Here is a 57,671-nt window from a genome sequence, read left to right on the forward strand (position 1 = left end):
TTCCAAAACATTCCTTATGAAATTTTCAAGGTTCGGGAAAAGAAGTAAAAAAGTAGGGTTTCTACACTAGAATCAAAATTTCTTAAGTAGAAAATGTCACTCACCGTGGTAAAGCGGTATTTTCATCATAAGCCTCACGAGAGCCGCCTCTCGGGTCAGGTCGCCCGCGGGCACGGCGCCTGCCTTAAGGGCCCTCCTGCCCACTTCGTAGAGGGACAGGTCCACTCCTTCAAATGGCACCTGGGTTGTGACGGCCACGGTAATCCCCGAAGCTATCAACTCCTCTATGGCCGGCAGAAGGTTCCGGGGCTCCCTGAACGGCATCCCTCCAGAACCGAAACTCTCTATGAGGACCGAGTGATACCCCTTCTCTTTTGCCAGGAGCAGCACTTCGGGCTCTATGCCCGGATAAAGTTTCACAAGGAGGACCCTCGGGTCCAGGCGGTCGCACAATACGGCCGGCCCGGCATCACCCGTGTCGCCTTCAAGCCCCCATACCCTCACTATTCTCCTCCTTTCCCGCTCAAGGGCCGCGTCGTTCCATTCAACCCCACGCTCGTCCACATTTCCCGCCGGGGGGGCGTTAACGCTGCAAAAGGCGTCGAAGCTCTTTGTCTTCAACTTGGTAGCCCTGTCGCCCAGGATGATATCCCCGTTGAAAACCAGGAAAACCCCGGGCACCCCCGACGCGGCCACTTTGAAACCGTCCAGCAAATTTCCCGCGGCGTCGCTTATTTTTTGGCCGATGGGCCTCTGGGCTCCGGTGATGACCACCGGCTTTTTCAAATAGGCCAGCATATATGTAAGGGCCGCCGAAGTGTACGCCATGGTGTCGGTGCCGTGTGAGATGACAACCCCGTCACAGGCCTTCAGCGCATCCAATGTGCGGCGGGCTATGACCCGCCAGTCTTCAGGCTGCATGTTTGAACTGTCGATATTCATGATAAGGCCGCCCTCGATGTCGGCTATATCCGAAAGCCCGGGCACCAGTTCAATCATCTCTCTTTCGGTAAAGGCCGGCCGGAGGCCTTCCGGCCCCTGCGCCGAGGCGATGGTGCCTCCGGTGGCGAGAAACGCAATCTTCTTTTTCATGTTCAACCTCCCGAACCAAAAAAATTATGCCGCAAACCCCGGCCGCGCCACCGGCGCTGATCAAAATGGAAGGCCTGTACCTGCGTTCGGGGTTTGCAGCCTTTAGGTTTGCAGCCTTTAACTTATAACCGGGTTTAATGCCCCATCTTTTATCTATATGTCATTTGGCCTTTGCAAAGGTCTCCCTGTCCAGCTCGCCCATCATGCTCGCCACGGTAACCATGCCCACGGTGTCGCCGGTGACGTTGAGCATTGTGTTGGGCATGTCTATCAGCCTGTATATGCCCGCGATCCACGGCACTATGGTGAGCGGCAGTCCCATGATGTTCATGAGCACCGCCGCCATCATGATGGCCCCGCCGGGAACGCCGGCCACACCCGCCGCCATTATGACGCCCAGGATGATGATATATACAAAGGTCGCCGGTGAGAAGTCCACGCCGAAAATCTGCGCCGCAAACAGGGCATATATGGGCATCTCCGCTGCGCAGGCATGCATGTTGATGGTGGCCGCCGGTGGAGCTATCAGGTTGACGGTATCTTCCGGCACGCCGGCCCTCTTTTTGGTGGACTCCATGGTAACCGGCAGGGTGGCGCTGGAGGAGCAGGTGGAAAAGGCCACCAGCATGGCCGGAAAGATGTTCCTGAAGTGCTGAACGGGGTTGACCCTGGCAAAAACCGAGAGGATTATGGGATAGACGATGAGCAGAATAGTGGCATATGCCGCGTACTGGGTGACGAGCATTTTGGCCAGGGCGCCGAGGACCATGGAGCCCACGGTACCGGTAATGTTGGCCATGAGCGCAAATACGCCGTAGGGGGCAAATTCCATGATATATCCCACCATTTTCATCATCATCTCGTCTCCGGCCCTGAACAGGCTGCGCAGGAATTTGCCGGAGTCCGTTTCACCCAGGACCGCCGCCGTCAGCCCGCAGGCCACGGCGAAGACGATGACCTGTATCATGTTGAAGTTGGTGAACGCCGCCGCCACGTTGTCGGGTATCCAGTTGATAAACGTCTGCAGCATGTTCACATCTCCGGTCTGCTCCACGGCTTTTTCGGCCAGCTTCACCCCGACGCCCGGTCTTATGATGAGCGCCCATATAACGCCCACCGACGCCGCCGCCAGGGATGAAAAAATCCAGTAGATAAGAAACAAACCGCCTATCCTCTTAAGCCTTGAAAGGTCCACTACGCTGGAAGTACCGGCCGCTATGGAGAAGAAGACCAGCGGCAGGATGACCATCTTCAAGAGCCGGAGGAATATGGTGCCGATGGGGTCAAGGACGGTAATGCCCGGCCCCACAATATAACCTATGATGGCGCCCAGGACCATGGCGATTAAAATCTTGTTGGCGAGACTTACTTTTCCATACCACTCCCTAAAGCTCATAATGATCCCCCTTTTTTTGAAGTTTTTAAGCCGTTAAGCCCCGCACCGTAAAAAATAAAATGAATCCTCATAATCCGGTGCCAGCGGAATTTATAATCGTTTTCGCCTGCCCTCCTCCCTTTTTCTCTATTTCTCTATTTCTCTGATCTGCCTTATTTTTATAATTATAATAATTTTATGTATATACGATTATATTATATATGATTATTTTTGATATTTCAAAATTTCAGGACGGGAAATTTTGGTAATTTTTCAAATATACCGCTATCTTTCATGCGATAAAATGCCCAGGCACCGTATTTCCCATTTTTTCACGGGAAAACGGCGCCAGAACGGCGGAACTTGGTCGGTTCCGCCGGTGGAATGATTTTGTTTAAGTAAATTAAAAGCGGCTAGCAGCCCACCTGAGGGTCTATGACGCTTATAGGGTCTATGGTGCGCTTTAAAAACCTCTCCCCCACCTCGATGAATTTTTCCGGGTTATCGCTGACAAAGTACCTGTAAGCCGGAGGTTGGCGGCGGCGCCTCTCCATTTTCATTTCGGCCAAAATACGGCTTACTTCCCTGGCCGTCTCGCAGGCCGAATCCACCAGCTGGACGTTTTCCCCCATCACCCGCCTCAGGGCGGGTTTGAGCAGCGGGTAATGGGTGCAGGCCAGCACGAGGGTGTCGATACCCTTTTTTTTCAGGGGGTCAAGATACACCCGTGCGGTGTAAAGGGTGGCTTCATTATCGAGCCATCCTTCTTCCACCAGCGGCACAAAAAGGGGACACGCCCTGGTGTAAACCGTTATCTCCCTGTTGAGATTGTGAATGGCCTTTTCGTACGCCCGGCTTTTTATGGTGCGCTCCGTGCCTATGACTCCCACCACGCCGGTCCCGGTGGTCTCTACGGCGGCTCTCGCGCCCGGTTCAATAACGCCCACCACCGGCACGGGAGCAAACTTTTGCAGCATATCCAGGCATGTGGCGCTCACCGTATTGCACGCCACCACTATCATCTTGACATCCTGACTCAACAAAAAATTTATCCCCTCGAAGGCAAACTGGGTTACGGTCTCGCGGGATTTGGATCCATAGGGGACCCTGGCCGTATCGCCAAAATACACTATACTCTCCAGCGGCAGTTGTTCCATGATTTCCCTGGCCACGGTAAGCCCTCCGATGCCCGAATCGAAAACTCCGATGGGTTTATCGTTTGTTTCCATATGCCACACCTCGGTTTTTACGTCACTATTTTATAAATATAATTAATTATAATATTACGGGTCTTGATTATAGCACTTTTTGGATTAAAAATACAGCCTATATGACTGGAGAAAATATTACCAGTTCGTTTTCCGTGGCGGCGTACAGGTTGAAACGGGATATGGCCAGAGCCGTTACTTTTTTGCCATCCAGATAAAATTTGAATTCCCCGGTGGAAAGGTCCAGGGCCACAAGGCCGTTTTCATTGCCGAAAAAAGCGGTTTTGGGGCATGTCACGGGATGGGTGGTGGGGGTCGTTTTGAGCTCCTTCACCCATTTTATTTCCGCCCTCTGCGGACTTATGGCAAACACCTTACCTCTGGCGTCCACGGCCAGCATAAAGTCCCGGTGAAAAACCGGCATCATGAATTCCTCGTCGGAGAACTTCTTTTTCCATATTATTTCTCCGCTCAGGGGATTCAGGGCGTAAAACCACATGTCCAGCGATACGGCGAACACCATGCTGCCCCATATGGATACCGGGTATTTAATAATGTCCGGGGTTTTGGTTTTCCAGCAGGGCACCCCCTGTTCGTCAAGGCTGTAGATATAATGGTCGTAAGAAGTAAAATAAACAAGATCATAGCCCAGTGCCGGCGTCGAACAGAGCGCACCCCCGGTTTTAAAGCGCCATAGCACACCGCCCTTTTCATCGAAAGCGCAAACGGAACCGCCGTCGGGCGCGTATATCCTGCCGTCTTTTGCGGCTACGGGACAGGTAAACTCTCCCGTATCTATTCTTCTTTTTACCCTGCCGGTGTAAAGGTCGACTATGACCAGGTCTTTTGCGGGAACCCAAACGTCCGTCTCGTGAATGGATACTGCGGCCCGGGGCAAGAGATCCCGGTTATGCCACACTGGATTCCCGCTTTTTAAATCCAGAGCGTACAGCCCCGTCGCGGCGGCGGCCAGCAGTATACCGTCTCCGGAACCCAACGCCGTGACGCCCGGAATTTTTTTGACCGCCGAAATCTCCAGGCCGTAAGGGATAGGAACCGGTGAAAATCCGGTATGGGCGAAATCCCGCTGTAATGTAAGCCATCGCCCAATGCCGGCCCGGATGACATCTTCCAAAATGCCCATCACGCCGGCGTCTGCAACGCCAGTCGGCTTCCTGCCGAAAGCCTTTTGAAACATACTCACGGAGCGGGCGGTATCATCGCCGAATACGCCGTCTACCCTGGAATCGTGAAAGCCCAGCCGTTTGAGGGCCTGCTGCAGGCACCGCACGTCCGTGCCCTTGAGGAGGGGTTTTTGTTTTCTTAATTCCCTACTGCCGAAAGGCACATAGGGCAGTTTCATGGAATCACCACCTGAAAAACCGGATATAAATATATTATTCAGCAACCCCGGTGTTTGGTGCCCGTAAGCACAACATTAAAGCAGAGTAAAAATTTTAAAACCAGGGGCCTCAGGCGCCCTGGTTTTGTGCGTACTTCAGGAGTTCTGCTTTCAGGGACCGGCTATTTGTTCAATCCGCCACTGTTATTGGCTTCCATAAGGGCCTTCTCGGCTCTCTCAATGGCAAGCCTTACCAGATTACCGCAGTTTCTGGAAGATACGCCGCCCCATCCCTCTTTCGCCACCGTGTCAGCCACTCCAAGTTCCCTGGCCAGCTCATACTTGAGGCTCTCGGACATGACACCGCGGTTACGGCGAGACATGCGCATACCTCCTTTATTTTTTACGCACATTATTAATATGCGTTTGTGGCGTTTTATTATGTTATCAAAAATTTTCATTTTAAGTTTAAAAATTCATGGAATGGCCGGCGCCAATTTTGAAGCTGCAGCCCGCCGCCATCGCGGCTTTACAATATGATTATATCAAGGTAATGAATTATACCAAACATTTTACAAATAATATAATCAGCCGGTTTTAATTTTGCAAAAAGGAGGTCGGCAAAGTGGTCATAACCCGTAACACCCTCATGAAAGACATCGTTGAATTTTACCCGGAGGCTTACGAAATTCTCGCCCGGTTCGGGATAAAGTGCCTTGCCTGCGATGGGATGATAGACAACACCCTGGAAGAATGCGCGGCTTTTCATAAAATAGACCCGGAAAAGCTCGTAAAAGAACTGAAGCAGCTGGAAATCCCAAGGGTGGATAAATCGTGAAAATTTCAAAACCCTCCGGCACCGCCGGAAATCCTCAGATAAAAAGCTCCTTCAGAAAAAAAGGACCTCCGGAAAAAAGGGCCCTTCCGGCGAAGGGAGGCTCAGGCCAAAAGCCCCTGGATAAAAAGCCCCATAATACAAAAAATCCGGCATCAGCCGGATTTTTTTCAATTTTCTTTTCTCTCCCCTGCAGTTTTCGACGCTTATCCTGCCTGCCAGGCCCTCTGGTAGTACTCCAGGGCGTCCCGGTCGGCCAGTACCTTTATCACATTGGCCTCCGGGTCCTCGGTGCCCTGCAGGTGACACCCCTCGACTTTTAATGCCTTGGCGTATTCTATCACATCCCGCGTTATACGCTCCCCGGGGCAGATGATGGGTATGCCCGGCGGGTACGCCATCAGCATTTCGGCGCTTATCTCGCCTTCCGCCTCCTCCAGCGGCACGTCACGCTTTTCGCAGTAGAAGGCGAAGCGAGGGGGAACCACCAGTTCCTGGGACTCGGGAAGGTCGCCGGTTATCTTTATAACATTCTTACGGCTGTAACTTCTGGCTATATCTTTGACGGCTTCCACCAGCGCGTTTATACTCTCTTCGCTGTCCCCGATGGCCCCCACCGCCAGTACGTTGTACAGATCGGACAGTTCCACCGCTATGCGGTAACCGTATTTCAATATTTTCTCCATTTCAAAGCCCGAAAGGCCCATTTCTCTCACGTTTATGGCCAGTTTGGTGGGGTCGTAGGCAAAGCAGCCCTCCGTGCCTTCCACGTCGTGGCCCATTACGTATACGCCGTCTATCCGGTTTAATTCCCTTCGCGCCCTCTCGCAGAGTTCGATGGTCCTGTCCAGCATCTGCCTGCCGCGAAGGGCCATCTGCTTCCTTGCCACATCCAGGGAGGCCATCAGCGGATAGGACGGGCTGGTGGTCTGGGTCAGGTTCATGGCAGCTTTAACCCTTTTGTCATCGACCAGGTTGCTTTTTACCAGAAGCACCGAGCTCTGGGTCATGGAACCGATGAGCTTGTGGACGCTTACGGCGCTCATATCGGCACCCGCCTCCATGGCCGATAGCGGCAGGTCGGGGTGAAATCCGAAGTGGGCCCCGTGGGCTTCGTCCACTATCACCGGTTTCCCGAAGGAGTGTGCTATATCGACGATTTGCTTCAGGTCCGATGCCGCCCCGTAGTACGTGGGATTTATAACAAACACCGCTTTGGCGTTGGGATGTTCCACCAGGGCCCGCCGCACACTCTCCGGCGTAATGCCCATGGCTATGCCCATGTATTCGTTGATAACGGGTTTTATATAAACCGGCCTGACACCGCTGAGGATCAGCCCGCCTATGGCCGAACGGTGGGCGTTTCTCGGAAGGATAATCTCATCACCGGGGCCTGCGACAGCCAGGATCATGGCCTGTATGCCGGATGTTGTGCCGTTGACCAGAAAGTGTGCATGATCCGCACCGAAAGCCCGGGCCGCCAGTTCCTCGGCCTTCTTTATAACCCCCAGGGGGTTGCAGATGGTATCCATTTCCAGTATTCCCGCGGTGACATCAATAGCCAGGATATTGCTCCCCACAAAATCGCGAAATTCCGGTATCCCTCTCCCGCCCTTATGGCCCGGCACATGGAAGGATATGGTCCCGTCTTCCACGTACTTTTTGAGGGCGTCGAAGAGTGGGGTTTCTTGCTGCTCTTCAATTTTCATCCCGAGTCACACTCCCTTCAGTTTTAAACAAATCAATTAAAGCACAATTCACAGCAAAATTCAATAAAAAAAATAAAAAATAAATGTTAATTTTTTGTGAGGTCGAGTAGCAAAAAAGAGCAAACAGCGGGAACGGAATTGAGAAACAGAAACCATGTGCATTAGAAGCGGATTAGAGAAGATAATCGGGGATAATGAAGATAATCGGGGATAATAATAAAGAGAAATCGAATTAAAGATAAATCGGGTATAGTTATAAATAAAAACAGAAAACCCGGCGGCTCATTGCCCTCCGGATTTTCCGTTATTTAAACGCCAGTTTAATGGTCCTGCCGATTTTGCTCCTGGCGGCCTGCAACCACTCCACAACCTTGAACCTGACTTCTACGGGGACTTTCTCCGGCGCTGAGGCCGTCTCTATGGCCGCCAATTCCTCGGGGGTAAGGACCCTGCTCAATTGCAACCTGACTTCGTCTCTTGCCACGCCGTGAGTTATGTCTACAAAACAGAGAGGCGGGAAAAGCACGCACCACCAGTTGGCCCCCCGGCCTTTGCCCAGTATGACCCGCAGGGCTTCGTATTCCCCCGCCGGCAGGGTTATATACCCGTAAGACTTGACAGGAAAAGGGAATTTACCGAAAACGGCTTTAACAGTGTAGTCCTTGCCGCTTTTTTCAATCTCTTTTCTGGCGATATCTTCGATAAACCCCAGATGGGTTTTAATAAATTCCCGGGATTCCTCGATGTCGTCTATCCCCTGTAATTGCCTGTTCAACGCCTCTATAATGCGGTCTCTCACCCGCAGTTTCAAAGCCTGGTCCTCGGGGGAGTCGCTGTTGGCAATGACGTGGAGGCGAATGAGCTTTGAAGAAATCTCCCCGGCGGTTACGCCCCCGGCATTGCCGTAAGAATCCCGGACGGGGCCGCCGGCAAGGCCGCCGCCGCTCACCACCGCCGCCAGCAAAGATAAAATTATTATCCCTGCGGTAATAACAGCCGTTTTTTTGAGTACGTTCAGTTTCCTTCTCATTTTTATCTCTCCCCTTTAAACGATTCAATCTATACCTCTGCGGGTATAGCGCTTGCATTTCTATTTAACATTATTCCCAAAACCATCCCGTTTAATCGGCGAAAAAAATTTTTATTTTGTGACCCCGATATTCCTCACCCTGGTGGTCACACTGACCGAAATTCCGACACGGGGGAAAATATCTTCCCAATCCTCCTTATACCGCTCCCACAGCCGCGGATGATATTCATAAAGGTAATCGCCTATTTTTAAAAGATCCACCCTGTATTCTTTTTGAAGTTTCTCGACCCCCTTGCTGATCTGCGACTCTATCCTGCCGGATACCAGACCCTGTATGGTTTTTATGTTTTCTGGACTCAAACTTATCATTTCGGGGGTTTCCGCTATATTGCCCTCAACAACCACATTTAACATGAATTGGGGCACGTCACCGTCAAAAACAAGCCTGCTGAATCGCCGCTGAGCCCTTAATATGGTAAAAGTCACATTCCCCCTCCCCTCGGGGGCCTTCACCACGATGTCGCCGCCCCTTATTTCCCCCAGGAAAAAATTAACCCCCTGGATTTCATCTTCCGAAAGCCAACCCGCAAGCCGGTATTTTTTTATCACGGCGGCACCCCCGATATTTACCGCCTGCTTATTTGGAATAATTCTGCTCACCAGGGCGTTGCCGCTCCCGTGAATTTGCTGCAAAAATTTGCCCACATCCCCGGGCACAAATTTGCCCGAGAGGCCGGCATTGTTGTATAAAAGCTCAATGTATTCGGCTTTTAGCTTCTCCACCCAGGGATTTATTTCCAGCACCTTTTTGGCCGTGCCCTTCGCTATGGCTATCCGGGCCCGCCGGTTAAACTCCGTCTGTCGCATCAGGGGGTTTATCACGGGCTCCAGCCCCTCTCTTGCCACATCTTCTCCTATGATGATAACCCTCATGTGCTCGAAGAACAGGTCGCGGCTCAATCTTAATGCCATGTTTCTGGCGGCGTCGGTGATGGATTCGGCCACCGTGCTCTCTATCATCACCGGTTTGGGCTGGCCGCCGCCACCACCTCCTCCTCCTCCACCGCCTCCGCCCCCTCCGCCGCCTCCTCCTTCGCCGCCGACGATCAGCCTCACCACCGGCATGCTGAACGTAATGGTATACCTGCCCGGCCGGTCGCCCCTGTCCACTCCCACGGCGCCCACGAAAAGCCTTTTATCTATGTCCCTCATATCCCAGCAGCCGCTTAAAATCAGAACGGCCGCAAAAACCGCTGTGAACACTTTCGCCTTTTTCATGCTGTTTTACCTTCCTTCCGCCTCAATGCGCTCACCAGAAGGACAAGCGCCGGAAGACCCACTCCCACCGCGACACCCACCATCCCCATAACCTGGGTCCACTTCATGGTGTCGAGTACATTCTCCGGCATATTGGCAAGAACATAAACCCAGGGGAACATGGCGGTCACATACGGCTTGAACTCTGGAGATCTTGTCAGGTGGGCCAGAGCCAGGCTGCCGGCAAAGTAAAGTCCGTTTAGCGTGGTAAATACCGCAATGGTCCAGAGCGCCATGGCCAGGGCGTCAAGACGTTCAAAAATCCCGCCCGGCGCCCTGATGGTCCTTATAATAGACATGGCCGGCCACAGCATCATCTTCGTATCATCGACTCCCATGGTGGCAAACACCACCGCCACGATAAAAACGTAAATTAAGGTTATGGTTAGGATGCTGACGGTCAGCACCCAGTATACCCTGCCGGGACTTCTCATATACGGTCCTACCACCAGCAGTATTTCAAATCCCAGAAAGCTGGTAATGGTGTGTACGGTGCCCACCGCCATGGCTTTAAACGGCGTATTCAGAAAGGGCAACAGCTCGGTAAAATCCGCCCCGGGGATAGCTATGAGGTACATGGCAAATATGGGAAATATCAGGATGGGGAACAACACCTCCGCAATTCTTGCTATGGGTTCAACGCCGTGGCGTATAAGGTATACCGTCAAAACCATCTGGGTAAATATGATGAACTCTCTGGGCGTTCTTATAAGCATAAATGCGTTCATTACTTCTGCAAAAATTCTTGTAATGAGGGCGGAAGCCACCGTGAAATAAAGGGCGACAAGGACGCCCAGGGGGTAAGCCGGAACTTTTCCCAGGACTTTCTGAGAGATTTCTATAAAGGTGTCCCGGGGGAATTTTTTCACAACGGCTCCCATCGCCAGACTGCCCAGAAAGGTAAAAAAGCCCCCCAGCAGCACCAGTATCCATCCGTCGGGCCCCGCATCCTGCGCCACACTGGCGGGCAAACTCAATATTTCTGTTCCGACTATGGTGGTTATTATAAGCGCCACAGTTTGAGGAACCGTGATTTTGTCGTTATTTGTCAGCATTTTCATCACCCGCCGTTTCCTGATTGTCTTTACGCCTGTCGTTCATCCTGTTTAAATCTTCCGGCCGGGTGTAGCCGGGCCTGACTTCCATCGACGGCATGGGGCCCCTTACTATAAAATCTTTGCCCTCCGACCATCTGAAGGATACATAAGGCGACAGGTAATGGGCCCCGAAGCTCTTTAATGTAACAAGGTGAATCATAAGCGCCAGGATACCCACCATTATGCCGTACAGGCCCGCAACGGCGGCAAGGAAGATGAAAACGAAAGTCAGCAGTCTGAAACCTATGGCTACGCTGTAGTTGGGGATAGCAAACGACGATATGGCGTTTACAGCCACCACTATGACCATAATGGGGCTTACTATTCCGGCTCTTACCGCCGCCTCCCCCACCACAAGGCCGCCGACGATACCGATGGTCTGACCGATGGGACCGGGAAGCCTTACCCCCGCCTCCCGCAGAACCTCCAGCGAAAAGACCATTATAAGCGCCTCCACTACAGCCGAAAACGGCACTCCCTCGCGGGTGGCCGCGATAGAAAGGGCAAGGTCCGTAGGCAGCATACCCGGGTGATAGGCGGTCATGGCTACGTAAAGGCCGGGAAAGGTGTAAGCAAAAAAAGCCGCCCCGAACCGCAGGAGCCTTATCATGGAGGCGATATACCACCGCTCATAAAAATCTTCCGGTGACTGGAAAAGGCTGAAAAAAGTGGCCGGTACCAGCAGGGCAAAGGGGGTATTGTCGCAGATGATGGCCACATTCCCCTCCATCAATCCGGCGGCTACCACGTCGGGCCTCTCGGTGCGTCTGAACTGGGGGAACGGTGAAAGCCAGTTGTCTTCTATCATCTGCTCAATGTAGCCGCTTTCCAGAACTCCGCTTACATCGATGGTCTCCAGTCTTTTTAATACTTCGTCTACAATGGAAGGCTTTGCGATCCCTTTTATGAACATGATGCCCACATCGGTGCGGGTATGCCTCCCGAGCTTCACAGTCTTGACTTTTAGATTGGTATCTTTTATCCGGCGCCGTACAAGGGCAATATTCACCCTGTAAGTTTCGGTGAAACCGTCCCTGGGCCCCCGTATTACCGCTTCGGTGGAAGGCTCCTCCACCCCCCTTTTTTCCCAGCCCCGTGTGCTGATTATCAGGGCCTTCTCGAATTTGTCGAGGAAAAGTACCGTATCGCCCGATAGTATGGCCAGGATGACCTCTCCGAAATTGTCTGTCTCCCTCACATCGGCCACCGTGAGGAGGCCTTCTTTAACCATATTAAAAAAATTCTGGCCGAGGGTGTACTCCATGGGCGCCTGACGGGTGAACAGCATGAGAGATTTTAATATTTCTTCCTGCACCAGGTTCTTGTCCGCAAGGCCGTCTATATACATCAGGGCCATCTCGTGCTTTTGCGCCGCCCCCATGTAAAATTCCCTGGTAATAACATCGTCACAATCATAAAGGTAGTCGTGCACGGTATCCAGGTTTTCTTTAATATTTTTGTTAAGTTTTTTGCTCTTATCAGGCGACATATCCCTCTCGTAGTAAATATCCTTTTTGCGCCCGGAATAAAGCTTTGAAAAGATGCCGCTCATTAAAACACCTCCATTAAGGGGTCTGATGAATGTGCGAGGCGGGAACAAGCGTTAACATTCTAAACTAATACGGGCGGCCCAAAAAATCTATAACAGGTATTTTAACAGGATATAGGCGGCGATGGACCCGAATATGTATAAAATCCCCAGAACCCGCACGGCGGCCAGCTGTTTTTTTAAATTTTTGGTCTCAAGGTCCGCACCGTCTATCGCAAGGAGGCAGAGGCCGCTGGCTATAAAAACCGCCAGAGTCGTGTATGTGGCGGTGTCCTTTATGTAATGTATAATTATATTCAGCGTTTCCGACATTTGATATTCCCGCCATTTCTTTTTTTATCTCATCTTATTTTTTACCGCATCACCGGTTTTTATGAGTGTTTTAAAAGGGGGAAAATCCAGCTTGAATTATGCGTTGTTTTTGTTTTATACTTAAATAAAGTAAGAGCGGCAATGGCATCACTTTATGGTGCCTCCGGCAGTCACATGCCGCATTTACTGATTTCGTGCATCAAATTAAGGATTTTAATGAAAAGGCAGGTGAAATCCGGTAAGGGTTTACAATTTCGGCCCTTCGAATGGGGTTTCTGACATGCTGACAAAACCCGGCATACCGGCAGTTTATGGAGATACTGGTGACGCTTGACACCATAAAAAACCGCGAGGAGGAAAAGGTTTTACGGTTCCCCCCAGATACCCTTGTGACAAGAGAGGCCAGAATCTACGCCGCAAAAAAAGGCATGGAGATCTACGTCGGCGACGAAAAACTGGCGGAGCCGTCCTTATTGAACGGCAAACCCGGCCCCAGGGCGGTCATTTCGGTGGTTGGCGAGGACAGGGTTGGCATTATCGCGGGCATTTCCGACGTGCTGGCCGATAACAATGTGAATATCCTGGACATAACCCAGGCCGCCATCGAGGGGTTGTTTACCATGATAATGGTGGTGGACATAGCCAAGTGCGTGGTCAGTTTTGAAGAGCTGAAGGCCATGCTCTCAAGGCGCGGTGAAGAGCTGGCCGTAAGGGTCGACGCCCAGAGGGAAGAAGTCTTTCATTTCATGCACAGGATATGAGGCAGGGACAACACCCTAATCCTTACGTTCGAGTTGTTGTTCCATGTTTGATGCTGCCTTAACAGGCAAACTCTTTCTTATCGAGGAGGATCATAATTGAATTTCACTCGAGATGAGATTATTGAGACCATACGCATGGTCCAGGCGGAAAACCTGGATATAAGGACCATAACTCTGGGCGTAAGCCTCAGGGATTGCGCCGCCGAAAGCTCTGCTGAAGTGGCGGAGCGTGTCTATGAAAAGTTGATTTCGGTTGGAAAAGAACTGGTACCGGTGGCCCGGGAACTGGAAGGCGAATTCGGCATCCCCATTATAAACAAGAGAATCTCCGTGACGCCCATTGCACTGGTGGCGGAAAGCTGCAGGGAAAGCGACTACGTCCCCATCGCCCGGGCCATGGATGAGGCCGGCCGGGAGCTGGGCATTGATTTTATCGGAGGTTTTTCCGCCCTGGTGCAGAAGGGATTTACCCGGGGGGACATAAATCTCCTGAATTCCATCCCCGAAGCCCTCGCCGTCACCGAAAGGGTGTGTTCTTCGGTAAACGCTGCCACCAGCAGGGCTGGCATAAACATGGACGCCGTGAGGGCCATGGGCCGTATCATCAAAGAAACCGCAAATCTCACCGCCGATCGGGACGGTATCGGCTGCGCCAAACTGGTGGTATTCGCCAATGCACCTGAGGACAACCCTTTCATGGCAGGTGCCTTTCACGGGCCCGGCGAACCGGAAACCACCGTGAACGTGGGCATCAGCGGCCCCGGAGTGGTAAATACTGCGGTAAGGCGTCTGCCCAAAGAAGCGGATTTCGGGGAAGTGGCCGAAGCCGTAAAGCGCACGGCTTTTAAGATCACCCGGGCCGGCGAGCTTATAGGTAGGGAGGCCGCCAGGCGGCTGGGGGTGCCTTTTGGAATTATTGACCTCTCTCTTGCCCCGACCCCGGCGGTGGGCGACAGCATTGCAAACATACTCGAAGCCATGGGCCTTGAGCGCTGCGGGGCCCCCGGCACCACCGCCGCGCTGGCCCTTTTGAATGACGCAGTAAAAAAGGGCGGAGCCATGGCCACTTCGTATGTGGGCGGGCTTTCCGGCGCCTTTATTCCCGTAAGCGAAGACGCCGGCATGATAAGAGCGGCCTCCGAAGGCGCCCTTTCCCTGGAAAAGCTTGAGGCAATGACCTGTGTGTGTTCCGTCGGTCTTGACATGATTGCCATCCCGGGGGATACCCCCGCCGAGACCATATCCGCCATTATCGCCGACGAGATGGCACTGGGGGTAATAAACAAAAAGACCACCGCGGTCAGGATAATACCGGCTCCGGGCAAGAAGGCCGGCGATTTCGTGGAATTCGGCGGCCTTTTGGGGAGAGCGCCGGTGATGCCGGTAAAGGGCTTCGATTGTTCGACATTTGTAAAGAGGGGCGGCCAGATCCCGCCCCCGATTCAAAGCCTGACAAACTGAGGACCTCACTCCAGTGCGGAGTGAGGTCCTTGTCCTGTCGATAAAATTGCGGCTTTCCGGTAAATTTCCGGCTGATCCAAAATCTAACCAATTGGGTAACCGTTTAAAAAATTTTCAGTTTTATTTTTGCTAAATTCCTGATAGTATTGAGCCACTTTTTTGATATATTCCCGGGTTTCCGGAAAAGGCGGTATCCCTTTATATTTTTCCACATTGGCCGGGCCAGCGTTATATGCCGCCAGAGCCAGTGAAACGTCGTCGCCGAAAGCATCAAGCATTTTTTTCAGGTAAGCTGTTCCACCCATAATATTCTGGCCGGGATTCAAAGGGTCAATCCCCATTTCCCGGGCGGTTTCCGGCATAAGCTGCATCAACCCCATTGCGCCCGCCCTGGAAACCGCGTCGGGTTTAAAACCGGATTCGGCTTTTATCACCGCTTTTATAAGGTTGGGGTCCACGCCGTAAATTGATGAGGCCTGAGCCACGTATTTTTCAATATCCGTATCCTTTGCGGCACCTTCAAGCACCGCCTTAAAATCATTATTCGGAGGATAGGTTTGATTCACTCCGAACAGGGATTTTATTTGGGAAATCCTTGCAAGTATCTCATTTAAACCTTCAAGCATCATAATCACCCAAAAAAATTATACCATTTACAATGGTGAACAGGCAAACTAAAATTATCAAAACCCAGCGCAGACCGGGGCTTTCCAATTCGCATCCGCCGAGACGTCGCTGCAGGTGTCATCCAATTTGCCTCTTGCTTTTATTGTAGAACCATGATAGAATTATAAGAAAAAAATAACAAAGGCGATGACGGAGAAGAAGAGATCCTAAAGCCTCACAGAGAGCCGGGGAAGGTGAAAGCCGGCAGGTGGAAGATCTCGGGCCGCTCCCAAGCTGCGGGCTGAATTAAGAGTAAGCCTTGCCGGATATACCGTTATAAAAATGAGGTGGAGCTTTTGCTCAACCAGGGTGGTACCGCGAGAAAACCTCGTCCCTCATGGGGGCGGGGTTTTTTGATACCGGTAAAGGCGCCGCGGTATTGTTGATTTCAAGCGGTGCGCCCCGGGTATTGGCAAAAGCTCAATTAGGGTGGTACCGCGGGATCCGTCCCTTTTTTGGGGACGGATTTTTTATTCAGGCGCAGCGCTGCCGCTCCGCTGCTGCTTTTGCAAACCGTTTATCACTTTTTGCAAGGGAGGCCTTGTTTATGAAAATATCCAGTGTCGTTCAGAACATAAAAGCTTCGGGCATCCGGCGTTTTTTCGACCTGGCGGAAAGCGACCCCGATGTTATTTCCCTGGGGGTGGGGGAACCGGATTTCGTCACTCCGCAGAGCATACTGAAGGCGGCGGAAAGGAGTCTTTACGGCGGTTTTACCCACTACACTTCCAACGACGGCATGCTCACCCTCCGGCAGAAGATTTCGGATTATTTAAAGAAAAAATTCGGCCTGGTCTATAACCCTGAAGGGGAGATTATCGTCACCGTAGGCGCCAGCGAGGCTGTGGACATCGCTCTCACCACGCTTCTGTCACCGGGCGACGAGGTGCTGATTCCGGAGCCCTGCTTCGTGTCCTACACCCCGTGCGCTTCGCTGTGCGGAGCCAGGCCGGTTGCCGTGCCCACGAGCCCCGAAAACGGTTTTAAGGTGACGGCTCAGGAGCTGGAGAAGCGCGTTTCCGCCAGAACCCGGGCTTTAATAATCTCCTATCCCAACAACCCCACCGGCGCGGTAATGAACCGGCAGGAACTTGCACATATAGCCGATTTTGTTAAAAAATACGACCTGGCGGTGGTATCCGATGAGGTGTATGCGGAACTCACCTACGAACGGAGACACGCAAGTATAGCTGCATTGCCCGGAATGAAAGAACGCACCTTTTTAATAGGCGGTTTTTCCAAGGCCTTTGCCATGACGGGGTGGCGCATAGGCTACCTGTGCGGACCGCATGATGCAGTGCAGGCAGCCCGAAAGGTGCATCAATACCGCGTCATGTGCCCCCCCACCATAAGCCAGATCGCCGCGATAGAAGCATTAAGCACCGCCGAACTGGAAGTCAGGCGCATGAGGGAGGAGTACGACCGTAGAAGAAAAGAAATCACACGGGGCATGAAGAGCCTCGGCCTTGAGGTTGCCGAACCCGGAGGGGCGTTCTACATCTTTCCGTCCATCAGGAATACCGGGCTTTCCAGCGAGGAATTTGCCGAAAAACTGCTGCTTTCCGCCAAAGTGGCTGTGGTGCCGGGCAATGCCTTCGGCCTGAGCGGAGAAGGCCACATCCGGTGCTCTTACGCCACTTCCATGGAAAACATTCACGAAGCCCTCAATCGCATGGAGGCCTTTTTAAAGCATAAGGAGTCACAAATAATTTCTTTCGGGTGAAAACCTCTTCCGTCAATCTCCAGGGTGCCGAAAGGCGACCGGATTTTTTCCGCTGCTTTTTCCCGAGGCTTCCATGCATCCATCCGTCAAATCGTGCCCTCCGGACATAAGCCCCCCCATTCCCTCACTTTTTGCCCACGGTCGCCATGTAAATCACAAACAGTTCCTCGCCGTCCAGGCCGAGGATGCTGTTCATGTCGTCATCCGAAAAAGCGGCAAGGGCGCAAACCCCGCAATCTATGGCCTGGGCGCTTAAGTAAAGGTTCTGGCAGACATGGCCGGCATCCAGAAACATGTACCTGTAGCCCCTTTCCCCATAGCGCCAGGTCATTCTGCGGGTGACGGCCACCCATATAAAGGTCGCGGCGGAGGCTTTGACAAACTCCTGCCCCCTGCAGGCTCTTGTGACTTCGTCGGCCATGCCGGGAGAAATATTTTCTTCCACCAGCCTGTGTCCGATGGCCACATACCTGTAAAGGCCGGGCCTCAGGCCGGTCACATTGTTCGCCAGAATACAGGTCTCAAAGGCGTGCCTGGCTCCCGCCGACGGCACCGTCCTTGCCGTCGAGGGGCGCGAGGAAACCCTTTTGACCCCCTGGGTGCACCAGAGCAGAAAAGATAATTCCTCCATGGTCAGAGGCCTTTCCGAGTATTTTCGCACACTCCGGCGGTTTTCTATGGTTTCCCGCAGGTTGACGGTGACGTCAAATTGCTTGGGGTCCGGCAAATCAATAATCCTTTTTGTCTTGTCATACTCCAGTTCCAGAGGCGGCTGGGGGAGGCCCTTCTCTTCATCCGTCTGACCCAGGTACTGAAATTTTGTCATTTTAACAAAATCCCTGCCAATCCCGTTCATAAGATTATCGCTCCCTTTCTTTTTTCTTCATCTTCTATTTTTGAACAAAATCCACGGCGCCGCTTACGAAAAATCTTTGAGCCGGCAAACTCAAAAGCCTTTAAGAGCCATGTTTTCTTTTATCTTTATTTTCCAGGAGGGGGCTTTAGAATAAACCGAGTCCCCGGTAAGATTCCCTCGCTAGTAGTTAAATATCCTGTCCCGGAAATCTTTCTTCAGGTCCGACTGGAGGTAGGTTATAAACCTGTTGAGAAAGGCCGCGGCTTCGGCCTTTGTCATAATGTCCCGGGGCCTGAAAAAGCCCGCCGAATCGCCCCTGGCCAGGCCGATTTCACGGGCCACATAAACGGCGTCTTTGGCCCATCCGGGGATGTCCCCGTCGTCCCTGAAACCGGTGGAATACGGGGGGTTGGGCGCCAGCCGTTCAAGGCCCAGAGCCCTTACGATGATGGTTACCGCCTGGGCACGGGTCAGGTTCTGCTCCGGACCGAACTTCCGGGGGCCAACCCCCTGCATCACCCCTGTGGATTCCAGATATCTTACATAATCCCCATCGTTTCCGGAATCTTTAACGTCGTCGAACTGCAAAGGTTCTGCGGAAGTGGTTTTCTTTTTCGAGGTGCCCAGATTGCTCCTAACTTCATCCAGCCTCTTGCCGCGGCTGACTATGTCCGTCAGCTCAGCCACACCCCTGGCAAAAATCAGCCGGTTTGCGGGCGTTTGCGGTCCGAAATACTGGCCGGAAGGCGCCATTATCCCCAGGCTGAGCAGTTTTTCTATATCCTGCTGTGCCCAGTGGCCGGATATGTCCATGATCTTCGGTATATAAGTCCTTTTCTGGGTGGGGACGGTTTTTAGTGTCATACTTATCTCATCTTTGGTGTAACGGCCTTTCAGCGGGAGCCCGTCTTCGTCGAACCTTGGGAGGCTGTAGCTGCACCTGGCCGCCATTTCATCCTGAACGGTCTCAAGATAGCCTCCCTGAAAGCTCATCTGAGCCGGTTCGTTGGGTACGTACGCCAGGTCCCTAGTCCTGTTAAAAGATTCCACTATCTGCACGCCGCCGGTCCATCCTGCGTCATAGACTTTTCCCGCCACGGTGGATTCCCTCTGCGCGGTTATTACGTAATCCATGGTCCTGGTCTCGGTGGCTCCCCAGGCGTGTTCATACCCCACTCCAGACCCGCTTATGTCTACCGTAACCGTACCTTCGGCTCTGTTTATTGTGTAGACCTTCTTGCCTCTCACGTTCATGGAATAAAAGTCCACCGCCGGCGCCATATCGGTCACCGTAGATGAATACAGCTCGTATTTATCCAGAACGTACCTGTCGGTGCGGTTGTCTGATCTTTTTACACTGATGTTCTCGCTGAAACGCGATATCCGGGAGACCTCAATGACCTGCCTTTTGTCGCTGTCCTGTTCCATGCTCACTTCAAAGGTCAACTGCCTTTTCAGTACAATTTTTTTGTCTTCGCTTTCCAGGGATAAATTCAACTGGTCCTGCCTTTTGCCGTTCCGCATGGTTCCGGGCTTTACTTTTATTTCGCCTTTTAAGACAACGGGTTTGCCTGTCAGTACAAAAAGTTCCATATACTCCATTTCGTTGCTAATCCCGCCCTCAAACCCCGGCAGCTGCTGAGCCGTGGCCGGGGGTAAAAATGGTTGAAACATGGACAGGATATATATAATCGCCGCTGAACATATCAAAAACTTTCGCAGCACATCATCACATCCCAGTTGTTTTCTTTATCGGCAAAGCGTACCGGACACGGCCCGCCTTTGTTTGTTAATTAATTTCAGCGATGTGCCGGGCCGTGAAAACCGTAATTATTCCATCACCACGCCGATCAACAGCACATTGTTGTCCCGGATCATGTAAAGTATGTCCGAAGGTGAGAGCTCCTCTTTGTCTACCAATTCTCCATTTTTTATCAGCAGGGCGGCCGAGGCGTCCACAGCCAATGTGTCCACGCCGGTATTCCACTCCTCTTTGAAGGCGCTGTAGTCTTTTTTGTTGTTCAGGGGTATCCATGCACCGTTAAAGGGAGCAGAAGCAACCTCGGCGATACTTATGTTTTCGGCGTCCGGCTCATCCCCTAAGATCACCAGCCCCTGCATCCTGTCGTCTATAGTGACCACATAAACGTAATCATTGTCGTATTTGCCCGTAAATCGTTCCGCAATGAATTCATCTTCGGAAAGCAGTCGCGGCGTATTCCCCGTGGCGTCTATTATTCGGGGATAATCTCCCAGGGTAAAGTCTATGGAAGAGCTCCTCTTGCTCGACCACCTGTTGTTTTCCAGTCTGCTGTAATGATCGACGGCCAGCCTGTCTCTGGATATCTCATCGATTTTTCCCCGGAAGATTTTCATATTCACCGGGTAAAACTCCGGCTGGTATACGAGGACCGCCCTGTTGCCGTCGTTTTCTCTGTTGGTGACCAGGAAGGCATCCACATCTTCGTCGATATCCGACGGGCCGCCGAAGCCTCCGGACTTTAGAACGGCGGTATCGCCCGCCAGAAAAGCCTGCACCCCTCCTATCTCAATAAGTCCGCTGGACCACTTTATTTCATCTATTTCACCGTTTGCCAGGTACTCGTCGCCCGATTTTATTATTATCCTTTCCGCCTCATTCCGGCCAAAACCGGCCCCTGTCACAATGTAAGCATACTGGCCCCTGAAGTTTTCCAGAAGTTTATTTTTGTCCACCGCTGCACCCTTATAGTAAACAACAGGCTCCGGTGACACGGGGATACTGGCGATGCCGGCCTCTTTCAGCCAGGTGCCAAAGTAGAACCGGCTTACGTCCTCCAGAACAAGTTCATCTCCCAGGCTTCTTGAAAGTTTGCCCTTCAAGATGCCTCCCCATCTGGTCCCAGCCGCCACCGCCACCCTGTCGGGAACATCCCCCTCGATGGAGCTGAAATAAGCCAGTACTCTGTCGCCGGGTTTCAAATCTTCAGCGGCGACCGGCACGCCGTTTTTCACCAGCGACGTGTAGGGTGTCAGGGTCAATGTCTGGCGGCTCCCATCCTCCAGATTCAAAGTCAGGATATAATTGTCGCGGTTTTTCTTAACAGATTCCACTTTTCCTTCTACCCTGCGGCTTCCCGATGCGATGTAGCCCGGTTCGCTGCCGCTTTCTGCAGTCAGTTTCCCGACAATCCCGTTTTCAATGTAGGCGGTGATCTCAAAACCTTCCACCAGGTCTTTAAGACCTGCAGGCCTGCCGTCGATATTCACCTCAACAAAAGGCGCCACTCTGTAATAGGCGAGCCTGCCGTCTTTGTCTCTTATGGCTATGCGGTTTCCGCTTATATCGATGGAACTCAATTCGCCCGTTAACGTATCCCTGCTGACAGGAACAATCTGCGCATACAGCACCTCGCCGTTTTTTACCGCGTATTCAATGTAGTTATCCTTTTGCAGAGCGGACGACAGCCAAGGTCTGCCGCCTTTTATAACTATAAAGTCTTTGCCGGTGTTTTCCCTTCCGTTTGATACAACGCTTTCCGCCTGAAGGTTAAACCTGCGGCCGTCGGAATCCTTTATCTCAAAGACCTTAATTTTTTTGACAGCATTTTTATCCCTGACATCCACCGTGTATGACGACAGTACCGTCCCCCGGTGAAATGCCGGCCCCGCGGGAAAACTTCCTTTTATCCGATCGAGAAAGGAAGCCAGTTCCCCTCTGCTCATGGCGGCCCGCGGGCGGAGGAGGCCTCCGCTGCCCGATAAAATGCCGTTTTTAACCGCCGCGGCGAGGTAAGGCATATAATCGACCTCAACCTGGCCGGAGTCTTTGAAACCCGCCATCAAATCCCGCTGTATGCCGTAGAGCGGTGAAAGCTTCATGGCCCTTACGGCCCACGCCGCCACTTCCTGCCGCATGGCCGGCCGTCTCATGTCGAGAGACTGCATCTCTCCTTTGGTAATTATGCCCTCCTTTAATGCCAGCTGCAGGTAGCCCGCTGCCCAGTTCGATGCGTTTGCGGTTCCGGCGGCGTTATTTGCTCCGGAGGTGTTTTTGCGGGCGGCGGCCAGTGTTCCCGCCTCCTCATCCCGGCCCATAAGCCTTATGATAGCCGCCAGCGCCTGTTCTCTGGAGACGGAATCGTTTGGAAAAAATTTTCCCGAATTCCCCTGCATGACCGACATGGCCGCCATCTTCAGGATAGAATCCCCGGCCCAGTGGCGTGCAATATCGGAAAACTGCAGCCCTATAAGCAGCCGGTTTGCATTAGAAGTTCCGGAAAATGACTCGGTGTCGGCCAGGCCTGAAGCAGGAAATGTCAAAACAAAAGCCGCGGTTATTAAGGCTGCCACCGCACGAAATATTCTTTTTTTGTCTCGAATGAAAAGCGACCTCAATAATTTTTTCGTAATCCGGGAAAAATGTCCGCTGTTAAAAATGTCTATTAGTTTCAAAAATAACACCTCTATGGTATTCTTCCCTAAAGTCCGGGTTTTCAGCCACGAACTGATCTTACTTGCCGAAAACCGCGTACCAGCCCGGGAGGTTTATATATGCGCCGGTGCCCCAGGCCGCAGTGTACGCCTGCGGTGTGCCGGAGCCCATAAAATAGTATCCGGAATAGGACACAGACCCGGCGCCTACAGGCTGCCACTTTCTTTCCACCGGCTCAAATACGCAGAGGCTGAGAGAAGTTATTTTCCCGCTTTCGATCCTTTTGTAATCCGGGGTTAAGTCTATTCTTGCATTGATGTAATTAACATCTCCGGTTTCTTTCTTTATCCGGTATTCGAGTTTTATGTTCAGAGGTTCCGTAAGCGGCGTCACATTTCTTTCCTTGAATTTAAACAGATATTCTTTTTGAGATTTGTCTGCTTTTTCTATGACGATCCTGATGGATGCATCGTCTTTCTCACTGGCGGAAAGATTTTTAAATGCGGGAACGTCCAGCCCCGAGGCAGGGAACTCCAGCGAGAATCCTTCCCCTGTCACCGTGAGGCTCTTTTTCATATCCTTAATCACGTCATATGAGAGGGTTATGGTGTATTTCAAAAGCTGGCGGGGACCCCCGGCTGAAAGTTTTATATTGTAATTTGCATCCTTCAGGGCGTCTATATCGGTAATGTAGATTTCGGCACCGCCTGCGGTGGTGGTGTCCAGCCTGCCCTCAGGCAGTTCAACGATTTTTTCTTCCCGGCCGCTTGCGGTGGTGGCGGAATCGGTATACGAAAAGTCCGATGTTCCCAGTTCGTTTACCGCCCTCACTTTAAAATAGTATTTTGTGCCGGGTACAAGATCCGTCACATAGTAGTAGGTATTGGGGGTTTTGTCTATATATTCGAACGGGCCTGTGCTCTTTTTGGAACCGAAAATTTCGTAATAGTTGGCATTGAGCACCGGCGACCAGGTAAGTTTTATGGTAATTTCATCGTGCCTGCTGGCGGAAAAGTCTTCCGGCACCCCGGGCCTGGTTCTGGGCGGGGTGTAGTAAAATCCGTTTTTCAACACTGCTTTCCCGCCGTCCGGGTTTATCACCGTAACATCCTGATAGCCGGGGCTGCCGGCCGGGGTTCTGGCTTTGATGGTGGTATCATTTACCACTTCCACCCCGGTGGCGGCTTTGTCCCCTATGAGCACGGCGGCACCGCTGCTGAAAAGTTTACCCGTTATGGTGATCTCGGTGCCCCCGTCCACCGGGCCTTCGCCGGGCGTAACCTTATCGATGCTGGGGTAATCTATATAGGTAAATCCTTCCTCGAGGATGTCAAGACCCGTATCGGGGTTGATTACTATGACATCTTTTGACCCCAGGGTGCCCCCGGGCAGTGTTATCCTGATACGGGCGGCGTCCACGGAAAGCACCTCGGCCCTGTTTTCTCCTATGTAAACCACCGCCCCGGGCTTAAAATTACTGCCGTAGATATTCACCTCTATGCCCCCGTTGGCCGGGCCCTTGGCGGGGTCCACCTGGGTTATTTTGGGATAGCCGTCGGGGACTTTGTATTCAAATCCTCCGGGGAGGGCGGCACTGAGGCCGTTGCCGTTCAGCACCACCACATCTTTTTTGCCCTGGGTGTTGGGAGGAGTCCTGCCGGTGATGGTGGCGGGGTCAATGACGGTCGCCCCTTTGGCCTCTTCGCCGCCGAAGTAAACGGTCACAGGATTTACAAAGCCCCGCCCCTTTATGGTGAAGGGCGTGCCTCCCGAGACGGCGCCTTCTGTGGGAGTAATGTATTCTATGGCGATGTCGCCGGCCACATCCAGGTATTCAAATCCGCTTTTAAGGGTGGCAAGGCCCTGGTCGGGGTTTATCACCCGCACGTCGACCTTGCCCGGGGCCGCCGGGGGTGTCACCGCCGTGATCTTTACACCGGCCACAAATGCGGTTCCCTGTATCTGGTTGCCGCTGCCGTCCACCGCATTGCCGCTGCCGTCCTCAATGGTTTTCACCACGGCTTCGGCGGTGCCGATCATAACTCTGGCATTCGGCCTGAAGTCCTGACCCTCAATGGTGATGTAAGTTCCGCCGGAGGCCGGGCCCTTGCTGGGGGAAACCGAGGTTATTTTAGGCCGGCTGTCGGGCACGACATAGTTGAATTTGTCGCCCCACACGGCAAGGCCGCCGTCCGGGTTGACCACTATCACGTCCACCGGGTATTTGCCGTTCACGGGGATGTCGCCGCCGCCGGGTTTGTACTCCGGCGTCACGGCGGTTATCAGGGTCCCCGAATCGTCCACACTTACTTCGGCGGATTCAACGCCCCCGAAATATACCTTTACACCCTTCACAAAATTCTTGCCCGTTATTCTTGTGAGGGTGCCGCCGAATATGCTGCCTTCGGCGGGTTCCACTCCGTCGAGCGACGGCAGGGTGGCCGGCGGCACATATTCAAAGCCTTCTTTTAAAGTGAACGCTCCCCCGTCCTGGTTGACCACGGTAACGTCTTTTTTGCCGTAATTTTTGGCTCTGGGTGTGATTATCCGGATTTCGGTGGGGCTTATCAGGTTGACGTCACCGGGATTCACTTCAATGCCGCCGATTATGACGGACAGGCCCTCCCTGAAATCCGAACCGGTTATGGTAACCGGGGTTCCGCCTTCCGAGCTGCCTCTGTTGGGAGTTACTTTGGTTATCTTCGGGCTGCTTCGGGGTACCATGTATGTGAATCCACCCGGCTTTACCGCAAAGCCCCCGTCCCGGGCGTTTATGACCTGCACGTCGGCAGGACCTTCCTGACCGGCGGGAGTCCTGGCCGTCAGAGTCGTGTTGTCCACAAACCTGACATCTGTGGCAAAATTGCCTCCTATGACCACCATGGCGTCGGGTGCAAAATCCTTGCCCGTTATGGTGATATCGGTCCCACCCGTCACGGGGCCGCGGTTCGGCGTTATGGTAGCGATGGAGGGATTTGTGTTTGTCGCTCTGTAAAGGAAGGCCGCTTCAAGCCTGCCTGCACCGCCGTCGGGATTGGTCACAAGGATATCCACATAACCCTGCCGCCCGTCAACGGCCGCCGGTGCCGTGGCTTTTATTTCCGTCTCGCTGACGATGCGGACATTTTCCAGCGGCAGGCCTTGGCTGCCCCCCACCGCATCTCCGACAAACCTCACGTCGGCGCCGGGCATGAAGTTCATGCCTTTAATGCTGAGGAACAGGCCTCCGCTCACCGGCCCCTTGCTGGGCGTGACCGATTGAATGACTGGATTGCTCTTGTATAAAAACCCTTTGGGGAGAGTTGCCGTACCGCCGTCGTTGTTAATTACCGTCACATCTCTCCATCCGGGCTGGCCGGCCGGAGTCCTGGCCGAAACCTCATTGGGGCTTTTCACCACCACGTTGGTGGCGGGGTTGCCTCCTATGAGCACCTTAAAGTTGGGTCCGCTCATAAAGTTTGAACCTCTGATGGTAATGACATCCCCTCCGGCAGCACTGCCGAAATTGGGGATAACGCCGTCGGGGTCTATGGTGGGGGTGCTCTGTTCTACGTAATACAGGAAGGCTCCTTTCAGGGTGTAGCTTCCATAGGCGTTATAGACCACCACATCCTTGAGGCCCGGCGTATTGGGCGGGGTGCGGAGAGTTATCCTGGTGGAGCTTTCAACTTTTACATCAAAAGCCGCTTCACCGCCTATGGTCACCTGGGTGCCTTCTATGAAGTTGGCGCCGGTGACGGTGGCGTATACGTTCCCCAGGACCGTCCCGCTGCTAGGGGTTATGCTGGTTACCAGCAGGTTGTTGCCCTTGTATATGAATCCCGCCGGAAGGACGGCCTCGCCTCCGTCGGGGTTGACCACCTTCACATCCACCGCCCCCACCTGGGTGCTGGCAGGAGAAATGGTCCTGATTAATTCGGCATTCACCACCTCTACTATGGCAGCTTTATTTTTCCCAAAATAGACTTCCGCTGTCTTGCCGCCTGCCGACGCCATGAATCCGGTGCCACGGATGAGCACTATGCTGCCGCCGGAGGCCGGGCCCACGGGGTCTTGCTCCTGACCGGTGATGGGATTGTAAATCCTGACCGATGTAATCCTGGGGCTGCTCTGAGGAATCTCGTAAGTGTACCCGCCCTTCAGCACCGCCTGACTTTCTATCTCCAGCTCTTTTTCGGGCGAAAAGGATTTGTCGACTTTTACGATTTTTACTATGACATCCTGGGCCCCCACAGTGCCTCCGGGGGTGGTGGCGGTGATGGTTTTCAGGTCGTCCCCTACGATTACATCGCTGCATTCATTGCCTCCGATGGTGACTTTGGTCTTCCTGTAAATGCTGCCCGAAATCAGGGTCTCTTTCACAAAATTGGCGCCGTTTATGGTTACGGCAGTCCCGCCCATGACGCTGCCGTGATTAGGGGTGATGCTCGTCACCGAAAGGGCCTTTTCGGGTATTTTGTAGGTAAAGGGGACGGGTGAAACGGCATAATTGCCGTCGGGGTTTGTCACTCTCACTTCCTGCTCTCCGGCGCTGCCGGGAGGAGTCTTTGCCACAAGGATGCTCTTGTAAACCCCACCCTCCTGAATGGTTTCAATGCTGATGACCGTTGCGGCCCTGCCTCCTATGGTCAGTACCGCGCCGCTCCGGATATCCGTGCCTTTTACGGTTATCTCCGTACCTCCTTCGGTGGAGCCCGACGTGGGGGATATGCTTTCTATTGCCGGGCGGCTCGGCGGAAGCCTGTATTCAAAACCCGATTTTTTGGTGTACAATCCGTAGTCTACAGAATTGATGACGGTAACATCCTTGAAACCTTCGGAATTCCTTGGAGTCGTCACCACTATCCGGGTGGGTTCAAGGCTTTTAACAGCGGCCTCCACGCCTCCAAAGAAAACCTTGACTCCCCCTTTGTCGTCAAAACCCGTGCCGTCGATTATCACATCGGTTCCCCCCTCGGTGCTGCCGTAATTGGGCGTAATGCCGGTAATGGTGGGGGAAACCACGTATTTAAACGTGGAGGTCACACTGCCGCCGTCCGGATTGGTTACGACCACCTGCTTTTCCCCGACTTCACCGGCCGGGGTCAGTGCCGTGATTACGTGGCGATCCGGGGATTCTTTAGTGACCTTAACGCTTGTGGCGGGTTTTCCTCCGATGGTGACCTGGACGCTGTTTGAGAAATCCTTGCCCTCTATGCGGATGGGTGTCCCCCCGACGGTGCCGCCGGTGTTTACCCTGACGTTCATGAGGGACTCTATATCCGTATTTACCGGGGCGTAAACCGCTCCCTGCACCGTGGAAGTTATGACAGGCGCACTCCTGGTAAATTCAAATTTGTTTTGCGCCGATGCCGTGCCCTGGTCGGGATTCACCACCTTCAAGATTACCTGGCCCGGCGCCGAAGCCTCGGGAATGGTGGCCGTAATCCGGGTTCCGTCCGAAGATACCGCCACATTTTTGGCCTCCAGGGAACCGAAGTAAACCTTAGCCCCTTCCATGAAACCGGTACCTTCGATCTGGATTTGATCCTGCCTCACGGTAGAAGAACTTGAGGGGGAAAAGCCGGTGATGGCCGGCTTGCTCCTTATGTATGTGAAGCGCGTGTATGGGTCTTCGTTATTGTTGACGGCCCTGCCGCCGTCCTTGTTCACCACTTCCACCGTGGCTACCCCTTCTACGCTGCTGGGGGGCGTCACGGCCGATATAATGTCTTTTGTGCCGCTTCCTTCCTGGATCTTTGTCAGGGTAATCCCGGAGCACAGCTTGCCCCCTATGTATACCTTGACATCATCGGGATAGCCATCGGCGCCAAAACCGCTTCCTATTATATAGATGGTCTCTCCTCCCAGGACGCTGCTGGTGGCTGGCACCTTCGTGCCGTCCATGGTCTTGGATATGACCGATATTGACGGCGTGCTCTGTATATATGTAAAGCCGTTGTTGAGCGTGGCCGCCCCGCCGTCAGGGTTCGTGACCGTTACGGCCACGCCGCCGGGCGTTGAAACCGGCGGGGTCGTGGCGGTAATCACGCTGTCGCTCTTCACCGAAACATTTTGCGCCGCCAGTCCTCCGAATTTCACCGTGGCTCCGGACATAAATCCCGACCCGCTTATGGTCACCACGGTGCCTCCCAGCACGCTGCCCTGGGATGGGCTCACTCCCGGCGGGGTTGCCGACAGAGCATTTATTACAGGCTTTGAAATAAATGTAAAAGCGTTTTCTTTAATGGCATTTACTCCGTCCACCGTTACGATGACATGCTGCGGGCCGGTTATGGATATACTGGATGGGGTTTTGGCCGTGATGGTGTTTTCGTTCACCACCACCACGTCGGCGGCGGGCTGGCCCCCGATGGTGACGGTGGTAATCGGCGTTGACGTGTTGGGGTAATTACCGGCAATAAAATTTGTGCCCTTTATGGTTATGGGAGTGGCGGTGTTTACGGGTCCCCTGGTGGGATCCACGCTTGTTATGGTGGGGGTGCTCTTCTGGTAGAAAAATTTCTGGCTGTCGTCCGGAGGATAATATAAAGCCACTCCACCATCAGGGTTTTCCACCACTATTTCTTTATACCCGGAAGTCTGGAGGGGTACCACGGCTTTTACGGTGGTGGAACTCACAAAGGTCACGCGGGGGGACAGAATGCCGCCTATTTTTACCAGCAGCTTTTTATTGGCGTCGATGTCTTTCATGAATTCCGTGCCGGTGATGGTGATTTCCGTGCCGGAGGTGCCGGAAAGCGGGGCAACGCCCGTAATGGTGGGCTGGCTCTTCAAATACTCAAAGCCTCCTGTTAACGTGGCGGTTTGTGCGTCCGGGTTTTTGACCGTAACATTCACCTTACCCAGAGATGGGTAAGGAGGCGTTACGGCCGTGATTATTGTGCCTTCGCTGGTGACAGACACCACTTTTGCTTCCACATCGCCAAACAGCACCTTTATCTGGTCGGCCGGGGCAAAATTGGAACCCGTGATGGTCACCTGGGTGCCCCCGGCGGAGGTGCCGCTGTTCGGCGATATAGATTCGATGGAAGGCGCGGCCGCTTTGACCGGCTGCGCCGGCAGCATTGAAAACACAACGGCAAAGATCAGAATAATGGAGATCTCACGCTTTAACAAATTTATGGAAAATGGACGTTTTAAAGTTTTAAACAAATTCGTTAAAATCGAAAATCTGTTCATCGGATCTCCGCGGAACTTCCTGAAAGTCCCGCCGGACTGCCTCCTTTCGTAACAAAATAACCGCCAGCCATATTTCTTGCCGCGTTGCTCTATTCCTGAATTTTGATGGTTTGCCTTAATATGTCAGGCAATTTTTCATTATTATTTTCGACACAAAAGGCCAAAATCCTTCCTGTGGTTATTCGTTCGAAAGAACTATAAAGAACTATCCTTAAAAATATAAAGTAACATTCTTATCACCGGCCGTCGCGTCGCCTGCAGCCGGATGTCTAAAAAAATTTATTTTTCAGTAATACAGGCATGGGTTGTTTGTAGTATAAGAAAAATCCTATAGAGGCCATTAAAGAAAACTGCTGCAGGGAGTTATGACTTTTGTAGTATAAGAAAAATCCCAAAAATATAGGTCTAAAATAGCATGTTATCCACAAAGTTATCCACAGGTGTTAATAACTTTATAACTTGTCCCAAAGGACGGGCGCGGGCGCCGGCAACTTGTCCCCATTGGGGATAAGTTGTCCACATATTCAACAGAACTTATGTGCGGATGGGTTTCGGGTGAAAGTGCCGCACGCCGAAGAAAATATTGCAGGTATTATCTGAAAATATCCGGTTCTGTGAAATAAAAAATCCGTATCCCCGGAGCGCATGGCGGTCATCGTTCAACGCCAGGTCGAGGATACGGGTTTTATAATACCTGCCCTTTGCGGCCTTACGCGCGCCATCGGTCGCCACCGGCCGCGCCTATTTCAGCACCGCGCCGGTGGAAGCCGATGTGACCAGCCTGGCGTAGCGGGCAAGGTAGCCGGTCTTCACTTTGGGCTCCGGCGCCCGCCACGCCGCCCTCCGGGCGGAAAGTTCCTCCTCTGAAATCAGCACGTCAAGCCTCTTGTTTTTTATGTCAATCCTTATGATGTCCCCTTCCCGCACCAGGGCGATGGGGCCTCCTTCCATGGCCTCGGGGGATACATGGCCTATGGAAGCGCCGCGGGTGGCACCCGAAAATCTTCCGTCGGTGATAAGGGCCACGTCTCTGTCCAGGCCCATGCCGGCTATGGCTGAAGTGGGGGACAGCATTTCTCTCATGCCGGGGCCGCCTTTGGGGCCTTCATACCTGATTATCACCACATCGCCCTTGTTTATCTTCCTGCCGAATATGGCCTCCACCGCCTCTTCTTCAGAATTAAACACCCTGGCGGGCCCTTCGTGAAAGAGCATTTCCGGCGCCACCGCCGCTTCTTTTACCACGGCCCCGTCGGGGGCGAGATTTCCCCTTAATATGGCCAGACCTCCGGTCTCCCTGTAGGGCCTTTCGATGGGCCTTATTACATCCGGGTTTTTGACGGATGCATTTTCAATGTTCTCTCCCACCGTCCTGCCGGTGACGGTGATGAGATCCAGGTGCAGGAGGTTTTTTCGTGCAAGCTCCTTCATCAGGGCCGGGATTCCTCCAGCCTCGTGGAGGTCCTGCATGTGATGGTGGCCGCTGGGGCTGAGCTTGCAGAGATACGGGGTCCTGCGGCTTATTTTATCAAACAGCTCAAGCTCGAGTTCTATGCCCGCCTCGTGGGCGATGGCCGGGAGGTGCAGCACCGTGTTGGAAGAACCCGCCATCCCCATGTCCACGGTTATGGCGTTCTCGAAAGCCTCTTTTGTGAGGATATCCCGTGGCTTTATATCCCTCCTGACCATCTCCATGACCTGCATGCCCGCCATCTTGGCCAGAGCCACCCTGGCGCCGTAATAGGCGGGGATGGTGCCGTTGCCGGGAAGACCCAGGCCCAAAGCCTCGGTGAGGCAGTTCATGGAATTGGCGGTGAAAAGTCCCGAACAGGAACCGCACCCGGGGCAGGCTTCATGCTCTATGGCCGCCAGCTCTTCTTCGGTGATTTCACCGGCATTCAGGCTCCCCACCTTTTCGATGCATGTGGAAAAGTCTATGTCCCGGCCTTCATATCGTCCGGCAAACATGGGTCCGCCGCTGACCACCACCGCCGGGATGTTCAGCCTGGCCGCCGCCATGAGCATGCCCGGCACAATCTTGTCGCAGTTGGGAATGAGCACAAGCCCGTCAAAGCCGTGGGCCATTACCATGGCCTCGATGGAATCGGCTATGAGCTCCCGGCTGGCCAGAGGGTATTTCATGCCTGTATGCCCCATGGCAATGCCGTCGCATATGCCGATGGCCGGGAATTCTATGGGCGTGCCGCCGGCCATGGCCACGCCGATTTTAACCGCCTGGGCTATGCGGTCAAGGTGCACGTGGCCCGCCACTATCTCGTTCTGGGAATTCACTATGCCGATGAGCGGCCTTTCCAGTTCCTTATCCGTAAACCCCATACCGTAAAACAGCGCCCTTGTGGGTGCCCTCATAGGACCTTTTTTTATGCTGTCGCTTCTCATACGGTTTCTCCCCTCTTTTCATTTTTTTTATTTTTTCATTTATTATCCTGAAAATAACAACATATTGATTATCCGCCGGTGATGCATCCAAAATGGGCTTTTGATGCGCTTTTCTTATGTTAATCTTTTAGCTTTTATTGTTCCTCTTTTTTGGTTTCAGTATATTTTAAATTTTATTCTTTCATCTCATGCCAATGACCGATTTATTCTTCAATTTCCCCGCCCCTTACCGGATCCGGTTCGTCGTGGATGCTCTCCTTGCCGCGCTGAAGCGCTATAATCCCGGTCCTGACGCTCTCCACAATGCCGTAGTGTTTCATCATGTTTAAAAAGGCCTTGACCTTTTCCAGATCGCCGGTTATCTCTATCACCACCGCCTCGGGATCAATATCCACCACCTTGCCGCGAAATGATTCCACGATCTGGAACACCTCGGCGCGGTTCCTGTCATCGGTCCTCACTTTAATCAGAGCCAGTTCCCTCTGGACCGAAGCCCTGGCGTCCAGCTCCACCACCTTGATGACGTCCACCAGTTTTTCCACCTGGCTTTTGATTTGGGAAAGCTCTCTCTCGTCGCCTTCGGCGACGATGGTTATGCGGGAAATCATGGGGTCTTCAGTTTCTTCCCCGGTAAAACTGGTTATGTTGAAGCCGCGGCGGGTAAAAAGACCCGAAATCCTGGTGACCACCCCGTACTCGTTGTGCACCAGCACCGAAAAAATCGCCCTGCGCAATCAAATCACCACCTCTCGAATATTCTTCACTGTAGTTGGGCAACAAAGTTCGGCCGGAGACAATTCCGCGCAAAAAGGCGGCCCGACCGGGAAATAAGAAATTCATGCAATGAATTCCGGGATTGTTTTTTGCGGAATTATCTGGAATAATAAAATTAAGAGCGTCTCCTGGTAAATTGACTATGAAACCAGATTAAAAAGAATAAAATAAAAAGTAAGATGTATTTAAATTAAGTCTTATTATAGCACATATCTCATCCTCGGAAAATAAATTTTCATTGTTTATAAATGAAAATGGGGAGGGAATTTACGTGAAAAGGCTGGGAATTCTTACCGGAGGCGGCGACGCTCCGGGGCTCAATGCGGTCATAAGGGCCTGCGCCAAGGTGGCGGAAGCTGCGGGTGCGGAGCTTTACGGGTTTGTGGACGGTTACAGCGGGCTTATCCGCGGAAACTACCGCAAGCTGGGCAGGCGGGACATATCGGGTCTTTTGCACCGGGGCGGCACCATCCTGGGCACCAACAACCGGGACAACCCTTTTAATTTTCCGGTAAAAGAAGGGGATAAACTGGAGTACAGGGACATGTCCGAAAGGGCGCTGGAAAATCTCGAGAGACTGGGTATAGACTGCCTGGTGGTAATAGGGGGTGACGGCAGCCTGGCCATCGCCCGGGAACTGGCCCAAAAGGGCGCTAAAATCATAGGCGTCCCCAAGACCATTGACAACGACCTTCAGGGCACCGACCAGACATTCGGATTTGATACGGCCGTCACCATCGCCACCGAGGCGCTGGACCGGCTGCACACCACAGCCGAATCCCATCACAGGGTAATGGTGCTGGAACTCATGGGAAGGTATGCCGGGTGGATAGCCCTTTACAGCGGTGTGGCTGGCGGAGCCGACGTGATCCTTATACCCGAAATACCCTGGAAAATAGAAAAAGTGGCGGAAAAGATTTTTTCCCGCCAGAAGGAGGGCAAACCCTTCAGTATTATAGTTGTGGCCGAAGGCGCCAGAACTCCCGAAGGCAGACAGGTCGTCCGGCAAACCGTTGCCGGCAGCGGAGACCCGGTCCGCCTGGGAGGCATAAGCGCCGTCGTAGCCGAGATGGTGGAGGAAATCACCGGTTTTGAAAGCCGGGCCACCGTGCTGGGCCACATCCAGCGGGGCGGGTCCCCTTCTCCCTTCGACCGGATTCTGGCCACCAGATACGGTCAGGCTGCGGCAAGGCTGGCCCTTTCCGGCGAAAGCGGGAAAATGGTGGCCCTCAGAAACGGTGTCATCACATCGGTGGCTTTCGAGGACATCCCCCCCGGATGCAGGACCGTGCCGCCGGATCATCAGTTGATTGAGACTGCAAGGAGCATAGGGATCAGCTTCGGAGATTAATACAGAGGGAATCTCTTTTTGCCCCATTTCACCGTGGTTCTTCGGGCACCGCAGCGGCCATTTGCTTAAAATTTTCGGCTGCCATGCTTATAAAATAACGATGAAAACTCAAATCCTCCGTCAATTCCGGATGGAAGGCGGTGGCCAGGAGATTGCCCTGCCTGGCCGCCACCACCTTTCCGTCGATTTCAAGGAGCACCTTAACTTCGGGGCCCACTTTCTCCACATACGGCGCCCTTATAAAGACGAGGGGTATGGGATTTTCGGAAACCCCCGGAACCGCCCGGTGGGTTATAAAACTGTCCAGCTGGCTGCCGTAAGCGTTTCGCCTTACCCATATATCCATCAGGTTGAGATGGGTACTGTCCTGGTTCACGATGTGTTTTGCAAGGAGAATCATGCCGGCACAGGTGCCCCATACCGGCATACCTTCTTTCGCCCGGCGGACTATTTCATCCTTCAGGCCGAAGTCTGACATGAGTTTTCCTATGGCGGTGCTCTCACCACCCGGGAGGATGAGGGCGTCCACTTGTTCAAGGCCGGCCCTGTTCTTGACGGCCACCGGCTCTTCTCCGGCCTTAATAATCATATTCATGTGTTCCCGCACGGCCCCCTGAAGGGCCAGTACTCCGATCTTCATGCTACCACCCGCGCTCTGCGTAGCGATCTTCCAGTTTGTCTATCTCAAAGCTCTCCATGGCTTCTCCCAGGTCTTCGGAAACTTCCGCCAGGACTTCGGGGTCGTTGTAATAGGTTACAGCCTTTACAATGGCCCTGGCGCGCTTTACGGGGTTTTCCGATTTGAAGATACCCGAACCCACAAATACGCCGTCGCATCCCAGCTGCATTAACAGTGCCGCGTCGGCGGGCGTGGCCACACCCCCGGCGGCGAAATTCACCACAGGAAGTTTACCGTTTTCTGCCACGTAAAGCACCAGATCATAGGGGGCGCCCATTTCCTTGGCGGCGGACATCAATTCCTCTCTCGGCATATTCTGAAGCCGCCTGATCTCCGCCATAACTGTGCGGATATGCCTCACGGCTTCCACCACGTTGCCTGTACCGGCCTCCCCCTTGGTCCTTATCATGGAGGCGCCCTCGCCTATGCGCCTCAGGGCCTCGCCCAGGTTCCTGGCACCGCATACAAAGGGCACTTTGAACTTTTTCTTGTCGATGTGGAAGGACTCGTCGGCCGGGGTCAGCACTTCGCTCTCGTCTATGTAATCCACCCCCAGCGCCTCCAGTATCTGCGCCTCTACGAAGTGGCCGATTCTGCACTTGGCCATGACGGGAATTGTGACGGCGGATTTAATGGCTTTAATTATCTTTGGGTCCGACATCCTTGCCACACCGCCCTGTTTCCGGATGTCCGCCGGGACCCTTTCCAGGGCCATTACGGCCACCGCCCCGGCCTCTTCCGCGATTTTCGCCTGTTCGGGAGTGGTGACATCCATGATGACCCCGCCCTTGAGCATCTCCGCCAGGTTTTTGTTCAGACTGTACCGCTCGGGATGAGCGTTGGTGTCAAAAAGGTTGTTTTCCGCCATAATGTGTTCCTCCTTTTGAAATTTTCAGGGCAACAGGGCTCCTGTAATCATACTTTTAATACAACACCAATTGTGATATAATAATAATTGTATCGTTACATTTTTCTCCTGCCGCCCAAAATTGTATGTATATATTATGTCATCAACGGCGATTGTTTGTCAATACAATTTCACAAATCAGCCCGGAGGAAAATTTTATGCATAGATTTGTATCGATACAATTGGACAGGAACCTGGATAAGCCTTTATATATCCAGCTTTACGAAGGGATAATCGATCTCATCAGCCAGGGGAAACTGTCGCCTGAAGAAAAATTGCCTCCCATCCGCAAGCTGGCGGCGCTTTTAAAAGTGAATTCCGTAACGGTGGTCAATGCTTACAGGCTCCTTGAAAAAGAAGGCTACGCCGTATCAAAGGTGGGCAGCGGCACTTATGTGAGCCCCGCCATCATTTCGGCGGGGCGCCCGGCTCTCAAATTGCAGCCTCACAGCCGCGGCGCCGGCACTCCTGACATTGACCCGCGCTCAAAGGCACTCAATCCCAAAAATGCGCCCTTCTCCACCGGCGGGCCGGATGGTTCTTTGGGTTTTTCCGGCGCCGAAAGGCAAAACCCCGGGGCACGGGTGCGGTTCGACTTCGGAAGCGCCGCCATCTCGCCGGAGTTTTTCCCGGTGGACGATTTTAAGGAGGTCTTAAACGAGGTCCTGGACCGGGACGGCGGCTACGCCTTCGACTACCAGGAGAGCATGGGCTACCCTCCCCTCCGGCAGTCCATCAGGGACTTCATATTTAAAGAATACGGAATAGAAATGCCCGTCGACGGTATCCAGGTGGTCTCCGGCGCCCAGCAGGGCATTGACATTATTGCCAAGGCCTTTTTAAATTTCCAGGATACGGTGTTTGTGGAAGCTCCTACCTACACCGGGGCCATCGACGCCTTCAGGTCCCGGGGTGCCAGGATAGTTGAAATACCCATGGAGCGGGATGGTGTCAATCTGGACGAATTTGTTTCAAAGCTCAAAAACCGACCTCCAAAGCTTTTCTATACCATGCCGAATTTCCACAATCCCACCGGCCGGTCTTATTCCGCACAAAAAAAGAAAGAGCTTCTCGCTCTTACTTCGGAATACGATTTTCTGATTGTGGAAGACGACCACATGAACGACCTTTATTTTGCAAAAAAACCCGAACCGCTTAAGGCCCTGGACCGCAGCGGCCGGGTGCTTTATATAAAGAGCTTTTCAAAGCTGTTCATGCCCGGACTGCGCCTGGCATTTATCGCATCGCCGGAGGGTTTCGCCGGCAGGATCACCGATGCCAAATATTCCTCGGACATATCTTCATCGGGCCTTACCCAGCGGGCGCTGGATCTGTTTTTCAGGAAGTCTCTGTGGACCGGTCACGTAAACCGCATTAGAAAAGCGTTCCGCGAAAAATGGCAGATCATGAAGTACGCCCTGGAAGAATACCTGCCCGGCTGCATAGAATACACCGACCCCGGCGGCGGTCTTTTCTTCTGGCTGGTTCTTCCGCGGGGATATTATTCCATGAACCTGTACACGGAGGCTTTAAAGCGCGGCCTCCTCATAATGCCCGGGGATTTATTCTACGCCGACCGGCGCCCTTCGCAGGGCTTCAGGCTCAGCTTTGCCGAAATATCACCGGAAGACATCCAAGGCGGAATAAAACTGCTTTCGGAGATAATCTCAGACTTCCTGGAGGAATACAGCCTGAGTCCCATCCGCGGCACCGGCTACCGCCCGCTGCTCTAGGTTCAAGGCCAAGGTTCAAAAGTCCAAAAGGCTGCCACCGGCTAAAACACTCCCAGGTACTGGTCCAGCTCCCACTGGTGGACCTGTATCCGGTAAATGTCCCATTCTATCAGTTTGGCTTTCATAAAGTGTTCGTAAGCATGGGGGCCCAGCGCATCCTTTATGACCTCATCCTGGGACAGATAATCCAGGGCTTCCTTCAGACTGCCCGGCAGGCTTTCTATGCCTGCTTCCATCCTTTCTTCAGGAGTCATGTCGTATATGTTGTTTAACGTCTCGGGCCCCGGGTCCATCTCGTTTCTGATGCCGTCAAGCCCGGCCGCCAGGATCACCGCCAGCGCCAGGTAAGGATTGGCCGACGGGTCCGGGCTTCTGAGCTCTATGCGGCTGGCGCTCCCCCGCCCTGCCGGAACCCTCACCAGGGCGCTGCGGTTCCTCCCCGACCACGAAATATATACGGGGGCCTCATAACCGGGGACCAGGCGCTTGTAAGAGTTCACGGTGGGATTGGTTACGGCGGTAAACGCCCTGGCATGGCGGAGAATGCCTCCTATAAAGTGCCTTGCCACCTTTGAAAGCCCCAGTTCCCTGTCATTTTCGTCATAGAAGGCATTGATACCGTCTTTGAAAAGCGACATGTGGATGTGCATTCCCGAGCCGTTTTCCCCGAAAATCGGCTTGGGCATAAAAGTGGCGTACAGGCCGTGTTCCGCCGCTATTGCCTTTGTTACAAATTTGAAGGTCACCACGTTGTCTGCGGTTCTCAACGCCCGGGTGTATTTAAAGTCTATTTCGTGCTGGCCGGGAGCCACCTCGTGGTGGGCGGCCTCCACCTCGAACCCCATCTCCTGCAGGGCGAGCACAATATCCCTTCTGGCGTTCTCCCCCAGATCCACCGGGGACAGGTCAAAATAGCTTCCTTTGTCGTTGGTCTTAACGGTGGGCCTGCCTTCCTCGTCGGTATGGAAAAGAAAGAATTCCGGTTCAGGACCCGCATACATTTCGTAACCCATCCGGCGCGCCTCTTCAAGCACTTTTTTCAGTATGCCCCTGGGGCACCCTATAAAAGGCTCGTTGTTGGAATCGTACACATCGCACATGAGCCTGGCCTCCGCCCCCTTTCTGGGCTTCCACGGAAGTATGGCGAAGGTGTCGTAGTCGGGCTTAAGATACATGTCCGATTCCTGGATGCGGGTAAATCCTTCAATGGAAGAACCGTCGAACATTATCTTTCCGTCCAAAGCGTCTTCCAGCTGGTCAACGGTGATGGTAACGTTTTTGATTATGCCCAGGATATCGGTAAACTGCAGCCTTATGAACTTCACATCAAGCTCCTGAGCCTTTTTCAGAACATCGCTTTTTGTGAATTTCGGCATTATATCCCTCCTAAATCTTTTAAATTTTCGGTATAAATCTGTTTTTATTAAAATCCTTTCTTACAAAAAATTTCCCATCACCGTTTATAATATAACATTTTTTTGTTACTTGGTCTATAAGTTGTGAGCTTCGAAAGTTTTCCACCGACAGGCACCCGCGCCCTTCGGCCGAAATGGTTTTTGCAGCCAGGCCATTTACGGATATCAACCGCTTCAGTTTCACCCACACCGGCCGCACGCAAAAGGCGCCGGGTTTCAAAAACCCGGCGCCGTTCTATTAAATATGAGGGGGAGGCGTCGTTTGTTGAAATATCGTTTAATACACCTCTATATATTCGTCCAGCTCCCAGCTGTGGACTTTGGTCCTGTAAGCGTCCCATTCCTGCCTCTTGGCCTTTACATAATGTTCGTATACATGGGGGCCAAGTGCTTTTACTATAACTTCGTCTTCGGCCAGCAGGTCCAGGGCTTCCTTGAGGTTCCCGGGGAGACTCTTAATGCCCGCCTTTTCACGTTCTTCGTCGCTCATATGGTAAATGTTGTCGTAGACCTGGGGGCCCGGATCTATTTTGTTCTTGATACCGTCAAGCCCGGCCGCCAGGATCACCGCCAGCGCCAGATACGGGTTGGCCGACGGGTCGGGGCTTCTGAGCTCAATTCGGGTTTTTGCACCGCCGGCTGCAGGTACCCGCACCAGGGCGCTCCTGTTTTTGGCGGACCAGGAAATGTACACCGGTGCCTCATACCCCGGGACCAGTCTTTTATAGGAGTTGACCAGCGGGTTGGTGATGGCGGTAAAGCCGGGGGCGTGTTTCAAGAGCCCACCCACATAATACCTTGCAATCTCGCTCAGCCCGGCCTCTCCGTTTTCGTCGGCAAAGGCGTTCTTCCCGTCGGAAAAAAGCGATTGATGGATGTGCATACCGGACCCGTTGATGCCAAACACCGGCTTCGGCATGAATGTGGCGTGCAGGCCGTGCTGTTTGGCGATAATTTTGGTCACAAAACGGAAGGTGGTGATGTTGTCGGCCGTCCGGAGGGCGTCTGAGTACTTAAAATCTATTTCGTGCTGGCCCGGTGCCACCTCATGATGGGCGGCTTCCACTTCAAAACCCATTTCCTCAAGGGTGAGCACAATATCTCTTCTGGCATTTTCACCCAGGTCCACCGGCGAAAGGTCGAAGTAGCCGCCTTTGTCTCCGGTCTCAATTGTCGGTTTTCCCTTTTCATCTGTGAGAAACATGAAAAATTCCGGTTCCGGGCCCGCATACATCGTAAAACCCATAGATTTGGCTTCCTCAACGACTTTTTTGAGAACCTGGCGGGGGCTCCCTTCAAAGGGAGTGCCGTCGGGATTGTAAATGTCGCAAATCAGCCGGGCTTCCGCTCCGTCTCTCGGTTTCCATGGAAAAATGGCAAAGGTATCAAGGTCTGGTTTCAGATACATATCCGATTCCTGTATGCGGGTGAAACCCTCGATAGACGAACCGTCAAACATCAATTTGCCGTCCAGGGCGTCCTCCAGCTGGCTCACCGGAATTGCCACATTCTTTACCACTCCGAAAATGTCGACAAACTGAAGTCTGATAAATTTCACCTTGAGCTCCTTCGTAAGGTTGATGATGTCATCCTTTGTGTAACCCACTTTTCTCCCTCCAGATCTTAAAATGTATATTGAAATCATAACAATGTTATTTTCAAATGTCAAGTTAATGTAAGGTTTTTTATTTTATCTTTGTCAAATCTAACATGAAATTGACTTTTGCAGTCTTTTATGTTAGTATAGTGGTAACATTTCGGGAGGTGATTATTGTGGCCGGCACTTCACTGGATAAGGGTTTATACCCGATCGGAGTTGTGGAAGAAAAAACCGGCCTTACCAGCCGGCAAATCCGTTATTATGAAGATCTGGGGCTAATTACTCCGGCCAGAACTTCGGGCAAACAGAGAAGATACTCGGAAAAAGACATCATCAGGCTTGCCAGAATTAAATATCTGAAAGACAACGGATTTGACTTAAAATCAATAAAAGAGAAGATAGATATACTGGAAAAAAGCTCCAAAAACATTAATCTTACGTCTGATATAAATTTGCCCGGAGGCAAGCTCACATCCCTCTATCCCGTATCAAACCGTGCAGTGTTGATGAAGCTCCTGGAAAAAAAATAATCCTTGCGTCCACACGCAAGGATTATTTTTTTCAAAACACTTTATGGCTTTCAAGGTATGGGCAGAGGTTAGAGCGTGCCTCATCCACATGCCTGATCATGGCCTTTTCGGCGGCATCGGGATCATGGGATTCCAGAGCCCTGTAAATGTTCCGGTGCTCTTCCAGAGAAACCGGCGCTCTGCCGCTGGACTTGATGGATACCAGCCGGGCCCTCTGAATGAAATGATGGAAATTGGTAAGGACCGATTCCAGGGGCCTGCTGTGGCAGGCTTTAAATATCACGTCGTGAAAACGGGTATCCAGTTCGGAGACCTTGTCAATTTCCCCTTTAACCGTGTAAAATTCCATAAGATCCAGTATGTCCTTCATTTCTTTTAGTTGTTCATCGGTTATCTTTTCGGCAGCCCAGCGCGCCGCCAGCCCTTCGATCATCTTGCGGATTGTGTATATGTCTTCCACATCCTGTTCGGTAACCCCTTCTACAATCACGCCTTTATTGGGTATGCTCGACACAAGACCTTCAAGCTCCAGCTGGCGGATGGCCTCTCTAACCGGTGTCCGGCTGACTCCCAGCTCTTTTGCCACCTTCATCTCTATTAAGCTCTCGCCCGGTTTATAGACACCGTTTAGTATGGCGTTCTTCAGCTGGTGATATATCCTGCTGCGCAGGGAATATCCCGTGTCCTGCAAGTCGGACGTCATATGTTAAGACCTCCCCGTCTTAATGCAAAGCTTCTAAGTATATTTTACTATACGTTTTAATTTTTTGAAAGGGATTTTCATATAATTGTATACTATATCCACAACAAAATATTGATTTATGCAAAAACGCCGGCAATCCGGTCTTGTCAAAAAACGGCTTTTAACTGAAGCTGTAAATATAATACGGTTTTTGATATAATTAAATTGTTATTCAGCACTATTTCTGCAAGCAATACAGGTGGTTTATGAGTTTGTACAGGCGGAATCTCATTAAAATATATGACAAATTGTTTGCCGCCTTCGGGCCTCAGCACTGGTGGCCGGCGGAAAGCGATTTCGAGGTGGTGGTGGGGGCCATCCTCACCCAGAGCGTGTCGTGGAAAAACGTAGAAAAAGCCATTGAAAACCTCAAGGCCGAGGGACTGCTTTCCGTAGACGGCATACTGAAGGCGGAAAGGCAAAAGCTGGCGGACCTTGTCAGGTCCACCAGGTATTACAACCAGAAGGCCGAAAAGCTTAAAAATATATGCCGTCACATTAAAGACAATTACGACGGGGATATCTGTAAAATGTTTGAAAAGGATCTTTTTGAAATGCGGCGGGAACTTTTATCCATCAAGGGGCTCGGCAGGGAGACGGCAGATTCCATAATCCTTTACGCCGCCAGAAAACCCATTTTCGTGGTGGACGCCTATACCCGGCGGATATTTTCGAGGCTGGGCTTCCTTCCGGAGGATGCGGACTACCAGGCAATGCAGGACTTTTTCATGCAAAACCTGCCGGAGGACGTGGAACTCTTCAACGAATACCACGCCCTCATCGTCAGGCTGGGGAAAGACTGCTGCCGGAATCAAAACCCGCTCTGCGCCGAATGCCCCGTAAGTGATGCATGCAAATTTTATTCGGCTTTGACAAATAACGCTGTCGGGGCTGACGCCGGAACAGGAAGGGAAAATACAGGCCGGAATAGGAAAGGAGAATACAAAAAGTCAACTTAAAGACATATTTCTATCTTAATTTGCATAGGTTTTTACAATTTCCCCGTAGTAGAGCACATGATAATCGCCGTTTTTATAGCATTCATTTTTTATTTCTCCGGGCAGTTTATCGGGGTCCAGCGGTTGCCTGTAAATTATCCTGCAGTCTATGTGGATGTCGCATTCGGCTATGTGCGGCGATTCCACCGCCCCTTCCTGCGGCGTAAGGCCGCATTCCCTGAACTTGTCAATGTCCCTTCCGGATCTGGAGCCGCATATGGCCAGAGCTTTTTTCAGATCCCCTTTCTGCGGAATGCTCACGGTAAAAGAGTCGGCCTTTTCGATGAGCTCATATGTATACCTGGAATACCTCACCATAACCATAAACACCGGCCTGTTCCACATGCGGCCCAGGGTCCCCCAGCCGATAGTCATGGTGTTGACCCTGTCGCCGTGTTTCACGGTCAGGAATGCGCCTTCCGGGAGCTGCTCCAGTATTTTCCCGGATACTTCGGCAATGTTAATCTCTTTCAAGCAAATCTCCTCCTTTTTTACTTTTATCTCAAAACCGGTAACTCAACCCACAACCCGCCCGAGCAGGCGGGTGAAATTTTTTCTTGCCGGCGCAGAGGTCCACCCGCGCACCCAAATCAAGTGTGAATTAATATAATATTACGAGAAAGAGCGGATAGGAGTGTTTTAGGTGGCCAAGGAAAAAGAACTGAGGTCGGTTTTAACCGCATTTAATTACCTGCTGGGGATTGCTATCACCGTTTTTTCCGTGGAATTTTTTTTAAAAAAAGGGGCGGTGGCGCCTCTATATATAACCGCCGCTATTATAATCGCCGGTCCCCTGGAGGATTTCCTGGTAAGTGTGGTAAAGCCTGAACAGAGGTGGCTTGTGGATCAGCTGACAAGCGTGGGCTTCATGATTTTCCTGCTGCTGGCCGTCCTGGAATCGGCAAAAAAGTAATTTTCCTCTCAGGATAATTATACCTCACTTTTTAAGCTGATAAAAGCCCTTTTGCAGCTTAACCGCCGGGTTCACAAAAACTCGGCTCAGCCAGCATTGCCTGCCGATGGTATTTCCGGATTAATGACTGTATGAAGGACATTAAACTTAAAAAATGGCCGCAATAGGGCCATTTAAATAAATATTACTTCAACTCAAATATTACTTCAACATTGGACCGACATAGTTCAGCCAGGCGAGCTTCGGGTCATCCTTCGGAATCAGCTTCCTGCCGTAGTTTCCGGCCATCACCCACAGATAATAGACAGAAAATCCCGGCGCTGCGGCCACTGGATGATAGCCCTTCGGTATATACACCGTATCCCCGTCTTTAACCACATACGATTCCCTCAGCGAAAGGTCGTCAGTGTACAGGACCTGAATACCGAAGCCGTCTATGGGTTTTACTTTGAAATGGTAAACTTCTTCCATCTTTGTCTCGTTCGGCATGTCGTAGGTGTCATGTTTGTGAGAAGGATAACTCGACCACTGCCCCGGATACGAATACGTCTCTCCCACCACTATTCGGTGGACCCTGCCTTCAGCGTTGTCCACGATGATGTCGTTCACATCCCGCTGAAAGTTCAGGATTCCCCTGTGGTTGCAGATCACTTCTTCAGGCTTTACCACAAAAGGTTCAAACCTCTTTTCCGCCTTGGCAGAACATACGGCCGCCTCCAGATCAAATCCCTGGCATTCTGTGACCTCATATCTGCTTCCCACCGGAACGTAAACAGCGGTGGGTTTGCCCGAAAAGACGTCCTTTCTCTCTCCAAGCCCGGAGAACATGGCTCCGTCCACCTTTACATCACACCTGCCGGACATTATGACGATCACTATCTCCTCATCTTTCGCTTTGCCGGTATATGTCTGTTTAGGCCCCAGTTTCAGAAGGCCGAGCCCCACATACTTCGATGTCTCCCCAATCTTTACCACATCTTTGTACCCTTTAAAATCCTGGTTTGGATAAATGTAATTCATCATACATTCCTCCCGAAAGTTGGTATTTTACTACTTATACTTCAAAACCGCCCAGGTCCAAATGCTGGCCGTCAGAATAAGAAGTGTTTTTCTTTACGTGTTCGTAATTTTTACTGCCTAGGATTACCGTGGATATCTCATCGCGCAAAAGCACGTACCTGATGGCAAGTTCATCCAGGGCCATACCTCTTTTTTTCGCAAATTCGTCAAGCCTGCTGATTTTATTAAGAAGATTTCTGTCGCTGACTGTACTATTTTTATACTTGTAGCTGAGCAGATCTTTTTTAAGGCAGTCCTTGATTATTACCCCTCTGCCAGCTTTATTGACAGCAAGTAAAAGTAGCTCCTCGCAAGCCCTGTCCAGAATGTTGTATGAAAACTGAAGCACGTCAATCTCGGGGTATTTCAAAGCCTCCAGCATGACCTCCACACTGCCCCTCACCCCGATGAACCTCGCCTTTACGGCTTTCTTCGCCTTGAGCAGGGCATTTACTGTCTCTGCTCTTTCCAGGACCTCTAGAGGGCAGGAGTGTATCTGGACGACATCCACATAATCCGTCCTAAGTGCCTTCAGTCTGCTTTCAATAAAGGAGAGGGTGGCTTTTTCAGAATAGTCGTAGAAAGACGTTGCGCCGTCAAATCGCTCTCCGACCTTGGTGGCTATATAGAATTTGTCTCTCTTGCCCTTTAAAGCTTTGCCTATTATTTTTTCGCTTTCCTGGTATGCCGGTGCGGTGTCTATGAAATTTATCCCCACGTCCGAAAGATGTTCCACCAAATAGATGGCCTCTTTTTCTTCCGGCCTTCTGGGGTCTTCGGCTATGCCGAACGCCCAGTCCCTTCCTATGGCCACCGCTCCAAACCCTATCTCTGATCCAAGAAGACCTGTGCTGCCGAGCTTTCTGTATCTCAAGTCTTCTTCATCCCTCTACCATTTCCCAAGCGGTCCTTGCGATGTTCTCCGCGGTGAGCCCGTAGTGTCTCATAAGTTCTTCAGGTGCACCTGACTGCCCGAAGATATCGCTTACGCCGATTCGCTTCATCCTGAGGGGCAAATTTTCCGACAGCACCTCCGCCACCGCAGAGCCGAGGCCTCCGATTATGGAATGTTCTTCGACGGTAATGACTTTCCCGGCCTTTCCCGCAAAATTAAGAATTGTTTCCACATCCAGCGGTTTTATTGTATGGACATTTACCACCGAAGCCTCTATACCCTTTTGCTCAAGGTCCTGTGCAGCTTCAAGGGCTGTGGCCACCATGAGGCCTGTGGCAAAAATGGCGATGTCATTCCCCTCTCTCAACACCCTTGCCTTTCCGACCTCAAATTCGTCATCTTCTGCCGTAATTATGGGGGCCACGGGGCGCGCTATCCTTATATACACCGGCCCGTTTATTTTGGCTGCGGCAAACACAGCCTTTTTCGTCTCAACGGCATCACAGGGCACCAGCACCGTCATTCCCGGCAGCGTGCGCATCAGGGATATGTCCTCTACGGACTGGTGGCTGCCCCCGTCTTCTCCAACGGTAATTCCGCTGTGGGTCACTGCTATCTTGACATTAAGGAAATTGGGGTAGCATATGCTGTTTCTTATCTGTTCAAAACCCCTTCCCGCCCCGAATATGGCAAAGGTACTGGCAAAGGGTATAAATCCGGCCATCGAAAGGCCTGCAGCAACTCCCATCAAATTCTGCTCGGCTATTCCCATGTTGAAAAAGCGGTTTTTGAACCTTTCGGCAAACATGGCTGTCTGTGTGGCATGTGCCAGATCCGCGTCGAGCACCACGACTTTTTCATTTTTATTCCCCAGTTCTACCAATGCTTCCCCGTATGCAACCCTTGGCGATTTCATATTTTCCATCATTGAACTCCTCCTAACTCGGCCAGTGCAATTTCAACTTCCGCGGGGCTGGGAGCCTTGCCGTGCCAGCCCACCTGATTTTCCATAAAGGAAACTCCCTTGCCTTTGACGGTGTGGGCTATGACAAACCTCGGCCTGCCGGATACGGCCGGTGATGTAAACGCGCTGTACAGCTCTTCAAAATCATGCCCATTTACCTCATGCACATCGAAGCCAAAAGCCTCCACCCTGGCCTTTATATTCCCAAGGCTCATGACATCCTCATTGGGCCCGTCGATCTGAAGTTTGTTGTAGTCCAGTATGACGGTGAGGTTGTCCAGCCTGTAGTGAATTGACGCCATCATGGCTTCCCATATCTGGCCCTCCTGCATCTCCCCATCACCCACGATGGCAAAAACCCTGTAGTTTTTCTTCTTAAGCTTTGCTCCCAGCGCGAGCCCTACCGCCACCGAAAGTCCCTGCCCCAGCGAACCGGTAGAAACGTCGATGCCAGGAGTCTTCTTCTTGTCGGGATGGCCCTGGAGCATGGAGCCGAACTTTCTCAAGGTCCGGAGTTTTTCCACATCAAAATAACCCCTGTGCGCCAGGACGGCGTAAAGCGCCGGGCACCCATGCCCCTTACTGAGCACCAGCCTGTCCCTGTCATCCCAGTCGGGGCGTGCCGGGTCTATATTCATCACCCTCCAGTAGAGGGTCGTCAGTATTTCCACCATTGAAAGTGAACCCCCGGGGTGACCGGACTTAGCCTCGCCCAGCATTTTGATGACATCTTTTCTAACCATGTTGCTTATTTTTTTCAAATCATCCATTTATATTTAGTGCCTCCTCAAGTTTAAAAGTAGATATATCAACCTTTTACGGCCCCTGCCGTCAAACCTTCTACGAGTTTCTTTTGTATAAACATAAACATTACCACTACAGGGATCGTAGCGACCACTCCGCCGGCTGTCAGCAGACCCCACTGGATGTCAAACTGGCCTATGAACGTCTGAAGGGCCACTGGCAGAGTCCTGGTGGCTTCATTGGTAAACATAAGGGCGAATATGAACTCATTCCATGCGGTTATGAATATATATATTCCTGTAGCGATAATAGCGGGTATGATTAGAGGCAAAGTAATCCTCATAAAGGCCTGGAACCTGTTACAGCCGTCAACCATCGCGGCCTCCTCGAGAGATACAGGCAGATCCCTTATATACCCCGTAAGGAGCCAGACGGAAAAGGGAATGGTGAATGTGGAATAGGCAATCACCAGCGACAGCGGCGTATACAGGAGCCCCACCTTCCTCATGATGGTGAAAAGCGGTATCAGCAAAAGCACCGAAGGAAACATATTGATGAGCAGAAAAGATACCATGAAAAACAGCTTACCTCTGAAGTTAAATCTTGCAAAGGCATATGCCGCCATAACCGACACGAAAAGGCTTATCACCGAGGTAATGCCCGCCACAAGGAAACTGTTGACGAGGTTGTGCAGGAAGTTGGTCTTTTGAAAAAGATTCCTGTAATTGTCAAAGGTCGGGTTCTTTACGAAATACTTCACCGTTGGAGCGTACAGCTCCGCCTCGGGCTTAATGGACGTTATGAATGTCCAGATGTAAGGGAAAACCGCAAAAATGACCAGCAGGCACAGGGGCATGTAGAAAAATACTATGTCGTGTCCCAGTTTTTGTTTTTTCATTTACCCCACCTCCTTCAAATTCATGTTTTTGATGTAAAGATAAGCCACCGAAGACAGGATCAGGGTAAGGTAAATGGCCAGTGTCGCCGCATATCCGAAATCCATCGCCTTCTGCGCCTTCATATAGGTGTAAACACTGAGAGTCAGAGAACTGTATCCAGGTCCTCCACCCGTCATTATATAGATGACATCCACTGAATTTGCAACCCATATTATCCTGAGGAGCGTGGAAATCAGGATAGTAGGTTTGAGCATGGGCAGAGTAATATGCCAGAACGTCTGCCAGCTGCTGGCACCGTCAACCTCCGCTGCCTCGTAAAGTTCGCCGGGTATGGCCTGCAGCCCGGCTAGAAGCATGATGGCAAAAAACGGAATGCCCTGCCATATTATTGTCACTATCACCGCAAAAAGCGAGGTGCTAGAATTTGCGAGCCACGGCACGAAATCTTTTATAACGTGGAGTCTTGCAAGGATATCGTTTATTACACCATAATTGCCGTCGTACATCCACCTCCACATAAGGCCTATCAGTATCCCGGGAGTGACCCACGGGATGAGGATAATCGTTCTGATGAATCCCCGCGCCTTAAACTGGCGGTTGAGTTTGAGTGCAAGAATCAACCCAAAGAAAAACTGAAAAAACACCCCCAGCCCGACCCAGATTACCGTATTTATCAGTGCCTGCCAGAACACGGGGTCTTTCAGCACGCTCATGTAATTCGCAAGGCCCACGAGTTTTACTGCTTTGGGCTTAAACAGAACGTAATCTAAGAGGCTGATATAGACCGAATTTCCTATAGGGTATGCTACAATAGCCAGCATCAGTATAAAAGCCGGCGCCACCAGTAGATACGGTGTAGATTTTGACCAGAAATTTTTCATAAAAACACTCCTCAAGGGGAATGATTGGAAGAGAAAGGGACCTTTGAACAGAACCTTGGCCCCTTCCCCAGTTTTTTAAATGTTATTTGGTCATTCCTTCCGCCAGTTTTTTCATCATTTCTTTGCCTGTAATCTTACCTTCCAGAGCCTGCTGAGTCGTGGCTGGCCACAAGGATTCGATCCATTCGCCCATGTTTTCATTTATAGGGTAAGTGTGGGCATACTGCATTGAATCAAAGGAGGCCTTCATGAACCTGTTGTTTTTGAATTCGTCTAGCTGCTGGAGGGATTTTAACACTGGAACATTGCCTGTGGCCTTGTCCCACCTTTCAAGCTGTTCCTTCTCGGACAACCATGAGATAAAGGTAAAGGCTTCTTTCGGATGCTTTGTAGACTTGAATATCACGTTTTCCGTGTCTCCGAGGGATGTCCACCTGCCGTAAGGGCCTGCAGGAACGGGGAATGCGTCCACATCATCGCCGAACTGTTTTATCATGTCATTGGAAGACTTGATGTGGTGCACCACCATGGCCGTCTTTCCGGCTTTGAAGTTGGCTATTATTTCATTGAATCCGTCCATGGGAGCAGTGGGCGGCACCACCTTATACTTTCTGTAAAGGTCCAGGAAAAATTCATTGGCCTTAATGGCACTAGGAGTTGTAAGGGTGCTGTTGCCCTTATCGTCAAAGAACTGGTTTCCCGGCACATATGCCATTATGAAACTTGCCCATGGTTCATGACCTCCGCGGGCTCCTCTCATGCCGAAACCGTACTGGTCGATCTTTCCGTCTCCATTGGTATCTACTGTCAATTTCCTGGCCACTTCCAAAAATTCATCCCAGGTCTGGGGCACCTTTACACCGGCCTTTTCAAACATGCTGGGCCTGTAGTACATATACAGCACCTGCAGTTCCCACGGCATTACGTAGTGCTTGCCGTCTTTGTACTGCATGACGTCCCACAGATTATCCACAACATCTGATTTGCCCGGCCAGTCTTTCAGATAATCATCCAGGGGAAGCAGCGCATCCTGTTCGATAAATTCCGGCTGCCAGGTCAGCTTAAAAGACGACGTGTCAGGGGCGCTGCCACCGGTTACACTGCCCAGCAGCTTTGTGTGGAAGTCGTTCCATCCTATTACTTCCACGTCAACGTGGATGTTAGGATGGGTGTCGTTAAATTCCTTAACCAGCTGGGCAAAGGTTGGATCGTTTGGATTGTCCAGCCATACCCAGTGCTTCAGGTTGACCACTTCATTCTCACCGCTTTGATCTGAGGACTTGGATGTATCGCCTGAACCGCCGCATCCCGTTAGCAGAGTCATTATTAGTACAAAAGCAACTGTCAGGGAAATAAATTTTTTATACCACATAAGCAATCCTCCTATTTTTTTAAATTTTAATTGCTTTCTACCACCCTATGTCTTTCAACGTTTCTTTCAAGTGAAGTCTCATCTGTTTTTCAGCTTCTGCCTTGTTGTGGTTCTTAATGGCCTCAAATATTCTCTCATGGCTCAGCAAGGCTTTCTCCGCACTTCCAGGGACATTGATGGTTTCATAATAGCCCTTTGTAATTGACTCGATTATTATAGGGACTATTCTTTCTATGATTGGATTCTTTGAGACCTTTGCTATGATGCTGTGAAATTCAATATCCACGTCTTTATGCACTTGCCTGCTCGATATCACCCCCCTCATCTTCTCCAGCACTTCGGAAAACCTGACCAGGTCGTCAGGTTGAGCTCTCTGCGCCGCCAGCGCCGCCACCTTGGGCTCTATGATCAACCTCGTCTCAAATAGCGAATACAGCAAATTTTTGTCTTCAATAAACCCAACACCTAGTGGATCATTGATTAAACCGGGTTTTTCGCTGACAAATGTACCTTTTCCTCTTACGATTTTAACGATGTTGTTTGATGCCAGGAGCTTTACGGCTTCTCTTACGGTTGACCTGCTAACATTCATGAGTTTCGACAATTCATTCTCGTTGGGCAGTTTGCTGCCTGCAATGAATTTTTTTTCAACAATCATCTTTTTTATGGCATTAGCTACTTCATAGGACAAGTTATTTCTGTAATTTTCTTTCTCAAGCATTTTTCAGCACCTCATCTTACGTCATACGTCAGACATCTGATGTCATTAATATAGTAATTTTAATTCTACACAAAATTTAAAAGTCCTTCTTACTTAAATAAACTTACATTCAATAAATTATTTTCCATACTTGTTGCAACCTTTAATTTTAGCCTTCTTCACAGACTCTTGTGCAAAATATAGATTATTTAATTCACTTTTCGTAATTTTGTCAATTAGAAACAAAGGCTAATCAGTCCTATAATATAAGCTAAGCGGGACAAGCTTGATGTATAAGAGGAACCCTTGGCAGCAGGAGAACCATCAACACTATAAAACAGGCGTTTAAGGCTTTTTGGTAGGGGCAAGTCGGTAAAAAGTCGACGGGGCCAGAACCTTATAGTCATAATGATATGCAAATTAACAAGGAGGAAAACGCATGGCAACTGTTGTATTAAAGAACATAAATAAGATATATCCAGGAGGTTTTAAGGCTGTCAGCGACTTCAATCTGGAGATCGCCGACAAAGAATTTATCGTATTGGTGGGGCCTTCAGGCTGCGGCAAATCTACAACCCTCAGGATGGTAGCAGGCCTTGAAGAGATTTCTTCTGGCGAGCTTTACATCGACGGCAAATTGATGAATGACGTGCCTCCCAAAGACAGGGATATTGCCATGGTATTCCAGAACTACGCTCTTTATCCTCACATGAACGTGTATGACAACATGGCTTTTGGACTGAAATTAAGAAAAACCCCAAAGAACGAGATCGACCGCCGGGTAAAAGAAGCCGCCAGGATTTTAGGAATCGAAGAACTTTTAAACAGAAAACCAAAAGCTCTTTCGGGAGGCCAGAGGCAACGTGTGGCTCTGGGGAGGGCCATTGTCCGCGAGCCGAAGGTATTTTTGATGGATGAGCCTTTATCCAATCTTGACGCGAAGCTAAGAGTACAGATGAGGACGGAACTTTCCAAGCTTCATAAACGCCTTCAAACTACCTTTATATATGTAACTCACGATCAGACCGAAGCTATGACCATGGGTGACAGGATAGTCGTCATGAAAGACGGAATTATTCAACAGGTGGATACACCGAAAAAGATTTATGACTACCCGGCCAACATTTTTGTCGCGGGATTCATTGGCAGCCCACAAATGAACTTTTTGCAGGGAATTTTATCAGTTGAAGATGGTAGGCTTTATATAATTTTTGACAACGATAGGCTTTTAATACCAGAGAGAATAAGCAAAAAGATAGATCCCACTTATATAGGGAAAGAAATCGTCATGGGTATACGGCCTGAGGACATCCATGAAAATCCGTCTCTTCTTGATTACCCACCAGAATGCTGCTTCGAAGTATATGTGGATGTGGTAGAACTAATGGGATCGGAGACTTTTCTTTACCTTACATTCGGAAAAAACACCCTAACGGTCCGGGTAGACCCAAGCAGCAAAGCAAAGCCCGGCGACAAAATAAAGGTAGGCTTCGACATGAACAAATTGCACCTATTTGATAAAGCAACCGAAAAGAGGCTATTTATCGATTGATTAAATATCAAAAAGCAACTACTTTATTATTGCGGTTAAAATAGGGTATTATATTTCTGGGGGTAAAAATGCAAAGATTAATCTCAAATATTCTGGTAGAAATAAAACCGAAACTAAGAACACCTTTTATGCTTATAGACAGAAAAGGGGATAAGATTTTTGGCGATGACGTAAAAGGAAATGTAAAAAAAGCCAAGGTAAGGCTTTGCGGTGCAGAATACATGCTGTTGGCAGAACTTACACCCCGGCAGATGAACGATTTTTGCCTGCTGCTGGAGGAATATATTAACGGCAGATTCAATGATATGCTTAAAGCCTTTGTCCAGGGAAAGGAAACTACCTTAGAAGAGTTTCCTTTCCCTTGTGGCTTATTGCTTTTAAAGAGCGAACTTTTAGAAAAAATTGAGCCTTTTATCAACAGCCTTTTTAATGAAGTATTCATCTTAAATCTAAAAGAAATACTGCTGGTTATATTGCCTGTTGGAGATCTCCAAGAATTAAAGGAAACCTCTATAGCTTTATATCAAACCATAAATGAGGAAATTTCTTCAAAAGTGACCATAAGTATAGGCGGAATTGCAAGGTCTCAAAATGAACTGGCAAAAATTTTCAGTGATGCTCAAAAGGCTTTGAAATTTTCTCCTATGATAAAATCCCACGTCCTATACTACCCGGAAATGACCATGGAAAAGCTGTTTTCTTCAATTCCGGCAAAAAAACGCCAGGAATTTGCCCACGAGATCGGCGAAAAGCTGAAAAAACTTGACACAGAAACCTTTGATACGATCCGTGTGGTTCTAGAATGCAACCTCAATATGTCAGAAGCTGCTCGAAGACTTTATATACATCGCAATACCCTTATGTACAGGCTGGAAAAAATCGCTTCAATTACCGGTCTTGACCTTAGAAACTTTAAAGATGCAATAATTTTGGAAATTTACTTTTTATTGCTGGGACTTGTCGATAGTGATACGGTTTATATCTAACTACTCAAATCCCGGTATACCCAGGTAGCTACAAAGGTAGCCAACACCCCCGCAGCCAATTTGCCCATAATTATAACAGCCGCTATATCGCTCATTTATGATACAATGTATCGTATCATTTATTACCTTAAATGCAATTTTGGAATATACCTTTTACTTATACTTCACCAGTCATTATAATGCTTCTTTTATGCGGCTTATAAATTCACATACATCGCTCAGCATCCGGCGCCTGTCTTTGCCCTGCTCGATAAGCCTTACAATGGCGCTGCCCACAATCACCCCTTCGCAGTAATCCCTGAATCTTTTCGCCATGTCGGGGCCGGAGATCCCGAAACCGAGAGCCCGGGGAAGGGCCGTATAGCGTGACACCTCTTCCATATAGGCCTTGATGTCCGTCTCTATTTCTTCCCGCACACCGGTCACCCCTTTTGTAGAAATGCAGTAAACAAACCCCCCGGCGCCTTCCACAATATTTTTGATGCGCTCATGGGAGGTGGGAGCCACCAGGGGTATCAAATGCATGCCGCGTGATGAGACAATATCCGCCATCTCGCGACGCTCCTCCACGGGCAGGTCGGGTATTATCAGCCCGTCCACCCCCGCTTCCCGGGCCTCGCCTGTAAATCTTTCGGGGCCATATCTAAACACAGAGTTATAATATACGAGGTACACCAGAGGAATGTCACTGGTTTTCCTCACGGATCTTACTATATCCATTATGCGGGCGATTTTTATACCCGCCTTCAGGGCCCTGGCCGAAGCCCTCTGGATGACCGGCCCGTCGGCAAGGGGGTCTGAATAGGGGATTCCCAGCTCCACTATGTCGGCCCCGGCCCTTTCCATTGCAACTACCAGTTCGCCGGTGGTTTCCGGGTCCGGGTCACCGGCGGTTATAAAGGTTATAAGCGCCTTTTGCCCTGTCTTTTGCAGACTGTACAATCTTTCATCTATCCTGTTCACAGCCTCACCCCCATTAAACCGGCTATTGTTTCGACATCCTTGTCTCCCCTGCCTGAAAGGTTTACCACTATAATATCATCCTCGGAAAGCTTCGGTGCCAGTTTCATGGCATAAGCCACGGCATGGGCGCTTTCAAGGGCGGGTATGATGCCCTCCGTCTTCGTAAGGGTTATAAAGGCATTCACCGCTTCCTCATCGGTGGCGTAAACGTATTCGGCCCTTCCGGTTTCTTTTAAAAACGCGTGCTCCGGCCCCGCGCCGGGATAGTCCAGGCCTGCGGATATGGAGTAGACCGGCATTATCTGGCCCTCGTCGTCCTGCAGCACGTATGTCTTCATGCCGTGAAGCACTCCTATGCTGCCTCTTGTGAGCTTTGCCGCATGTTGGCCGCTGTCAAGTCCCATGCCCCCCGCCTCGACTCCCACCAGCTTTACGCTTTTATCTTCATAAAAGGGGTAAAAAATTCCCATGGAATTGCTCCCTCCGCCGACGCAGGCGATGATGTAATCCGGAAGCCTGCCGGTCTTTTCCATGATCTGGGCTCTGGTCTCATCGCCTATAACCCTCTGGAAGTCCCTGACCATGGTGGGGTAGGGGTGAGGCCCCACCACCGACCCCATCACGTAAAAGGTGTCGTCCACATGGGCCACCCAGTGCCTCATGGCTTCGTTTACCGCGTCCTTTAGGGTGCCGGTTCCCTGGTCTACACTGGTCACCCTGGCCCCTAAGAGCTTCATCCTGAAGACATTCAGAGCCTGCCGCCTGACATCCTCCTTCCCCATGAATATCTCGCACTCCATCCCGAACATGGCCGCCGCTGTAGCCGTGGCCACACCGTGCTGTCCGGCCCCGGTTTCAGCTATCACCCTGCGCTTGCCCATGCGCTTTGCCAAAAGGACCTGCCCCAGGACGTTGTTTATTTTATGCGCCCCGGTGTGGTTGAGGTCCTCACGCTTCAAGTAAATCCTGGCGCCGCAAAGCTTTTTTGTGAGGTTTTCGGCAAAGTAAAGAGGTGTGGGCCTGCCGGCGTATTCTCTCAAATAATACCTGTACTCCTCCATGAATTTTTCGTCGGCTACGGCCGTATTAAACTCTTTCTCCAGTTCCGCAAGGGCGTTCATCACGGTTTCCGGTACATATTGCCCGCCGAATATGCCGAATCTGCCCGGCACATCTTTCATAAACTCCTCACCCTTTCCACAAATTTTTTCATCTTTTCAAAGTCTTTATAGCCGCCGGTCTCAACACCGGTGCTCACATCCACGGCATAGGGCTTTACTTTCAGGATGGCCTCCCCCACATTGCCGGCGTCAAGGCCGCCGGCCAGGATTACCGGCTGCCTGAGCCGGACGCCTTCCAGCAAGGCCGGGTCAAACCTCGATCCGGTTCCGCCGTAAAGCCCTTTTACCGAAGAATCCAGTAAAATTCCATCCACTTCGTAATCTTCCGCGGCTTTTAAACTATCCGCACCTTCGACCCTGATGGCCTTCCAGACTGAAACCCTCCCGTAACCTCTGACACTCTCCGGCGGTTCGTCGCCGTGAAGCTGTATCACATCCAGGCCCAATTCTTCACAGGCTTTCATTATCACATCCGGCCTCTCATTAACGAACACTCCCACCTTTTTTATGTCCTTATCCAGGGCCGCGACGAGCCTTCCGGCTTCTTCAAAGCTTATGCGCCTCCTGCTTGGGGCGAAGACAAACCCCGCGTAGTCCACCTTCAACCTGTTCACATATTCGATGTCCTGCGGCCGCCTCAGGCCGCAAATCTTAACCTTCACCATGGCCACCATCCCTCCCCGGCCTTATCTATCATGCTTCTTTAAAGGCCGCCAGATCCCGGCATACATCCTTTGATTTCATGAGGGCCTCCCCCACCAGAATGCCGTCCACGCCTACGGATTTGAGATAACGCACATCATTCGCCGTTTTTATGCCGCTTTCTGCAATTTTTATTATGCCTTCAGGAATCCTGCCGATGAGCCTCTCGCAGGTCTTGAGATCTACACTGAAATCTTTCAGGTTCCTGTTGTTTATGCCGATGATGCGGGCCCCGGCGTCCAGGGCCGCATCCAGCTCCTTTTCATCATGGACCTCCACAAGGCAGTCAAGCCCCAGGGACCGTGCTTTTTTATAAAAATAACCGATGTTTTCGCCGAGGACCGCCACGATGAGCAAAAGGGCGTCGGCTCCCAGGGCTTTCGCCTGGTAAATCTGGTATTCGTGGATGATAAAATCCTTTCTCAGCACGGGGCAGGAGGTTATATCTCTTACGATTTTGAGGAAGCTGTCGTCACCCAGAAAAAACTTTTTTTCCGTCAGCACCGATATGGCGTCCGCGCCGCCCCTTTCGTAGCAAGCCGCCGTGAAGGCCGGATCAAGGTCCGGCTTTATGACTCCTCTTGAAGGAGAAGCCTTTTTTATCTCGGCGATGATTTTAATCCCTTTTTTCCCCGTCAAAGCTTTCTCCAGGCTCCTAGGGAGACCCATGTCTTTGATTTCATCCTCCAGGACTGACAAAGGCTTTTTTTCCATTTCATCTTTTAGCTGTCGTTCTTTGAAGGCAACGATTTCATCCAAAATCATACGGCCGCCCTGCTTTCTCTTATAAACTCATTCAATTTTTCATAGGCGGCCCCCGAGTCTATCAGATTCTGAGCCATCTGTACGCCTTCCTTGAGGT

Annotated in this window: 50 protein-coding genes and 1 other annotated feature (1 of these 51 running past the window's edge); of the genes, 12 read left to right on the forward strand and 38 right to left on the reverse strand. The window is 51.3% G+C overall.

Going from position 1 to position 57,671, the window contains the following annotated elements:
- Positions 1–96: 96 nt before the first annotated feature.
- The 5 genes from ACKX14_RS07745 to ACKX14_RS07765 all read right to left on the reverse strand — a co-directional run bounded on the left by ACKX14_RS07745 (position 97) and on the right by ACKX14_RS07765 (position 5,400).
- Positions 97–1,092: an asparaginase gene (locus ACKX14_RS07745; protein ID WP_422446330.1), complete on the reverse strand. Its 996-nt coding sequence runs from the start codon at positions 1,090–1,092 to the stop codon at positions 97–99.
- 160 nt (positions 1,093–1,252) lie between these two features.
- Positions 1,253–2,488, reverse strand: coding sequence for a dicarboxylate/amino acid:cation symporter (locus tag ACKX14_RS07750; protein ID WP_422446332.1), 1,236 nt, complete (start codon positions 2,486–2,488; stop codon positions 1,253–1,255).
- 392 nt (positions 2,489–2,880) lie between these two features.
- Positions 2,881–3,696 carry a glutamate racemase gene (murI, locus tag ACKX14_RS07755; RefSeq protein ID WP_422446334.1) on the reverse strand — a complete coding sequence of 272 codons (816 nt, stop codon included), beginning with the start codon at positions 3,694–3,696 and terminating at the stop codon, positions 2,881–2,883.
- 97 nt (positions 3,697–3,793) lie between these two features.
- The gene (locus ACKX14_RS07760) at positions 3,794–5,038 is read right to left on the reverse strand and encodes an outer membrane protein assembly factor BamB family protein (RefSeq protein WP_422446336.1); all 1,245 of its coding nucleotides are present in this window, start codon (positions 5,036–5,038) and stop codon (positions 3,794–3,796) included.
- Between the two features lie 161 nt (positions 5,039–5,199).
- Positions 5,200–5,400 carry a small, acid-soluble spore protein, alpha/beta type gene (locus ACKX14_RS07765; protein WP_422446338.1) on the reverse strand — a complete coding sequence of 67 codons (201 nt, stop codon included), beginning with the start codon at positions 5,398–5,400 and terminating at the stop codon, positions 5,200–5,202.
- Between the two features lie 242 nt (positions 5,401–5,642).
- Between ACKX14_RS07765 and ACKX14_RS07770 the strand changes: the two genes are divergently transcribed.
- The gene (locus ACKX14_RS07770) at positions 5,643–5,855 is read left to right on the forward strand and encodes a DUF1858 domain-containing protein (RefSeq protein ID WP_422446340.1); all 213 of its coding nucleotides are present in this window, start codon (positions 5,643–5,645) and stop codon (positions 5,853–5,855) included.
- A gap of 203 nt (positions 5,856–6,058) precedes the next feature.
- On the opposite strand, the gene ACKX14_RS07775 is transcribed toward ACKX14_RS07770, so the two are convergent.
- The 6 genes from ACKX14_RS07775 to ACKX14_RS07800 all read right to left on the reverse strand — a co-directional run bounded on the left by ACKX14_RS07775 (position 6,059) and on the right by ACKX14_RS07800 (position 12,866).
- Positions 6,059–7,561, reverse strand: coding sequence for an aminotransferase class I/II-fold pyridoxal phosphate-dependent enzyme (locus ACKX14_RS07775; protein ID WP_422446342.1), 1,503 nt, complete (start codon positions 7,559–7,561; stop codon positions 6,059–6,061).
- A gap of 304 nt (positions 7,562–7,865) precedes the next feature.
- Entirely contained in the window at positions 7,866–8,591 is a 726-nt protein-coding gene (gene spoIIR, locus ACKX14_RS07780; RefSeq protein ID WP_422446344.1) for a stage II sporulation protein R, read from the reverse strand.
- Positions 8,592–8,702: 111 nt separating this feature from the next.
- Positions 8,703–9,869, reverse strand: a complete 1,167-nt coding sequence (locus ACKX14_RS07785) for a Ger(x)C family spore germination protein (RefSeq protein ID WP_422446346.1) — start codon at positions 9,867–9,869, stop codon at positions 8,703–8,705.
- Positions 9,866–10,963, reverse strand: coding sequence for a GerAB/ArcD/ProY family transporter (locus ACKX14_RS07790; protein WP_422446348.1), 1,098 nt, complete (start codon positions 10,961–10,963; stop codon positions 9,866–9,868). The genes ACKX14_RS07785 and ACKX14_RS07790 overlap by 4 nt, the downstream gene beginning before the upstream one ends.
- A complete protein-coding gene (locus ACKX14_RS07795; RefSeq protein WP_422446350.1) occupies positions 10,950–12,557 on the reverse strand; it encodes a spore germination protein in 1,608 nt (535 codons plus the stop codon). Before ACKX14_RS07795 ends, ACKX14_RS07790 begins: the two co-directional genes overlap by 14 nt.
- 87 nt (positions 12,558–12,644) lie before the next feature.
- Positions 12,645–12,866: a CLC_0170 family protein gene (locus tag ACKX14_RS07800; RefSeq protein ID WP_422446352.1), complete on the reverse strand. Its 222-nt coding sequence runs from the start codon at positions 12,864–12,866 to the stop codon at positions 12,645–12,647.
- 428 nt (positions 12,867–13,294) lie between these two features.
- Between ACKX14_RS07800 and ACKX14_RS07805 the strand changes: the two genes are divergently transcribed.
- A complete protein-coding gene (locus ACKX14_RS07805; protein ID WP_422446446.1) occupies positions 13,295–13,627 on the forward strand; it encodes an ACT domain-containing protein in 333 nt (110 codons plus the stop codon).
- 96 nt (positions 13,628–13,723) lie between these two features.
- Complete coding sequence (locus tag ACKX14_RS07810; RefSeq protein ID WP_422446354.1) at positions 13,724–15,088, forward strand: PFL family protein; 1,365 nt, start codon at positions 13,724–13,726, stop codon at positions 15,086–15,088.
- 83 nt (positions 15,089–15,171) lie between these two features.
- Here the strand turns inward: ACKX14_RS07810 and ACKX14_RS07815 are convergent, their stop codons facing one another.
- A complete protein-coding gene (locus tag ACKX14_RS07815; protein WP_422446355.1) occupies positions 15,172–15,714 on the reverse strand; it encodes a lytic transglycosylase domain-containing protein in 543 nt (180 codons plus the stop codon).
- A 178-nt stretch (positions 15,715–15,892) separates the two neighbouring features.
- Positions 15,893–16,093 (forward strand) — a binding site (T-box leader).
- Positions 16,094–16,301: 208 nt separating this feature from the next.
- On the opposite strand from ACKX14_RS07815, the gene ACKX14_RS07820 reads away from it, so the two are divergent.
- Positions 16,302–17,477 (forward strand): aminotransferase class I/II-fold pyridoxal phosphate-dependent enzyme, encoded by a 1,176-nt coding sequence (locus ACKX14_RS07820; protein WP_422446357.1) that lies wholly within the window; start codon positions 16,302–16,304, stop codon positions 17,475–17,477.
- 124 nt (positions 17,478–17,601) lie between these two features.
- Here ACKX14_RS07820 and ACKX14_RS07825 read toward each other — a convergent pair whose 3' ends face one another.
- The 4 genes from ACKX14_RS07825 to ACKX14_RS07840 all read right to left on the reverse strand — a co-directional run bounded on the left by ACKX14_RS07825 (position 17,602) and on the right by ACKX14_RS07840 (position 29,728).
- On the reverse strand, positions 17,602–18,333 hold the full coding sequence (locus tag ACKX14_RS07825; RefSeq protein ID WP_422446359.1) for a SagB/ThcOx family dehydrogenase: 732 nt from the start codon (positions 18,331–18,333) through the stop codon (positions 17,602–17,604).
- A 180-nt stretch (positions 18,334–18,513) separates the two neighbouring features.
- A complete protein-coding gene (locus ACKX14_RS07830) occupies positions 18,514–20,058 on the reverse strand; it encodes an S-layer homology domain-containing protein (protein ID WP_422446361.1) in 1,545 nt (514 codons plus the stop codon).
- Between the two features lie 105 nt (positions 20,059–20,163).
- The gene (locus tag ACKX14_RS07835; protein ID WP_422446363.1) at positions 20,164–22,767 is read right to left on the reverse strand and encodes an S-layer homology domain-containing protein; all 2,604 of its coding nucleotides are present in this window, start codon (positions 22,765–22,767) and stop codon (positions 20,164–20,166) included.
- Between the two features lie 58 nt (positions 22,768–22,825).
- A complete protein-coding gene (locus ACKX14_RS07840) occupies positions 22,826–29,728 on the reverse strand; it encodes an IPT/TIG domain-containing protein (RefSeq protein WP_422446365.1) in 6,903 nt (2,300 codons plus the stop codon).
- On the opposite strand from ACKX14_RS07840, the gene ACKX14_RS07845 reads away from it, so the two are divergent.
- On the forward strand, positions 29,709–29,981 hold the full coding sequence (locus ACKX14_RS07845) for a hypothetical protein (protein ID WP_422446367.1): 273 nt from the start codon (positions 29,709–29,711) through the stop codon (positions 29,979–29,981). The two genes, ACKX14_RS07840 and ACKX14_RS07845, sit on opposite strands and share 20 nt — an antisense overlap.
- A 482-nt stretch (positions 29,982–30,463) precedes the next feature.
- Here ACKX14_RS07845 and ACKX14_RS07850 read toward each other — a convergent pair whose 3' ends face one another.
- The 3 genes from ACKX14_RS07850 to ilvN form a co-directional block, all read right to left on the reverse strand.
- Positions 30,464–30,661: a hypothetical protein gene (locus ACKX14_RS07850; protein ID WP_422446369.1), complete on the reverse strand. Its 198-nt coding sequence runs from the start codon at positions 30,659–30,661 to the stop codon at positions 30,464–30,466.
- A 9-nt stretch (positions 30,662–30,670) separates the two neighbouring features.
- The gene (ilvD, locus tag ACKX14_RS07855; protein ID WP_422446371.1) at positions 30,671–32,329 is read right to left on the reverse strand and encodes a dihydroxy-acid dehydratase; all 1,659 of its coding nucleotides are present in this window, start codon (positions 32,327–32,329) and stop codon (positions 30,671–30,673) included.
- A gap of 203 nt (positions 32,330–32,532) precedes the next feature.
- Complete coding sequence (gene ilvN / locus ACKX14_RS07860) at positions 32,533–33,063, reverse strand: acetolactate synthase small subunit (protein WP_422446373.1); 531 nt, start codon at positions 33,061–33,063, stop codon at positions 32,533–32,535.
- Between the two features lie 311 nt (positions 33,064–33,374).
- On the opposite strand from ilvN, the gene ACKX14_RS07865 reads away from it, so the two are divergent.
- On the forward strand, positions 33,375–34,454 hold the full coding sequence (locus ACKX14_RS07865) for a 6-phosphofructokinase (protein WP_422446375.1): 1,080 nt from the start codon (positions 33,375–33,377) through the stop codon (positions 34,452–34,454).
- 28 nt (positions 34,455–34,482) lie between these two features.
- On the opposite strand, the gene pdxT is transcribed toward ACKX14_RS07865, so the two are convergent.
- Both pdxT and pdxS read right to left on the reverse strand, forming a co-directional pair.
- The gene (gene pdxT, locus ACKX14_RS07870; protein ID WP_422446377.1) at positions 34,483–35,094 is read right to left on the reverse strand and encodes a pyridoxal 5'-phosphate synthase glutaminase subunit PdxT; all 612 of its coding nucleotides are present in this window, start codon (positions 35,092–35,094) and stop codon (positions 34,483–34,485) included.
- A gap of 1 nt (position 35,095) precedes the next feature.
- Positions 35,096–36,001, reverse strand: a complete 906-nt coding sequence (gene pdxS / locus ACKX14_RS07875) for a pyridoxal 5'-phosphate synthase lyase subunit PdxS (RefSeq protein ID WP_422446379.1) — start codon at positions 35,999–36,001, stop codon at positions 35,096–35,098.
- A gap of 197 nt (positions 36,002–36,198) precedes the next feature.
- On the opposite strand from pdxS, the gene pdxR reads away from it, so the two are divergent.
- The gene (gene pdxR, locus ACKX14_RS07880) at positions 36,199–37,773 is read left to right on the forward strand and encodes a MocR-like pyridoxine biosynthesis transcription factor PdxR (RefSeq protein ID WP_422446381.1); all 1,575 of its coding nucleotides are present in this window, start codon (positions 36,199–36,201) and stop codon (positions 37,771–37,773) included.
- 41 nt (positions 37,774–37,814) lie between these two features.
- Here the strand turns inward: pdxR and glnA (ACKX14_RS07885) are convergent, their stop codons facing one another.
- Together glnA (ACKX14_RS07885) and glnA (ACKX14_RS07890) are read right to left on the reverse strand one after the other, a co-directional pair.
- On the reverse strand, positions 37,815–39,149 hold the full coding sequence (gene glnA / locus ACKX14_RS07885) for a type I glutamate--ammonia ligase (protein WP_422446383.1): 1,335 nt from the start codon (positions 39,147–39,149) through the stop codon (positions 37,815–37,817).
- Positions 39,150–39,465: 316 nt separating this feature from the next.
- Complete coding sequence (gene glnA, locus ACKX14_RS07890; protein WP_422446385.1) at positions 39,466–40,794, reverse strand: type I glutamate--ammonia ligase; 1,329 nt, start codon at positions 40,792–40,794, stop codon at positions 39,466–39,468.
- Between the two features lie 167 nt (positions 40,795–40,961).
- On the opposite strand from glnA (ACKX14_RS07890), the gene ACKX14_RS07895 reads away from it, so the two are divergent.
- A complete protein-coding gene (locus ACKX14_RS07895) occupies positions 40,962–41,318 on the forward strand; it encodes a helix-turn-helix domain-containing protein (RefSeq protein WP_422446387.1) in 357 nt (118 codons plus the stop codon).
- A gap of 31 nt (positions 41,319–41,349) precedes the next feature.
- On the opposite strand, the gene ACKX14_RS07900 is transcribed toward ACKX14_RS07895, so the two are convergent.
- A complete protein-coding gene (locus tag ACKX14_RS07900) occupies positions 41,350–42,021 on the reverse strand; it encodes a GntR family transcriptional regulator (protein WP_422446389.1) in 672 nt (223 codons plus the stop codon).
- A 245-nt stretch (positions 42,022–42,266) separates the two neighbouring features.
- On the opposite strand from ACKX14_RS07900, the gene ACKX14_RS07905 reads away from it, so the two are divergent.
- On the forward strand, positions 42,267–43,019 hold the full coding sequence (locus tag ACKX14_RS07905) for an endonuclease III domain-containing protein (RefSeq protein ID WP_422446391.1): 753 nt from the start codon (positions 42,267–42,269) through the stop codon (positions 43,017–43,019).
- A gap of 15 nt (positions 43,020–43,034) precedes the next feature.
- Here the strand turns inward: ACKX14_RS07905 and ACKX14_RS07910 are convergent, their stop codons facing one another.
- Positions 43,035–43,532 (reverse strand): flavin reductase family protein, encoded by a 498-nt coding sequence (locus tag ACKX14_RS07910; protein WP_422446393.1) that lies wholly within the window; start codon positions 43,530–43,532, stop codon positions 43,035–43,037.
- Positions 43,533–43,701: 169 nt separating this feature from the next.
- Between ACKX14_RS07910 and ACKX14_RS07915 the strand changes: the two genes are divergently transcribed.
- Positions 43,702–43,971 carry a hypothetical protein gene (locus ACKX14_RS07915; RefSeq protein WP_422446395.1) on the forward strand — a complete coding sequence of 90 codons (270 nt, stop codon included), beginning with the start codon at positions 43,702–43,704 and terminating at the stop codon, positions 43,969–43,971.
- Positions 43,972–44,172: 201 nt separating this feature from the next.
- Here the strand turns inward: ACKX14_RS07915 and iolB are convergent, their stop codons facing one another.
- The 8 genes from iolB to ACKX14_RS07955 all read right to left on the reverse strand — a co-directional run bounded on the left by iolB (position 44,173) and on the right by ACKX14_RS07955 (position 51,506).
- Positions 44,173–44,994: a 5-deoxy-glucuronate isomerase gene (gene iolB, locus ACKX14_RS07920; protein ID WP_422446397.1), complete on the reverse strand. Its 822-nt coding sequence runs from the start codon at positions 44,992–44,994 to the stop codon at positions 44,173–44,175.
- Between the two features lie 31 nt (positions 44,995–45,025).
- Entirely contained in the window at positions 45,026–45,904 is an 879-nt protein-coding gene (locus ACKX14_RS07925) for an aldo/keto reductase (RefSeq protein ID WP_422446399.1), read from the reverse strand.
- A gap of 7 nt (positions 45,905–45,911) precedes the next feature.
- Positions 45,912–46,850: a transketolase family protein gene (locus ACKX14_RS07930; protein ID WP_422446448.1), complete on the reverse strand. Its 939-nt coding sequence runs from the start codon at positions 46,848–46,850 to the stop codon at positions 45,912–45,914.
- Positions 46,850–47,659 carry a transketolase gene (locus ACKX14_RS07935; protein WP_422446401.1) on the reverse strand — a complete coding sequence of 270 codons (810 nt, stop codon included), beginning with the start codon at positions 47,657–47,659 and terminating at the stop codon, positions 46,850–46,852. The genes ACKX14_RS07930 and ACKX14_RS07935 overlap by 1 nt, the downstream gene beginning before the upstream one ends.
- 38 nt (positions 47,660–47,697) lie before the next feature.
- Positions 47,698–48,531 (reverse strand): carbohydrate ABC transporter permease, encoded by an 834-nt coding sequence (locus ACKX14_RS07940; RefSeq protein ID WP_422446403.1) that lies wholly within the window; start codon positions 48,529–48,531, stop codon positions 47,698–47,700.
- Entirely contained in the window at positions 48,532–49,413 is an 882-nt protein-coding gene (locus ACKX14_RS07945; RefSeq protein WP_422446405.1) for a carbohydrate ABC transporter permease, read from the reverse strand. It lies immediately after the preceding gene.
- 82 nt (positions 49,414–49,495) lie between these two features.
- Positions 49,496–50,785, reverse strand: coding sequence for an ABC transporter substrate-binding protein (locus ACKX14_RS07950; protein WP_422446407.1), 1,290 nt, complete (start codon positions 50,783–50,785; stop codon positions 49,496–49,498).
- A gap of 37 nt (positions 50,786–50,822) precedes the next feature.
- Positions 50,823–51,506: a FadR/GntR family transcriptional regulator gene (locus tag ACKX14_RS07955; protein WP_422446409.1), complete on the reverse strand. Its 684-nt coding sequence runs from the start codon at positions 51,504–51,506 to the stop codon at positions 50,823–50,825.
- Between the two features lie 418 nt (positions 51,507–51,924).
- On the opposite strand from ACKX14_RS07955, the gene ACKX14_RS07960 reads away from it, so the two are divergent.
- Together ACKX14_RS07960 and ACKX14_RS07965 are read left to right on the forward strand one after the other, a co-directional pair.
- The gene (locus tag ACKX14_RS07960; protein WP_422446411.1) at positions 51,925–53,037 is read left to right on the forward strand and encodes an ABC transporter ATP-binding protein; all 1,113 of its coding nucleotides are present in this window, start codon (positions 51,925–51,927) and stop codon (positions 53,035–53,037) included.
- Between the two features lie 68 nt (positions 53,038–53,105).
- Positions 53,106–54,023, forward strand: a complete 918-nt coding sequence (locus ACKX14_RS07965; protein ID WP_422446413.1) for a PucR family transcriptional regulator — start codon at positions 53,106–53,108, stop codon at positions 54,021–54,023.
- A 174-nt stretch (positions 54,024–54,197) separates the two neighbouring features.
- Here the strand turns inward: ACKX14_RS07965 and trpA are convergent, their stop codons facing one another.
- The 5 genes in view from trpA to trpD are tightly spaced (at most 28 nt apart) and all read right to left on the reverse strand, a layout consistent with a single transcriptional unit that may run on beyond the window.
- Positions 54,198–54,986 carry a tryptophan synthase subunit alpha gene (gene trpA, locus ACKX14_RS07970; protein ID WP_422446415.1) on the reverse strand — a complete coding sequence of 263 codons (789 nt, stop codon included), beginning with the start codon at positions 54,984–54,986 and terminating at the stop codon, positions 54,198–54,200.
- A complete protein-coding gene (trpB, locus tag ACKX14_RS07975) occupies positions 54,983–56,158 on the reverse strand; it encodes a tryptophan synthase subunit beta (RefSeq protein ID WP_422446450.1) in 1,176 nt (391 codons plus the stop codon). Before trpB ends, trpA begins: the two co-directional genes overlap by 4 nt.
- Positions 56,159–56,163: 5 nt before the next feature.
- Positions 56,164–56,772, reverse strand: coding sequence for a phosphoribosylanthranilate isomerase (locus tag ACKX14_RS07980; RefSeq protein WP_422446417.1), 609 nt, complete (start codon positions 56,770–56,772; stop codon positions 56,164–56,166).
- 28 nt (positions 56,773–56,800) lie between these two features.
- Positions 56,801–57,574, reverse strand: a complete 774-nt coding sequence (gene trpC / locus ACKX14_RS07985; RefSeq protein ID WP_422446419.1) for an indole-3-glycerol phosphate synthase TrpC — start codon at positions 57,572–57,574, stop codon at positions 56,801–56,803.
- On the reverse strand, positions 57,571–57,671 hold the 3' end of the coding sequence (trpD, locus tag ACKX14_RS07990) for an anthranilate phosphoribosyltransferase (RefSeq protein ID WP_422446421.1). It continues 913 nt past the right edge of the window; 101 of the gene's 1,014 nt are visible here — the last part of the coding sequence; the start codon falls outside the window, past its right edge; it ends in the stop codon at positions 57,571–57,573. Before trpD ends, trpC begins: the two co-directional genes overlap by 4 nt.

It is taken from the genome of Thermorhabdus hydrogeniformans, assembly GCF_049310025.1.
Lineage (GTDB): Bacteria > Bacillota > Thermosediminibacteria > Thermosediminibacterales > Tepidanaerobacteraceae > JBJYKD01.

Excerpts from the sequence above, each read along its gene's own strand:
- ACKX14_RS07745 (WP_422446330.1), bottom strand. The coding sequence starts at position 1,092 with ATGAAAAAGAAGATTGCGTTTCTCGCCACCGGAGGCACCATCGCCTCG.
- ACKX14_RS07750 (WP_422446332.1), bottom strand. The coding sequence starts at position 2,488 with ATGAGCTTTAGGGAGTGGTATGGAAAAGTAAGTCTCGCCAACAAGATT.
- murI (WP_422446334.1), bottom strand. The coding sequence starts at position 3,696 with ATGGAAACAAACGATAAACCCATCGGAGTTTTCGATTCGGGCATCGGA.
- ACKX14_RS07760 (WP_422446336.1), bottom strand. The coding sequence starts at position 5,038 with ATGAAACTGCCCTATGTGCCTTTCGGCAGTAGGGAATTAAGAAAACAA.
- ACKX14_RS07765 (WP_422446338.1), bottom strand. The coding sequence starts at position 5,400 with ATGTCTCGCCGTAACCGCGGTGTCATGTCCGAGAGCCTCAAGTATGAG.
- ACKX14_RS07775 (WP_422446342.1), bottom strand. The coding sequence starts at position 7,561 with ATGAAAATTGAAGAGCAGCAAGAAACCCCACTCTTCGACGCCCTCAAA.
- spoIIR (WP_422446344.1), bottom strand. The coding sequence starts at position 8,591 with ATGAGAAGGAAACTGAACGTACTCAAAAAAACGGCTGTTATTACCGCA.
- ACKX14_RS07785 (WP_422446346.1), bottom strand. The coding sequence starts at position 9,869 with ATGAAAAAGGCGAAAGTGTTCACAGCGGTTTTTGCGGCCGTTCTGATT.
- ACKX14_RS07790 (WP_422446348.1), bottom strand. The coding sequence starts at position 10,963 with ATGCTGACAAATAACGACAAAATCACGGTTCCTCAAACTGTGGCGCTT.
- ACKX14_RS07795 (WP_422446350.1), bottom strand. The coding sequence starts at position 12,557 with ATGAGCGGCATCTTTTCAAAGCTTTATTCCGGGCGCAAAAAGGATATT.
- ACKX14_RS07800 (WP_422446352.1), bottom strand. The coding sequence starts at position 12,866 with ATGTCGGAAACGCTGAATATAATTATACATTACATAAAGGACACCGCC.
- ACKX14_RS07805 (WP_422446446.1), top strand. The coding sequence starts at position 13,295 with ATGGAGATCTACGTCGGCGACGAAAAACTGGCGGAGCCGTCCTTATTG.
- ACKX14_RS07815 (WP_422446355.1), bottom strand. The coding sequence starts at position 15,714 with ATGCTTGAAGGTTTAAATGAGATACTTGCAAGGATTTCCCAAATAAAA.
- ACKX14_RS07820 (WP_422446357.1), top strand. The coding sequence starts at position 16,302 with ATGAAAATATCCAGTGTCGTTCAGAACATAAAAGCTTCGGGCATCCGG.
- ACKX14_RS07825 (WP_422446359.1), bottom strand. The coding sequence starts at position 18,333 with ATGAACGGGATTGGCAGGGATTTTGTTAAAATGACAAAATTTCAGTAC.
- ilvD (WP_422446371.1), bottom strand. The coding sequence starts at position 32,329 with ATGAGAAGCGACAGCATAAAAAAAGGTCCTATGAGGGCACCCACAAGG.
- pdxT (WP_422446377.1), bottom strand. The coding sequence starts at position 35,094 with ATGAAGATCGGAGTACTGGCCCTTCAGGGGGCCGTGCGGGAACACATG.
- pdxS (WP_422446379.1), bottom strand. The coding sequence starts at position 36,001 with ATGGCGGAAAACAACCTTTTTGACACCAACGCTCATCCCGAGCGGTAC.
- pdxR (WP_422446381.1), top strand. The coding sequence starts at position 36,199 with ATGCATAGATTTGTATCGATACAATTGGACAGGAACCTGGATAAGCCT.
- glnA (WP_422446383.1), bottom strand. The coding sequence starts at position 39,149 with ATGCCGAAATTCACAAAAAGCGATGTTCTGAAAAAGGCTCAGGAGCTT.
- ACKX14_RS07900 (WP_422446389.1), bottom strand. The coding sequence starts at position 42,021 with ATGACGTCCGACTTGCAGGACACGGGATATTCCCTGCGCAGCAGGATA.
- ACKX14_RS07905 (WP_422446391.1), top strand. The coding sequence starts at position 42,267 with ATGAGTTTGTACAGGCGGAATCTCATTAAAATATATGACAAATTGTTT.
- iolB (WP_422446397.1), bottom strand. The coding sequence starts at position 44,994 with ATGATGAATTACATTTATCCAAACCAGGATTTTAAAGGGTACAAAGAT.
- ACKX14_RS07930 (WP_422446448.1), bottom strand. The coding sequence starts at position 46,850 with ATGGAAAATATGAAATCGCCAAGGGTTGCATACGGGGAAGCATTGGTA.
- ACKX14_RS07935 (WP_422446401.1), bottom strand. The coding sequence starts at position 47,659 with ATGGATGATTTGAAAAAAATAAGCAACATGGTTAGAAAAGATGTCATC.
- ACKX14_RS07940 (WP_422446403.1), bottom strand. The coding sequence starts at position 48,531 with ATGAAAAAACAAAAACTGGGACACGACATAGTATTTTTCTACATGCCC.
- ACKX14_RS07945 (WP_422446405.1), bottom strand. The coding sequence starts at position 49,413 with ATGAAAAATTTCTGGTCAAAATCTACACCGTATCTACTGGTGGCGCCG.
- ACKX14_RS07950 (WP_422446407.1), bottom strand. The coding sequence starts at position 50,785 with ATGTGGTATAAAAAATTTATTTCCCTGACAGTTGCTTTTGTACTAATA.
- ACKX14_RS07955 (WP_422446409.1), bottom strand. The coding sequence starts at position 51,506 with ATGCTTGAGAAAGAAAATTACAGAAATAACTTGTCCTATGAAGTAGCT.
- ACKX14_RS07960 (WP_422446411.1), top strand. The coding sequence starts at position 51,925 with ATGGCAACTGTTGTATTAAAGAACATAAATAAGATATATCCAGGAGGT.
- ACKX14_RS07965 (WP_422446413.1), top strand. The coding sequence starts at position 53,106 with ATGCAAAGATTAATCTCAAATATTCTGGTAGAAATAAAACCGAAACTA.
- ACKX14_RS07980 (WP_422446417.1), bottom strand. The coding sequence starts at position 56,772 with ATGGTGAAGGTTAAGATTTGCGGCCTGAGGCGGCCGCAGGACATCGAA.
- trpC (WP_422446419.1), bottom strand. The coding sequence starts at position 57,574 with ATGATTTTGGATGAAATCGTTGCCTTCAAAGAACGACAGCTAAAAGAT.